Annotated in this window: 40 protein-coding genes and 2 tRNA genes (1 of these 42 cut by a window edge); 20 read left to right on the top strand and 22 right to left on the bottom strand. The window is 44.5% G+C overall.

Annotated elements, in window-relative coordinates; genetic code table 11:
* Positions 1–89: 89 nt before the first annotated feature.
* From JC525_RS07880 to JC525_RS07850, 7 genes are all read right to left on the bottom strand, one after another.
* Positions 90–166 (bottom strand) — tRNA-Met (locus JC525_RS07880).
* A 171-nt stretch (positions 167–337) separates the two neighbouring features.
* A complete protein-coding gene (locus tag JC525_RS07875; protein WP_233095050.1) occupies positions 338–1,357 on the bottom strand; it encodes a peptidylprolyl isomerase in 1,020 nt (339 codons plus the stop codon).
* A gap of 141 nt (positions 1,358–1,498) precedes the next feature.
* Entirely contained in the window at positions 1,499–2,590 is a 1,092-nt protein-coding gene (gene ychF / locus JC525_RS07870) for a redox-regulated ATPase YchF (RefSeq protein WP_198815326.1), read from the bottom strand.
* A gap of 42 nt (positions 2,591–2,632) precedes the next feature.
* The gene (gene pth / locus JC525_RS07865) at positions 2,633–3,214 is read right to left on the bottom strand and encodes an aminoacyl-tRNA hydrolase (protein ID WP_198815325.1); all 582 of its coding nucleotides are present in this window, start codon (positions 3,212–3,214) and stop codon (positions 2,633–2,635) included.
* 5 nt (positions 3,215–3,219) lie between these two features.
* Entirely contained in the window at positions 3,220–3,849 is a 630-nt protein-coding gene (locus JC525_RS07860) for a 50S ribosomal protein L25/general stress protein Ctc (protein WP_198815324.1), read from the bottom strand.
* Between the two features lie 341 nt (positions 3,850–4,190).
* Positions 4,191–5,192 (bottom strand): NADPH-dependent aldehyde reductase Ahr, encoded by a 1,002-nt coding sequence (ahr, locus tag JC525_RS07855; protein WP_198815323.1) that lies wholly within the window; start codon positions 5,190–5,192, stop codon positions 4,191–4,193.
* Between the two features lie 135 nt (positions 5,193–5,327).
* Positions 5,328–5,783, bottom strand: coding sequence for a ribose-phosphate pyrophosphokinase (locus tag JC525_RS07850; protein ID WP_198815322.1), 456 nt, complete (start codon positions 5,781–5,783; stop codon positions 5,328–5,330).
* Between the two features lie 574 nt (positions 5,784–6,357).
* Between JC525_RS07850 and JC525_RS07845 the strand changes: the two genes are divergently transcribed.
* On the top strand, positions 6,358–6,666 hold the full coding sequence (locus JC525_RS07845; protein ID WP_198815321.1) for a hypothetical protein: 309 nt from the start codon (positions 6,358–6,360) through the stop codon (positions 6,664–6,666).
* 74 nt (positions 6,667–6,740) lie between these two features.
* Here the strand turns inward: JC525_RS07845 and JC525_RS07840 are convergent, their stop codons facing one another.
* The 4 genes from JC525_RS07840 to lolB form a co-directional block, all read right to left on the bottom strand.
* Positions 6,741–7,688: a ribose-phosphate pyrophosphokinase gene (locus JC525_RS07840; RefSeq protein WP_105930876.1), complete on the bottom strand. Its 948-nt coding sequence runs from the start codon at positions 7,686–7,688 to the stop codon at positions 6,741–6,743.
* A 33-nt stretch (positions 7,689–7,721) separates the two neighbouring features.
* Positions 7,722–7,797: transfer RNA gene (locus JC525_RS07835), tRNA-Gln, on the bottom strand.
* 33 nt (positions 7,798–7,830) lie between these two features.
* Positions 7,831–8,697 (bottom strand): 4-(cytidine 5'-diphospho)-2-C-methyl-D-erythritol kinase, encoded by an 867-nt coding sequence (gene ispE / locus JC525_RS07830; protein WP_198815320.1) that lies wholly within the window; start codon positions 8,695–8,697, stop codon positions 7,831–7,833.
* Positions 8,697–9,323: a lipoprotein insertase outer membrane protein LolB gene (gene lolB / locus JC525_RS07825; RefSeq protein ID WP_198815319.1), complete on the bottom strand. Its 627-nt coding sequence runs from the start codon at positions 9,321–9,323 to the stop codon at positions 8,697–8,699. The genes ispE and lolB overlap by 1 nt, the downstream gene beginning before the upstream one ends.
* A gap of 131 nt (positions 9,324–9,454) precedes the next feature.
* On the opposite strand from lolB, the gene hemA reads away from it, so the two are divergent.
* From hemA to kdsA, 6 genes are all read left to right on the top strand, one after another.
* The gene (hemA, locus tag JC525_RS07820) at positions 9,455–10,729 is read left to right on the top strand and encodes a glutamyl-tRNA reductase (protein WP_198815318.1); all 1,275 of its coding nucleotides are present in this window, start codon (positions 9,455–9,457) and stop codon (positions 10,727–10,729) included.
* A 15-nt stretch (positions 10,730–10,744) separates the two neighbouring features.
* Complete coding sequence (prfA, locus tag JC525_RS07815) at positions 10,745–11,830, top strand: peptide chain release factor 1 (RefSeq protein ID WP_198815317.1); 1,086 nt, start codon at positions 10,745–10,747, stop codon at positions 11,828–11,830.
* 19 nt (positions 11,831–11,849) lie between these two features.
* Positions 11,850–12,689 (top strand): peptide chain release factor N(5)-glutamine methyltransferase, encoded by an 840-nt coding sequence (prmC, locus tag JC525_RS07810; RefSeq protein WP_198815316.1) that lies wholly within the window; start codon positions 11,850–11,852, stop codon positions 12,687–12,689.
* 148 nt (positions 12,690–12,837) lie between these two features.
* Complete coding sequence (locus tag JC525_RS07805; protein WP_198815315.1) at positions 12,838–14,403, top strand: DUF3369 domain-containing protein; 1,566 nt, start codon at positions 12,838–12,840, stop codon at positions 14,401–14,403.
* A 311-nt stretch (positions 14,404–14,714) separates the two neighbouring features.
* Positions 14,715–15,080 (top strand): SirB2 family protein, encoded by a 366-nt coding sequence (locus JC525_RS07800; RefSeq protein ID WP_233095049.1) that lies wholly within the window; start codon positions 14,715–14,717, stop codon positions 15,078–15,080.
* Between the two features lie 20 nt (positions 15,081–15,100).
* Positions 15,101–15,955 (top strand): 3-deoxy-8-phosphooctulonate synthase, encoded by an 855-nt coding sequence (kdsA, locus tag JC525_RS07795; RefSeq protein WP_105930884.1) that lies wholly within the window; start codon positions 15,101–15,103, stop codon positions 15,953–15,955.
* A 61-nt stretch (positions 15,956–16,016) separates the two neighbouring features.
* Here kdsA and JC525_RS07790 read toward each other — a convergent pair whose 3' ends face one another.
* Positions 16,017–16,295, bottom strand: a complete 279-nt coding sequence (locus JC525_RS07790) for a hypothetical protein (protein ID WP_198815313.1) — start codon at positions 16,293–16,295, stop codon at positions 16,017–16,019.
* A 216-nt stretch (positions 16,296–16,511) separates the two neighbouring features.
* Between JC525_RS07790 and JC525_RS07785 the strand changes: the two genes are divergently transcribed.
* The 5 genes from JC525_RS07785 (at position 16,512) to fusA (ending at position 21,938) form a co-directional block, all read left to right on the top strand.
* On the top strand, positions 16,512–17,414 hold the full coding sequence (locus tag JC525_RS07785; RefSeq protein ID WP_198815312.1) for a transcriptional regulator GcvA: 903 nt from the start codon (positions 16,512–16,514) through the stop codon (positions 17,412–17,414).
* A gap of 2 nt (positions 17,415–17,416) precedes the next feature.
* Positions 17,417–18,100: an alpha/beta family hydrolase gene (locus JC525_RS07780; protein WP_198815311.1), complete on the top strand. Its 684-nt coding sequence runs from the start codon at positions 17,417–17,419 to the stop codon at positions 18,098–18,100.
* Between the two features lie 33 nt (positions 18,101–18,133).
* Positions 18,134–18,577 (top strand): DUF423 domain-containing protein, encoded by a 444-nt coding sequence (locus tag JC525_RS07775; protein WP_198815310.1) that lies wholly within the window; start codon positions 18,134–18,136, stop codon positions 18,575–18,577.
* Positions 18,570–19,667 carry a 23S rRNA (cytidine(2498)-2'-O)-methyltransferase RlmM gene (rlmM, locus tag JC525_RS07770; protein WP_198815309.1) on the top strand — a complete coding sequence of 366 codons (1,098 nt, stop codon included), beginning with the start codon at positions 18,570–18,572 and terminating at the stop codon, positions 19,665–19,667. Before JC525_RS07775 ends, rlmM begins: the two co-directional genes overlap by 8 nt.
* Positions 19,668–19,850: 183 nt before the next feature.
* Positions 19,851–21,938, top strand: coding sequence for an elongation factor G (gene fusA / locus JC525_RS07765; protein ID WP_198815308.1), 2,088 nt, complete (start codon positions 19,851–19,853; stop codon positions 21,936–21,938).
* 113 nt (positions 21,939–22,051) lie between these two features.
* Here the strand turns inward: fusA and cynS are convergent, their stop codons facing one another.
* From cynS to JC525_RS07735, 6 genes are all read right to left on the bottom strand, one after another.
* Positions 22,052–22,501: a cyanase gene (gene cynS / locus JC525_RS07760; RefSeq protein WP_198815307.1), complete on the bottom strand. Its 450-nt coding sequence runs from the start codon at positions 22,499–22,501 to the stop codon at positions 22,052–22,054.
* An 18-nt stretch (positions 22,502–22,519) separates the two neighbouring features.
* Complete coding sequence (locus JC525_RS07755) at positions 22,520–24,505, bottom strand: protein kinase domain-containing protein (RefSeq protein ID WP_198815331.1); 1,986 nt, start codon at positions 24,503–24,505, stop codon at positions 22,520–22,522.
* A gap of 126 nt (positions 24,506–24,631) precedes the next feature.
* Entirely contained in the window at positions 24,632–25,480 is an 849-nt protein-coding gene (locus JC525_RS07750; protein WP_198815306.1) for a formate/nitrite transporter family protein, read from the bottom strand.
* A gap of 428 nt (positions 25,481–25,908) precedes the next feature.
* Positions 25,909–27,912: a transglutaminase family protein gene (locus JC525_RS07745; protein WP_233095048.1), complete on the bottom strand. Its 2,004-nt coding sequence runs from the start codon at positions 27,910–27,912 to the stop codon at positions 25,909–25,911.
* Between the two features lie 71 nt (positions 27,913–27,983).
* Positions 27,984–29,108, bottom strand: a complete 1,125-nt coding sequence (locus JC525_RS07740) for a DUF58 domain-containing protein (RefSeq protein ID WP_233095047.1) — start codon at positions 29,106–29,108, stop codon at positions 27,984–27,986.
* Between the two features lie 48 nt (positions 29,109–29,156).
* Positions 29,157–30,104, bottom strand: coding sequence for an AAA family ATPase (locus tag JC525_RS07735; RefSeq protein ID WP_198815304.1), 948 nt, complete (start codon positions 30,102–30,104; stop codon positions 29,157–29,159).
* Positions 30,105–30,491: 387 nt separating this feature from the next.
* Here JC525_RS07735 and seqA point away from each other — a divergent pair, with 387 nt between their 5' ends.
* The 8 genes from seqA to JC525_RS07695 all read left to right on the top strand — a co-directional run bounded on the left by seqA (position 30,492) and on the right by JC525_RS07695 (position 42,041).
* The gene (gene seqA, locus JC525_RS07730) at positions 30,492–31,286 is read left to right on the top strand and encodes a replication initiation negative regulator SeqA (protein WP_198815303.1); all 795 of its coding nucleotides are present in this window, start codon (positions 30,492–30,494) and stop codon (positions 31,284–31,286) included.
* Between the two features lie 46 nt (positions 31,287–31,332).
* Entirely contained in the window at positions 31,333–32,985 is a 1,653-nt protein-coding gene (gene pgm, locus JC525_RS07725) for a phosphoglucomutase (alpha-D-glucose-1,6-bisphosphate-dependent) (RefSeq protein ID WP_198815302.1), read from the top strand.
* A 218-nt stretch (positions 32,986–33,203) separates the two neighbouring features.
* On the top strand, positions 33,204–35,681 hold the full coding sequence (locus JC525_RS07720; RefSeq protein WP_198815301.1) for a glycogen/starch/alpha-glucan phosphorylase: 2,478 nt from the start codon (positions 33,204–33,206) through the stop codon (positions 35,679–35,681).
* Positions 35,682–36,195: 514 nt separating this feature from the next.
* Positions 36,196–37,500: a putative bifunctional diguanylate cyclase/phosphodiesterase gene (locus JC525_RS07715; RefSeq protein WP_198815300.1), complete on the top strand. Its 1,305-nt coding sequence runs from the start codon at positions 36,196–36,198 to the stop codon at positions 37,498–37,500.
* Between the two features lie 157 nt (positions 37,501–37,657).
* Positions 37,658–38,689, top strand: coding sequence for a succinylglutamate desuccinylase (astE, locus tag JC525_RS07710; protein WP_198815299.1), 1,032 nt, complete (start codon positions 37,658–37,660; stop codon positions 38,687–38,689).
* On the top strand, positions 38,682–39,092 hold the full coding sequence (locus tag JC525_RS07705; protein WP_198815298.1) for an HIT domain-containing protein: 411 nt from the start codon (positions 38,682–38,684) through the stop codon (positions 39,090–39,092). Before astE ends, JC525_RS07705 begins: the two co-directional genes overlap by 8 nt.
* 55 nt (positions 39,093–39,147) lie before the next feature.
* A complete protein-coding gene (locus JC525_RS07700) occupies positions 39,148–39,474 on the top strand; it encodes a heavy metal-binding domain-containing protein (protein WP_105930899.1) in 327 nt (108 codons plus the stop codon).
* A 149-nt stretch (positions 39,475–39,623) separates the two neighbouring features.
* Positions 39,624–42,041, top strand: coding sequence for an alpha/beta hydrolase family protein (locus JC525_RS07695; RefSeq protein WP_198815297.1), 2,418 nt, complete (start codon positions 39,624–39,626; stop codon positions 42,039–42,041).
* Positions 42,042–42,146: 105 nt separating this feature from the next.
* On the opposite strand, the gene JC525_RS07690 is transcribed toward JC525_RS07695, so the two are convergent.
* The 4 genes from JC525_RS07690 to dapE form a co-directional block, all read right to left on the bottom strand.
* Positions 42,147–43,406: a dicarboxylate/amino acid:cation symporter gene (locus JC525_RS07690; RefSeq protein WP_198815296.1), complete on the bottom strand. Its 1,260-nt coding sequence runs from the start codon at positions 43,404–43,406 to the stop codon at positions 42,147–42,149.
* A gap of 186 nt (positions 43,407–43,592) precedes the next feature.
* Complete coding sequence (locus tag JC525_RS07685) at positions 43,593–43,898, bottom strand: DUF2897 family protein (protein WP_198815295.1); 306 nt, start codon at positions 43,896–43,898, stop codon at positions 43,593–43,595.
* Positions 43,895–44,593: a M15 family metallopeptidase gene (locus JC525_RS07680; RefSeq protein WP_198815294.1), complete on the bottom strand. Its 699-nt coding sequence runs from the start codon at positions 44,591–44,593 to the stop codon at positions 43,895–43,897. Before JC525_RS07680 ends, JC525_RS07685 begins: the two co-directional genes overlap by 4 nt.
* A gap of 15 nt (positions 44,594–44,608) precedes the next feature.
* Positions 44,609–44,865, bottom strand: the 3' portion of a protein-coding gene (gene dapE / locus JC525_RS07675; protein WP_198815293.1) for a succinyl-diaminopimelate desuccinylase. Its footprint extends 880 nt past the window's final position; 257 of the gene's 1,137 nt are visible here — the last part of the coding sequence; its start codon lies beyond the right edge, outside the window — the gene reads right to left on this strand; it ends in the stop codon at positions 44,609–44,611.

The raw sequence follows: 44,865 nt of genomic DNA, 5'->3' as shown, positions 1-44,865 counted from the left end.
CCGTGAAGCACTGGAACCTAAATCCAGCGTGTCTACCAATTCCACCACTCCCGCGCAGCTAGACTTTCCTAAAAGAGATAAATGAGAATTGGTGGCTACGGCGAGATTCGAACTTGCGACCCCATCATTATGAGTGATGTGCTCTAACCAACTGAGCTACGTAGCCTTACTATTCTCTTCCCTCTCAGGAAGTGGCGCGTATTATGCGTATATGACTGGCAACCGTCAACCCCTTTTTTACTAACTTTTTCTAAATGCTCATTAAGTGTGCGCATCAGGATGAAATACGCACAAAAAGCGGTGAAATTGAACAACTTGCACCGCAATTACCCTGCTTTTACCACGCCTTTGTACCTGCTTTTGTTTGGTAATAACATACGTCTATTGGGCGCGGACCATAGGTATTGTCATGAAAAAACGGGTTATCAAGGTTTTTCCCTGTGTTAACGCGTTTTTTGTATTCTTCATGATGAGGTGTTTGGATAAAATAAGGGGCTCCGCCCTCTGAGTGAACGAATGCCTGCTTTATTTTACTTTCTTGGGTAATGTTATCCAATACACCACCGCTATCCATGTTCCCACGGGGTAATTTTTGAAGCAGGTCCATCCCATGGACTACGCGACCTATTACCGACATATTTCTGTCGAGGTGGCGTGGCGCTTGACCAATTACAATATAGAATTCTGTACTGGCGGTATCCTTTTCGCTATTGCGAGCAAAAGCGACCACACCTGGGCAGTGAAGTCCCCACATTTCTTTTCGTTCTTTATCAATTCCAACGGGAAAGCCATCTAAAAATCCAGTACTTGGGGCAAACATGTCGTTTTGCTCCACCACATTTACGTTACTATTTAACGGCTGAATAAATTCTGCACTGATAGGTTTTAGCAATGTAGGGGGAAATTGAGTATCGTCATGAGAATCGTTACTCCCAGCTTGAGCAACGAATCCATCTACCACGCGATAAAATGCCTGTTCGTTATAAAACCCCGCATCAATTAAGCCTTTAAAACGAGCAACATGGGTTGGTGCTAGAGAAGGGTGAAGTGCAATAACAACATCGCCGTATGCTGTGCTAAGTGTTACGGTATTCCCTTGAGGAACCTGATACCAGCTTTCGCTATTGCTATGCAGTGCGGTGCCTTCAGGAAGCGTCGGTATTTTGTCTTTTACATTGCTACCTATTGTCGCGGGGGGCTCTTGCATGAGCTTGTTGTCGGCATCGGCAAAGGCACTGCTGATGAGCAAACTCATCGCCGCCGATAACATCGGTATTATTTTATATGTAGCAGTGCACACGTTTGTTTTGCGGGTATGGGTTTTCTTTGCGGTACTGCGGCGGTATTGGAAATACATATCTCAAACCTTTTCGTTTTTAGTATTCTATATCAGGCTAGTCTTTATACCAGCCCGCACAGATAATTGCCCACTCAGAAGAAACAAAAAAGCCACCTTGCGGTGGCTCTCAAAAAATAGCGTTAACTTCTACAGCAGAAGTTAAACGTTAAAGCGGAAGTGAATAACATCGCCATCTTTAACGATGTATTCTTTACCTTCAAGGCGCCATTTACCGGCGTCTTTCGCACCTTGCTCGCCATTGAACTCAACGAAGTGATCGTAGCTTACGATTTCAGCGCGAATAAAGCCTTTTTCGAAGTCGGTGTGAATTTTACCCGCTGCTTGAGGGGCTGTTGACCCTTCAGGGAAGGTCCATGCACGCACTTCTTTTACGCCTGCAGTGAAATAGGTCTGAAGAGTAAGCAAGTTGTAACCTGCGCGGATAACGCGGTTAAGACCTGGTTCTTCAAGCCCCATGTCCTGCATAAACTCTTCGCGCTCGTCGTCTTCAAGCTCAGCAATATCAGACTCGATAGCCGCGCATACTGCAACGACAGTGGCGTTTTCGCCTGCAGCAATTTCTTTAACCTGGTCAAGGTACGGGTTGTTTTCAAAACCGTCTTCATTCACGTTTGCAATATACATGGTTGGCTTAAGGGTAAGCATGTTCATGTAGCTGATTGCAGCAAGCTCTTCTTTAGTTAGCTCAAGTGAACGAAGCAATAAACCTTCATCTAGGTGCGGCTTAATCTTTTCCAGTACTTTCATTTCGTACTTGGCATCAGCATCGCCACCCTTTGCGCGCTTAGCAACACGGTGAAGCGCTTTTTCTGTGGTTTCTAAATCTGAAAGCGCAAGCTCTGTATTGATAATGTCAATGTCGTCTTTCGGGCTAACGCGACCTGCCACGTGAACAATGTTCTCATCGTCGAAGCAGCGTACCACATGACCGATAGCGTCGGTTTCACGTATGTTGGCCAGGAATTTGTTTCCTAAACCTTCACCTTTAGAGGCGCCTTCAACCAAGCCAGCAATGTCTACGAATTCCATAGTAGTGGGAATAACGCGCTGTGGTTTTACGATTTCAGCCAACTTGTCCAAACGAAGATCTGGCACAGGAACAACCCCTGTGTTTGGCTCGATAGTACAAAACGGGAAGTTTGCCGCTTCAATACCTGCTTTAGTTAATGCATTGAAAAGTGTTGATTTACCTACGTTTGGTAGGCCAACAATACCGCATTTAAAACCCATGGTATGGATCCTTAGTTTGGAAAAGTGATAACTGGCTAAAGGCTACCCTTTATGCGAGTGTAGCCTGTTTTGCGCTTGCTTAAGGTCTTCTTTCAGCAAAATCTCTGTGCAGCGTACCGCTTCATCGATGGCACTTTCAATGGCTGCTTTTTCATCTGCTGGTGGCTTGCCAAGAACATGGCCGGTAACGCGGCTTTTATGACCTGGATGACCAATTCCTATACGCAAACGCAAAAAATTCTTGTTGTTACCCATGTTTGCCACAATGTCACGAACACCATTTTGACTCGAACTACCGCCCACTTTGTATTTCGCTACGCCGGGGGGCAAATCTAATTCGTCAAACGCTACTAATATTTGTTCTGGTTCTATGCGGTAAAAATTAGCCAGTGCTGCTACGGCTTGTCCACTTTTATTCATAAACGTAGTGGGGTAGAGCAAACGGACGTCTTTGCCAGCAATAGTAATGCGAGCAGTCTTACCGAAGAATTTGGTTTCTGGTTTTAGCGGGGCGTTGTAGGTGTCGGCAAGTTGGTTGAGAAACCATTCACCGGCATTGTGTCGGGTATTTTCATATTCGGGGCCTGGATTACCCAGACCCACGATAAGGCGGATATCAGCCAAGAGGATTATTCCTCAGAAGCTGCTTCTTCGCCGTCTTCTGCGTCAGCCGCTTTAGGGGCAGGCTTAACAGTTACAACCGCAAGGTTGTGTGCTTCGTCGTTCTTAGCAAGTTCTACTGAAGAAACACCCGCTGGAAGCGTTAGGTCAGAAAGGTGTACAGTTTGACCCATTTCAACAGCAGCCATATCTACTTCGATGAACTCTGGAAGATCTTTAGGCTGACAAGTCACTTCGATTTCAGTAACGTGGTGCTCAGCAATACCGCCAGCTTTAGCAGCAGCAGATTTATCTTCGTTTACGAAGTGAAGTGGTACGTTAGTGTGAACGTCTTGACCAGCGATTACACGTTGGAAGTCGATGTGTGTAATCTTTGGCTTATACGGGTGACGTTGCATATCTTTAACTAGAACTTCAACAACTTTACCATCAAGGTTAATCTCAAGAACGTGAGAATAGAACGCTTCAAAGTCAGCTGAGTTGTTTACTTTGTTATGATCTAGTGTGATAGAAACTGGTGCTTCTTCACCACCGTAGATGATACCAGGTAGCTTATCTTCGCGACGTAGGCGGCGGCTCGCACCTTTCCCTAGATCTGTACGAACAGAAGCATCTAGTTTGAAATTTGCTTCAGACATTGTCTGTCTCCAAAATATATAAATGTAATGATGTGAGATTTTGCGACCAAATCTCACTGTAAAATAATGTTATAAGCGCTAAAAACTAATTTTTATGCGCAATAAAACACCAGCCCAAAATTCAAGGGCGGCGAATTCTAACACCACCTATCAAAACATACAATTGCCATAGCAGATAAAAAGCAGGCGCATAAACACCTTTACTCGATGCGTCTAGTGTAGAGGCGTGCGGCAACACGCCTTTATTAAGTTATTTGTAAACAGTGTATGTTTACATTGCTGGTCACTTATTAACACACCTACTTTAGCGTTTATTTATCAGTGACAAACGAAGTAAGGGCTTATTTTGTCAGCACCACTCTGTAGTGCGCTTTTCCTTCTCTCAGCCTTTCAACAGCGTCATTCACATCGTCAAATTTAAAGGTTTCGGTAACGGGTTCAATGTTGTGATGCGCAGCAAAATCCAACATAGTTTTAATGGTTGCTGGGCTGCCAACAGGAGAGCCTGATACACTTTTCTGTCCACCAATTAAATTAAATGCGCCTATATCAAGGGGCTCCAACGTTGCGCCGACAAAATGTAACCGCCCTTTCGGTGCAAGCGTAGAAAGGTATAAGTTCCAGTCTAGTTTTACATTAACCGTTGATATAATCAGGTCAAATCGGCCTCGCGCTTGCTTTATTTCATTCTCATCGCGGCTATTAATGGTTTCAGTTGCACCTAATTCGAGGGCCTCTTGTTTTTTCGATTCGCTTGATGTAAATGCGACCACTTTGCAGCCCCAAGCATTTAAAAACTGAAGGGCAAGGTGGCCTAAACCGCCAATGCCAATTACCGCTACTTCACTAGTAGGGCTAATGTTAAATTGAACAAGAGGATTGAATACTGTGATGCCCCCGCAGAAAAGCGGGCCTGCTTTTGTGCTATTTATTGTGTCAGGCAGAGGAATTACTGCGAGCGCCTGTGCACGCACTTTATCAGCAAAACCTCCGTGACGACCGCCTATAGTCATGGTTGCGTCGGCGCAAAGATTGTGGTCACCCGCTTCACACGTTCTGCAGCTATTGCAGTAGCTAGCATGCCAGCCTAAGCCCACACGTTGACCGACCTTAAGTGACGTAACATGTTCGCCAATTTGGCTAATTGTACCCACCACTTCATGACCTGGCACAAAAGGGTATTCTGTCATGCCCCATTCATTGTCTAGCATACTCAGGTCGCTGTGGCAGATGCCGCAGCTTTCAACGTCAATTTCAACTTCGTGAGCGCCCAACTCACCCGGATCGTACTGAAACTTTTCCAATTTCCCGCCAGCTTCTTTAGCAGCATATGCATTTATCATTAATATCAGTCCTTTAGAAGTAATGAGGTTGCGTTAACCCCGTGGGTAAAGTATTCGAAGTAGCGCAACTGACCTGAATCAGCGACCGTCGAACACATATTCGTTAAGTTGCTACCCTTAACATTCTGATATCGATCAGTGTGTTTGCACGTTATCAATTACTTTACTGGTATCAAGAACCTTCACGCCCGATACCTCAAGTACCGTACCGAACTGGGTAAAGGTCATCATGTCAGGCTTGGGCGTGCCCTTAACTTCAACAATAAGGCCGTTTTTTTGATAGGTCTCATCTAAACCGTGTAATGTATAGCGGCCGCCGTTCTCAGCAATAAAGGCATAAAATCCACCTTCTAAATCTTTGAATATAATGCTGCCCTTCATGGTAACTTCACCTTCCACGGTGTTTTCTACCGCTTCCGCTTGAGTAACAGGCTCTGCCTTTAGTTCTTTAGGTAAGTTATCTTCACTACTTTGTAACTCTTCTTTCTTATCTACCATGGTAACCTCCTTTTTCTGCTCTTCTTGTACACACGCGCCAAGCAGTGTTATCGAAGTCAAAATGAGTACTAATTTGAATCGGTTAATTTTCATTTTCTTATTCCTTTATCAAGTCATAGCGCGGTTATTATCGGTAACGTCTTTGAAAAGTGATGATTAAACATGTTTTTGCCATCGCTTTTATTCGGTAGTCTTCCACGAGCGCTGCGTAATTTCTACAATTAATAAATAATCCCGTACATCTTTTTCACATTTCCACATTAAAAAGCGGCACGGTTACTTCTTATCCCTATTTTATTTCCCATTTTAAACTACACCTGAAAATGAGGGTGCAAAGCAAGGATGTTCAGGCTTATGCCATGTTTTCCTATGACTATTGCCGACGGATATAGCATTAAGTGTCTGAAATAAAGAAAAATAAAATTAACCTTTGTCACGCCAGTATCTTTTATTTATTACATCAAAGCGTGACCAAGCGCACCGTTTTAATTGGATTGATACCAAATGAAATCGCTTATGGCATAAACCATGCAAAAACTTAAGCTGATGTGAAGATATCATTTTGCAAATATCAAGTTGTATAGAGGTGACTAAGGCATTTAAATCGCATTTAAGGCGTTTTGTCTTAAATCTTCAATAAGCTACGCAGTGTTTTTAAGGAGAGAAAATGAAGCATTTAACTAAAATTTTTGCAGTATCGAGTCTGGCGTTGGCGGCAAGTGCATGTGATGTAAACAAGACTGAAGACGGCGAAATGCCTGACGTAGACGTGAAGTCTGGTGAATTACCTGAGTATGAAGTAAAGAAAACGGATGACGGCGAAATGCCAGATGTTGACGTTGAAGGCGGGAAATTACCTGAGTACGACGTAGATACGGTGGACGTTGACGTAAAAACAGAGACTAAAGAAGTAGAAGTTCCTGTTGTCGATGTAGAAATGCCGGAAGACGACGAAGAAGACGAGATTGATAATTAATTAATCGTTTTTAAACAGAAGTGAGTGAAACAATGCTGTTAGAAAGCATTGTCTCACTCGCTTTTTTGTATGAATTAGTATTCAAACATCGCTGAGATTGATTCTTCGTTACTAATACGACGAATAGTTTCAGCAAGCATTTCAGATAAAGTAAGTTGCTTTACTTTTCCGATTTGCTTCATCTCAGCGCTTAAAGGTATAGAGTCAGTAACGATTATCTCGTCAATAACAGACTCTTTAAGATTATGTGCAGCGTTGCCTGAGAAGATAGCATGCGTTGCGTAAGCATAAACGCGGCGAGCACCATGTGCTTTAAGCGCTTCTGCCGCTTTTGCAAGCGTACCGCCTGTATCAATCATGTCATCGACAATAATACAGTCTCTGTCTTTAACGTCACCGATAATATTCATTACCTGCGCTACGTTCGCTTTAGGGCGACGCTTATCGATAATGGCAAGATCTGTGTCATTAAGAAGTTTAGCAGTAGCACGCGCTCGCACAACACCGCCGATATCCGGTGAAACCACCACAGGGTCGGCAAAGTCTCTTCTTACCATATCAGCAAGCAGGATAGGGGTACCGAACGCGTTATCTACCGGAACATCAAAGAAACCTTGAATCTGTTCGGCGTGTAGGTCAATAGTAAGTACGCGGTCAACACCAACGTTAGACAGGAAGTCAGCCACTACCTTTGCGGTAATAGGCACCCTTGCTGAACGAACGCGACGGTCTTGGCGTGCATAACCAAAGTATGGAATAACTGCTGTAATACGACCAGCTGATGCGCGACGCAGAGCATCGATCATCACAATCAATTCCATTAGGTTATCGTTAGTAGGGGCACACGTAGACTGGATAATAAAAACGTCCGAGCCACGGACGTTTTCATGAATTTCTACGCTGATTTCACCGTCACTGAAACGGCCAACTTTGGCATTTCCAAGTTTGGTATACAGGCGATCGGCGACTTTCTGGGCAAGTTCTGGTACGGCATTACCTGCAAAGAGCTTCATATCTGGCACAAGTGGTTCCTCAGTGCGTTGATAAAAGAGGTTTGGCTGGGGTAGCAGGACTCGAACCTACGAATGGCGGGATCAAAACCCGCTGCCTTACCAACTTGGCTATACCCCAATTTTTAAGTTCTTGTCCGATGTGGCGTACACGCTATCTTTGTTGTTCTAATTTATCTAATAGTGGTGAGCGATTCACACCTTTTGCGACAAAACTCTGCCAAGTATCGGGCATTTTAGCCCTAACCTGTTCGGCTAAAGTGTAGTCAGAAAAAGTGGCAAACACGCTTGCACCTGTGCCCGTCATCCGCGACGGTGCGTAGTGTACCAACCACTGTAATAATTTTGCAACTTCAGGATAGCGATTAACGACTAATTGCTGACAATCATTACGCGTTTTTTCAAATTCGTAGTCTTCCCAGCGCATAACCGGTGTATTTCTAGGCAGGTCTGCAGACGTAAAGACCTCGGCAGTGCTGACGTGAACGTTGGGATTAGCGACAAGAAAATACTGTTCTGGTTGGGGAGCAGGAGTAATCTCTTCACCAACACCACCGGCAAACGCAGTTAAACCACGTACAAAAATCGGTACATCAGCACCCAAGGTTAAGCCCAACTCGGCTAATTCATCTTCACTCAACGCGGTACCCCATAAGTGATTAAGCGCTACCAGGGTAGTTGCCGCGTTTGATGATCCTCCGCCGATGCCGCCTCCCATGGGAAGGCGTTTATTAAGTGAAATTACCGCGCCTTTATCAAATTTGGTTTTTCGAGCAAGTAAACGCGCCGCTTTTATAATTAAGTTTTCGTCGTCAGGCACGCCTTCAAGCGGCGTGTCCATTTTTATTTCTGTGTTGTTAGAGGATATGGAGAACGCAAGGGCATCGCCGTAATCCAACATTTGAAATAAACTTTGCAGCTGGTGATAACCATTCTCGTATCGACCTAAAATATGAAGAAAAAGATTGAGTTTAGCGGGCGAAGGCCACCAGTCTTTTTGTGTTGTAACAGATGCGTTCACTACAGCGTCCACTGATAAATTTTAATTTTGAGTTGGGTTTTAGGCATATCTGGTGTTTCATTTTGGGTGAGTGTTATGCTGTGGGGCAGCCATACAGACTCTTCGTTGCCCATGAGAACACTGCCATAGTTGCCATAAGCGACGTGCCAATGGCGACAACCTTTGCAATCGCTTTCAAGGGTATCAACCAGCCCTTTTTCAGTTAGCGTAAACTTATCACCTTCAAGCGGCAGCCCTTTCACCCAAGATAAAAGAGGCTCAACGGGTATCACCATGCCTGTTATTTGGTAGATAAGCGGTTCGGGTAGAGCGTCACTATATGTCTCTCCATCCGCCTCTAAAACGGATTCTTCGTCTGTGACTGACAGTGTAACTAAGCTCACACCAAGAAAATTTGTTAATCGGAAATCAAAATCTCCCGAATCGTTTTTCCAAACTAAATTAAGGCTGGCGGCGTCTTTGCCTTGGCGAAAGGCAATCTTTCCTCGCATTTGCCACGTACTTACCTCGGCGACTTTTTCTAGCTGAGCAGTTAAGTTCACCGCAGTTTGCGGGCCTTTGGGAGCAGTAGTACATGCGCTCAACAAAAAACAAAGGGCAATTAAAACGGAAAATAAGCGAATCATCTAAGCTCAGCACCTGCGTAAAAATAGAACACGTTATGTTGTGACATTATGGGAACACAGTTTCACCAACACTTTCAATCATTTTGGGTTTTTCGTACAATGCCGCTCCGACGTTGCCAGCACAGATTTTAATGACTTTACTCGCCCTTGGTATAAACCATAAAACAGCACCAGTAGCACTTCGCGAAAAAGTGGCTTTTACACCAGATTCTCTGGTGGAAGCGCTTGCGAGTTTAAAAAAGCTGCAGGGCGTCGATGAGTCTGTCATTGTCTCTACCTGTAATCGCACCGAGCTTTATGTCAATGCGCAAGACGACAGTGGCCAAGAGCTTCTTCAGTGGCTCAGCGACTTTCATCACCTCGATGTAGAAGAGATTGCTAATAATAGCTACGTTTTAGCGCAAGATGAAGCGGTAAAGCACATCATGCGTGTAGCCAGCGGGCTTGATTCATTGATACTCGGTGAGCCTCAAATACTCGGGCAAGTCAAGCAGGCCTTCGGCGATGCGAAACATTCGGGTATGATAAGCAGTGAATTCGATAAGCTGTTCCAACATACGTTTTCAGTGGCAAAGCGCGTTCGCAGTGAAACGGATATTGGCGCGAATGCAGTGAGTGTAGCTTACGCGGCGGTTCAGTTGGCGAAGCATATTTTTGCCGAGTTACCCAAGCGTTCTGTTTTGCTTGTAGGAGCGGGCGAGACCATAGAGTTGGTAGCACAACATTTAAAGGAACAAGGGGTAAGAAGCCTGGCCGTGGCGAATAGAACGATTGCCCGCGCAGAAGCGTTAGCTGAAACACTCGACGCCAACGTGTTTACGCTGTCTCAAGTTCCAGATCATTTAAAAGATTTCGATATTGTTATCAGCTCTACTGCAAGCCAACTGCCGCTAATAGGTAAAGGCATGGTAGAAAAGGCGCTGAAGCAACGCAAAAATATGCCTATGTTTTTGGTTGACCTTGCTGTACCACGGGATATCGAATCGGAAGTTAATGAGTTAGGCGATGCTTACCTTTATACTGTTGACGATTTGCAGCACATCGTTCAAAAGAATTTAGAGAACAGAGAGCAAGCAGCGAAAGAAGCAGAAAAGCTTATTGAAAAGCAAGCTGGCGACTACATGACATGGAAACAGTCCCAGCAATCTATAGATTTAGTAAGACAGTATCGCCAAAAAGGCATGGCACAGCGTGACGATATTGTAGAAAAAGCCAAAGCGCAACTTGCGGAAGGTAAAAATGCCGAGACGGTATTAGAGGAAATGGCGTACAAACTCACCAATACGCTAATGCACTCCACAACGTTAGCATTACGCGAAGCTGCCATGCACGACGATCCGGCACTGAGTCGCTGGATGGGACAGGCATTAGATTTATCTGATTTTTCGTCAGACAATAATAAATAAGGTAATAATAAACATATGAAAGAGTCGGTAGTTAGGAAACTCGAACACCTTGTCGAGCGTTTCGAAGAAGTTCAGGCGTTGCTCGGCGACCCTGGAGTTATCGGCGATCAGGATAAGTTTCGCAACTTGTCAAAAGAGTTTAGTCAGCTAGAAGATGTAGTTGCCGGCTTCAATGCCTATCAGCAAGCGCAAGAGAACTTAGCGTCAGCGATGGAAATGCTTAACGAAGACGATGCTGAAATGCGCGAAATGGCGCAAGAAGAGATGAAAGAAGCTAAGGCGGAAATTGAGCGCCTTGAAACCGAGCTTCAAGTGTTACTTCTGCCTAAAGACCCCAACGATGATAACAACTGTTTCTTAGAAATTCGTGCTGGCGCAGGTGGTGATGAAGCGGCTATTTTTGCTGGAGACCTTTTCCGCATGTACAGCCGGTATGCAGAAACACGCGGGTGGCGTGTAGAACTCGTGAACGCAAACGAAGGCGAACACGGCGGTTACAAAGAAGTTATCGCTAACGTCAGTGGCGATGGCGTATACGGCGTTTTAAAATTCGAATCAGGTGGTCACCGCGTACAACGCGTACCTGAAACCGAGTCGCAAGGCCGTATTCACACGTCAGCGTGTACAGTAGCGGTATTACCTGAAATTCCAGAGTCGCAAGCTATTGAAATTAACCCGGCAGAGCTTCGTATTGACACTTTCCGTGCATCAGGTGCAGGTGGTCAGCACGTTAACAAAACTGACTCTGCTATTCGTATTACGCATTTGCCAACGGGTCTTGTAGTGGAATGTCAGGACGAACGCTCACAGCATAAAAACCGTGCAAAAGCGATGTCGGTACTTCAAGCGCGCTTAAATCAAATTGAAGAGGAGAAGCGTGCTGCAGAAGAAGCGTCTACTCGCAAGAGCTTAGTGGGCAGCGGCGATCGTTCTGAGCGTATTCGTACGTATAATTTTCCGCAGGGTCGAGTGACTGACCATCGTATCAACCTGACGATCTATCGTTTAGATGAAGTTATAGAAGGTGATTTAAAGCAGTTAATCGACCCAATACTGCAAGAGCATCAAGCCGACTTGTTAGCGTCACTGTCTGACGAATAACGTTGTCTGACGAACAACAATGCGCATAGACCAAGCTCTAGCATGGGCGGTACAGCAATTAGAGGGTGGGGAATCACCCTCTGTTGACGCCAAAGTTATACTCGCTAATATCCTTGAAAAGTCTCTGACTTTTCTTTTCACGTGGCCAGACAAACCCCTTGATGCGCTTCAAATTACGCAATTTAAAAGTGCCATAGCGAGGCGTAAAAAGGGCGAACCCGTCGCCTATATTGTTGGCAAACGCGATTTCTGGAACCTCTCACTTTTTACGTCACCTCATACCCTTATACCTCGCCCCGATACAGAAGTGCTAGTAGAGCAAGCCCTGAATTGGGCAAATGAAAATAAGCGAGAGCCATTATCTATATGTGACCTAGGTACGGGAACGGGAGCCATTGCGCTAGCGCTAGCCAGTGAACTGCCACACGCGTCTGTTGTTGGTGTTGACTTTCAGATAGGCGCGGTGGAGCTCGCTACGCGCAACGCTGAAAGTAACAACGTAACTAACGCCCAGTTTTTACAAAGTGATTGGTTTAGTGCGCTTACCGGGCAATCTTTCGATATCATTGTTTCAAACCCACCGTATATTGAGGAAACAAGCCCTTACCTTAATAAAGGTGATGTGCGCTTTGAGCCTAAAACAGCATTGACATCCGGCGTCGATGGTTTAAACGACATACGATACATCGTAAATCGTTCACCTCAGTTTCTTAAGCAGGGCGCGTTGCTGGCGTTTGAGCATGGATTTGACCAAGGGGATTCAGTAAGAAACCTGCTATTAGCGACAGGGTTTTCAAACGTAAAAACGGTTAAAGACTACGGAGAAAACGACCGCGTTACCTTTGGATGCTGGCTATAACGTTTACAAATTTCGCTTCAAAAAGCGTTACCAAAGTAATCTTCATAATTGCATACTTGCTAATATTCTGTTTTACATTAGTATTATTCGTCGATACTTTCTGCTAAAGCGTTAGTACAAAAAATACTGATACAACAGGATGTTCCCGATGAATGATGACTTTTTTTTCGCAGAAGACGACGGTGAAATAGACGTCGAGGAGCTGGGCTGTTGGAAAGTACTCATTGTCGACGATGAGCCTGAAGTCCATGCAGTGACGAAATTAGCGCTCAATGATTTTAATTTAAACGGCAAAACACTCGAGTTTTTAAGCGCCTATAGCGGTGAAGAAGCAAAGGCTATTTTCAGAAACCACGAAGACATTGCCGTGGTGCTGCTTGACGTAGTAATGGAGACTGACGATGCTGGACTCAAAGTGGCTGAGTACGTCAGAAACGAATTAGATAATCACTTTACCCGCATTATTCTGAGAACCGGCCAGCCAGGGCAAGCGCCCGAGAAAGATGTCATCATTAATTATGACATCAACGATTACAAATCTAAGACCGAACTCACAGCGCAGAAGCTTTTCACCGTAATTATCGCGGCACTTCGTTCATATCGGGATATTATTGTTATCGAAGAAAATCGCCGGGGTTTAGAGAAAATCATTGATGCCTCAGTGGATTTATTTTCCTCCCGTTCCCTCGAAAAGTTCATGCAGGGCATAATCCAGCAGCTCGCCTCTATTTTGGGCTGCTCAAAAGACGCCGCCTATATTACGACAGCGGTGGCTACGACATCCCGCACGCTGAACACATCTAATAGCAGGCTCGACGACGATGAGCTTTACGTATTCGCCGGTAACGGCGAGTATGCTTGTAAAGAAGGCGTTCCGTTAAAGGAAGCCATTAGTGCACAAGAGTATGCGTTATGTGCAAAGGCCATGCGAGAAAAGCAAATTGTTTACGCGGAAGATCACGTGGTTGCCTATTGCAATAGTAAAAGCCACCGCGGGGCACTTTTGTACTTATCTGGCTTGCCTCGCAGAATTGGAGAAAATGACCGTCATCTTGTTAAGCGTTTCTCTGATAGCGTGCAGCTAGCGTTTGATAATGTTTTAAAAACCGTTGATGTAGAAGCCACGCAGAAGGAAATCATTGAGCGATTAGGGCGGGCATTAGAGCATGAGTCCAATGGCTCTAACAACTTAAAAAGAATGGTGGAAATGGCCCAGCTTCTCGCAAGAAAAGCGGGGCTTGACGAACTTACAATACACGAGCTTGGCTTAGCAATGCCCCTTCACGACATAGGCACATCTATTGTGCCGAAGTCTATCCTTCAAAAAACGAGCCCTTTGTCCGAAGAAGAAATATTTAAAATAAGGCAACACGCAGAGTTTGGTTATCAAATTTTACGGGATTCTCGTCGACCGACTATTCAGTTAGCAGCCATGCTTGCAAAGCAGCATCATGAGCGCTGGGATGGCAAGGGATACCCTGAAGGGCTTAAAAAAGAACAGATTGACATTAAAAGTCGTATTGCGACCTTGGTTGATGTCTTCGATGCATTGCTGAATGCACGTCCCTATAAACCTGCATGGACTATTGATAAGGTTGAAGCGGTGCTTTTAGAAGAAAAAGGTAAGCACTTCGACCCCTATTTAGTTGACTGTCTATTGAGCGATCTGTCTGCATTCATCGCTATCCAGACGGAATATGCGGACGAGAAGTAGATGGGTTTTCAAAAGAAGTAAAGAAAAATGGGTTGGTTGTATAAGCATAGATAGCGACGAGTATACGAATCGAAACGTATAAATGTGATTTCTTCAACATTTCTACGTTTTTTGCTTGGTAATATACGCTACAATGTCGCCTTGAAATTCGCGCTCAATTTTAAAGAAAACAGGTGCTTAATAGCGCCTGTTTTTTTAACTACAGCTTGCTGCATGTAAATGAGGTTTGTCCAACTTACGCGATAGCGAAAACACTTTTTTACCACTGCTTCGGGCTGCTTATTTATAAAAACAGGAATTAAATTATGTATATGATGGCTAAACATCTCCACTTAACTGCTGTTGGCTTAAGCATCTTATTTTTTATCTTCCGTTTTATTTGGAGTCAATTAGATGCCAATGCACTTTCAAAAAAATGGGTAAAAATACTCCCCCACATTATTGACACCGTGTTGTTAGGAAGCGCAGTGTGGTTGTGTATTATCCTATCGCAGTACCCCTTTGTTAATGCATGGATAACGTTTAAATTAATTGGCGTGATCCTGTACATCGTTTTCGGTTTGTTTGCGCTCAAAAAGGCTAAAACGACGTTAAGCAAATGGGCCTTTTTCATTGCTGCTATTGGTGTACTAATGGCAACAGCCATGGTTGCCGTTACGAAACAACCTCTTTTTTAAGATTTAATGGGAAATAGATAATGTCTGAATCTCAACAGATTATTCGTGTTGGTAATGTTGACGTAGCCAACCATTTACCGTTTGTGCTTTTTGGCGGAATGAATGTTCTTGAATCTCGTGACTTGGCAATGCGTATTGCGGAGCACTATGTTGAAGTTACCCAAAAACTGAATATTCCTTATGTTTTCAAAGCGTCTTTTGATAAAGCGAACCGTTCATCCGTTACCTCGTACCGGGGACCAGGCATGGAAGAAGGCCTGCGTATTTTTGAAGAGATCAAATCGACCTTTAATGTACCTTTGATTACCGATGTTCACGAACCCCACCAAGCGGCCCCGGTTGCTGAAGTGGTAGATGTTATTCAGTTGCCTGCATTCTTAGCACGCCAAACTGACCTTGTAGTTGCCATGGCAAAAACAGGTAGCGTAATCAATGTGAAAAAGCCTCAGTTTCTTGCGCCCCATGAAATGCGCCACATTATTGGTAAACTGGGTGAAGCGGGCAACGATAAGGTTATTCTTTGTGAGCGCGGTAGCTGCTTCGGCTACAACAATTTAGTTGTCGATATGCTTGGTATGGATGCAATGAAAGAGTATGCCCCCGTTATTTTTGACGCAACGCATGCGCTTCAGATGCCAGGTGGAAGAGCAACATCAGCTGATGGCCGTCGTGCACAAGCTGCACAATTAGCGCGAAGTGGTATGGCGTTAGGTTTAGCGGGTCTATTCATCGAGGCACATCCAAACCCTGATGAAGCATTATGCGATGGGCCGTGTGCATTGCCTCTTGCGAAGCTTGAACCGTATTTACAGCAGATGAAAGCGTTAGACGAACTAGTAAAAGGTTTTGACGCGTTAGATACAAGTAATACCTAAGCAGTTGTTGATGGCGTATGCCGGTGCAAGCACCGGCATGCGTATCAGGTGTGTAAGTGGATTATTCCGCTTCAGTGACGTTTATGCGTTCTTCACCTTTTGCCATTGCCAATAGGTTCTTGTGAAGCTGAACCTGAATTTCTTCTGCAAGAATTGCTTTTGATTGTTTCTTGACAACAATGTGCGCGTCGTTTTCTGGCAGAACTTCAGCCATTTTAACGCTTGTCATTGCAGTGTTGATTAACGATTGAAGATTGATCTTTTCTGGTTGTGCGTTAGCATTTGCAGCAGCACTTGCGAATGCCATAACAGAAACACTAGCTAATAATAACTTTTTCATATTCACACCTAATAAAAATAATTAAATAATTGTTGATGAATGTTAAAATGTTTAACAAATAATCATCATAAAATACTGAAATTAAATGCTCTTTTTTAATTTCGGGTAAATTATAGTCAGATTGTGGTGATTGTTAAAACGAGTAAAAGTATGGGCTGACATTAGAAAAACTAATGATTTTGTCATGCTTCGGTCACACTGGATTAAAAACGATATATGCACCGACGTTTACCCCCTCTCAATGCCCTAAAATCGTTTGAAGCGGCCGCGCGCCATTTAAGCTTTACCAAGGCCGCCGATGAACTGTTTGTTACCCAAGCAGCGGTTAGTCATCAAATAAAAGCGCTAGAAGATTTCTTATCGATGAAGCTATTTCTTCGGCGCAACAGAACTTTGCTTTTGACTGAAGAAGGTCAGGCTTATTTTCTAGAACTCAAAGACATCTTCAAACATTTACAAGACGCTACGGAAAGGCTGCTTGCTAAAGGGAGTAAGGGCGCTATTACAGTAGCTATGCCTCCAAGCTTTGCGAGTCAGTGGCTAGTACCTCGTATTCATAAGTTTAGTTTGGCGCATCCAGACATTGATGTGCGAATCAAGGCGGTCGATTTTGACGAAGGCTTCTTAGAGGACGATGTGGACGTGGCGATCTATTATGGGAAGGGGCGCTGGGCGGGTCTTCAGGCCGACCAGCTGCACCGGGAGTTTTTGACGCCGCTTTGTTCACCGATGCTTTTTCAAGGTCCAAAACCCTTATCCAGTCTATCTGATTTGAGGCACCACGTGCTGCTTCACGACTTAAGCCGTACTGCGTGGAAGAATTGGTTGAAGCACGTAGGCGTGTTTGGTGTAAATGTTAACCATGGTCCCGTTTTCAGTCACTCCATGTTGGTGTTACAGGCAGCAGCGTTAGGGCAGGGGATTGCGTTAGGAAATACGGTGCTTGCAAGACCTGAAATTGAGGCGGGGCGTCTCGTCATGCCTTTTGAAGAAAGGGTAGAGAGTCGTGATGCATTCTATTTGGTGTGTGAGGAATCGCAAGCTGAACTAGGAAAAATTGCGGCATTTAGAGACTGGATGTTAGCGTTGGTTGAAGCCGAGCAAGAGGATTTGTTGTAGTCATGTCTGGTAAAAATGAAAGCCCTGAAGCCCATACTTTTGACATTGAAGTGCTAGATGCAGATAACCCTGTCGCTTGTTTGATACTAGGGCACGGTGCAGGGGCAGGTAAAGAGCATGCGTTTATGCAAGACGTTGCAAAAGCCCTTGTTGCAAAGGGAATATCTATCGTACTTTTTAATTTCCCTTATATGCAAACTGTAAACGCTACCGGTAAGCGTAGGCCGCCCGATAAAGCTGAAAAGCTAATGTCACACTTTATCGCCTTGACTGAATCGTTTAGCAACGACAGGGAAACGTTGAATAACCTTCCTGTTTTCGTTGGTGGGAAGTCGATGGGCGGACGCATGGCAACCATGGTGTACGAGGAACTGAGCAATGTGAAAGGTGCGATAGCGCTCGGCTATCCCTTTCATCCTCCAGGTAGGCCTGAAAAAACGCGCACCGAGCATCTGCTAACGGCTTCTAAACCTCTGCTGATTGTTCAGGGTGAACGAGATACCTTTGGCACAAAGGCCGAAGTAGAAGGTTATGGGCTACCTTCAAATATAGAATGTGTATATCTAGAAGATGGCGATCACAGCTTCAAGCCACGCAAAGCGAGTGGTAAAACTCAGCAAGTACATATTGTCAAAGCCGCCGAGTTAACAGCTACCTTTATAGGTGGCGTTTTAAGTAACCCGTGATTACATCAAATATTAAGGCAAAAGATTAATTAAATGAAAAACGAAAACATTGGTTTAGCCACCATTGCAAAACCATATCTTATTATTGGCGCGCTGTTGGCAGGCTTAGCAGTAGTACTGGGCGCGTTTGGTGCACATGGTCTAAAAAGCCTACTCACTTCGCAGCAACTTAATACCTTTGAAATAGGTGTGCGTTATCAAATGTATCATGCGTTAGCGCTGTTACTTTTACCTGCGCTTTCTATTACATCGACATGGGGTAATCGCGTAGCATTTTGTTTTGTCATCGGTACAGTTTTGTTTAGTGGAAGTCTTTATGCTTTGTCTATCAGCGGCATAAAATGGTTTGGCCCGATAACCCCATTGGGTGGTCTGTTCTTCATTGTTGGTTGGGGGCTTCTGGTTATAGGTTTAATAAAAGGGCACAAGAGCGTAAAACAGCAGGCGAGTCAAAAACCGGGAGCAAGTAATGTCTAACACCAGCATTTTGGGTTATTGCCGCCCGGGTTACGAAAACGATACGGCCAACGAACTTACCTCGCGATACGGCGAAGCTCAATGCTATGGCTACCCTGTGTCAAAAAAGAACAGCGGTTTTGTGCTGTACCATTTATATGATGGTTCGCAGTTAGAGCAAACGATTACTCAGTTTGCGGTTCACGAAAGTATCTTTCCTCGTCAACTGGTGGCAGTGTTTGCCTCGCTCAGCGATGTGGAGAAAGAAGACAGAGTGGGCCAAGTGTTAGAAGCCTTAAAGGAAGTAGAAAAGCCATTTTCTATTTTTGGTGCTGTCGATGTGGAATACCCTGACACCGAAGAGGGAAAAACTCTCGCAAAGTTTTGCCGCAAGTTTACCGTACCCCTTCGCCAAGCGTTAAGACAGGCCGGATGGTTAACCGCAAAGGAGAACCTAGGTAAGCCTAAACTCCATATTTTTTTCGCGTCATTTGAAATTTGCCATATTGGCTATACATTACCCAGTCATGCCAGTCGTGATCACTTAGGTATTTGCCGTTTAAAATTCCCAAGTGATGCGCCAAGCCGTTCTACGCTAAAACTTGAAGACGCGCTCGTTAATATGCTCAGTGATAAGCAGCAAGCTAAGGTACTTCGAAGTGGAGGTCGCGCCGTCGATTTAGGCGCATGCCCTGGTGGGTGGACTTATCAACTGGTTAAGCGGGGCATGTATGTTGAAGCTATCGATAACGGACTCGTTGCCGACAGTTTAATGAATACGGGTTTGGTTGAACATCACGCTGCGGACGGGTTTACCTATAGACCACAATTTGGTCGTGTAGATCTGCTTGTATGTGATATGATAGAACAACCTGATAGGGTAGCGAAATTAATGGGTGATTGGCTGATCAAGCATTGGGCGACTCACGCGATTTTTAATTTAAAGTTACCTATGAAACAGCGTTATGAAACTGTAGTTGAAGCCATGGCGTTGCTAAATAGCCGTTTAAATGCTCTAGACGATGCATTCGCGGTAAAAGTTAGGCATCTCTACCACGACAGAGATGAAGTTACAGTAACAATTGTTCGCACTTCAAAAGATGAGGTGTGATTTTGTTATTTTTCAAAAAAGTGTCACAACTAATTAAGTTGTTGATACTTATAGAAAAGAATTAATGCTGGTGCGGATTTAAGCAAACAAATCCACGGTTTATGCCAAAAAAGGTGTAAATTTGGTATAGAAATCCTTTATAATCCGGCCGTTTTTTTACTCTGAACCAATGAAAGTGAACTAATGTCAGACTTATCTTTATACAGAAACATTGGTATTTTCGCCCACGTAGACGCGGGTAAAACTACCACAACAGAACGTATCTTGAAGCTTACTGGTAAAATCCATAAAACTGGTGAGGTTCACGATGGTGAATCAACAACTGACTTCATGGAGCAGGAAGCTGAGCGTGGTATTACTATCCAGTCAGCGGCAACAACCTGTTTCTGGAAAGATCATCGCATGAACATCATCGATACTCCGGGACACGTTGACTTTACAGTTGAAGTATATCGTTCACTTAAAGTACTAGACGGCGGTATCGGTGTATTCTGTGGTTCTGGCGGCGTTGAGCCTCAGTCAGAAACTAACTGGCGTTATGCTAACGAATCAGAAGTTGCACGTGTAATCTTCGTGAACAAACTAGACCGTATGGGTGCAGACTTCTACCGTGTTGTTGGGCAAGTTAAGAAAGTACTTGCTGCTAACCCACTAGTAATGACGCTGCCAATCGGTATCGAAGACGACTTTAAAGGTGTTGTTAACCTTCTAGACATGAAAGCGTATATCTGGGATGACTCAGGTCTTCCTGAAAACTACGAAATCGTAGATATTCCAGAAGATATGGTTGAGAAAGCGCAAGAATACCGCGAGCAAATGATCGAAACTGCGGTTGAGCAAGACGACGACCTAATGATGGCTTATATGGATGGTGAAGAGCCGTCTCTAGAAGATATCAAGCGTTGTATCCGTAAAGGTACGCGCGATATGTCTTTCTTCCCAACTTACTGTGGTTCTGCTTTCAAGAACAAAGGTATTCAGCTTGTTCTTGACGCAGTTATTGATTTCTTACCTTCTCCGACAGAAGTTGATCCACAAGATCTAACTGACGAAGAAACGGGTGAGCCTACTGGTGAAGTTGCAACTGTATCTGTTGACGAGCCGTTCCGTGCGCTTGCGTTCAAAATCATGGACGACCGTTTCGGTGCCTTGACTTTCGTACGTATTTACTCTGGTAAGCTGAACAAGGGTGACACTATTCTTAACTCTGCTACTGGTAAGACTGAACGTGTTGGCCGTATGGTAGAAATGCACGCGAACGACCGTACAGAGTTATCGTCTGCACAGGCAGGCGACATCATTGCTATCGTAGGTATGAAGAACGTTCAAACTGGTCACACGCTATGTGATCCGAAGAGCCCTTGTACACTAGAGCCAATGATCTTCCCTGAGCCAGTAATCTCGATTGCGGTTAAGCCAAAAGACAAAGGCGCTAACGAAAAGATGTCTCTTGCTATCGGTAAGCTAGTAGCAGAAGATCCATCTTTCCAAGTTGAAACTGACGAAGATTCAGGCGAAACCATCCTTAAAGGTATGGGTGAGCTTCACCTAGATATCAAAGTAGACATCTTGAAGCGTACCTACGGCGTTGAACTGATCGTTGGTCAACCTCAGGTTGCTTATCGTGAAACTATCACGCAAGCGGTTGAAGACAGCTACACGCACAAGAAGCAGTCTGGTGGTTCTGGTCAGTTCGGTAAGATTGATTACCGCATCCGTCCAGGCGAAACTAACTCTGGCTTTAAGTTCGTATCTAGCGTTGTTGGTGGTAACGTACCTAAAGAATTCTTCCCAGCCATTGAGAAAGGCTTCAAAGGCATGATGGATGTGGGTCCTCTAGCTGGCTACCCAGTATTAGACGTTGAAGTTGAACTTTACGACGGTGGTTTCCACGCAGTTGACTCATCAGCAATCGCGTTTGAAATTGCAGCGAAAGGCGCATTCCGTCAGTCAATGCCAAAAGCAGGTCCTCAGATTCTTGAGCCAATCATGAAAGTTGACGTGTTCAGCCCAGAAGACAACGTGGGTGACGTAATCGGTGACCTTAACCGTCGTCGTGGTATGATCAAAGACCAAGAAGCTGGCGCTACTGGCGTTCGCATCAAGGCTGACGTACCGCTATCTGAGATGTTTGGTTACATCGGTCACCTTCGTACTATTACATCTGGTCGTGGTCAGTTCTCTATGGAATTCAGCCACTACACAGCATGTCCTCAGAACGTAGCTGACAAAGTAATTGAAGAAGCGAAAGCACGTAAAGCAGCTAAGTAATTAGCCTTTGCGAACGTTAGCTGGCCTAGGTCAGCTAACGCTTCAAAAATACTAAGAAGCCGGTCGCATGACCGGCTTTTTTTATGCCGAATGTGTCACGTGCTGACATACTTTTAGTACATCTTATACGGCAGAAATTTCCCAGACATCACCACGCTAACTCTGTCGCCTTTAGGGTCGTTCTCTCGCTGTAAATCCATGGAGAAATCGATTGCGCTCATGATGCCGTCGCCAAACTCTTCATGAATAAGCTCTTTTAGCGTTGTACCGTAAACGCTAACTAATTCATACCAGCGATAAATAAGCGGGTCGGTAGGTACTTCCGTGGGTAACGAGCCTTTGTAAGGGACGATTTGAAGCCAGGCGATAGCTTCGTCACTAAGTTCAAGCAACGCGCCCACGGCTTCGGCTTGTTGTTTTGTCATGGCCATTTGGCCTAAGCAAGCAGCGGTACTCCATTCTTTTGACTGTCCAACCACTTCTGCAATCTGACTCCATTTTATGCTTTTTAAAATTTTGGCTGACTGGATCATGTCGGTAACTTGGGTTCTAGAAGTAATCATTTGAATTTCCTTAAAGGGTTAGTTAATCAAGATGAGCGTAACTAAGTTGCTGAAAATAAGTGCCAGCACTAGCACTTTGTAAACGAAAAGAGGGTGTTTTTTCACTAATGGCTCATACGCCGTGTGATGTGATGGATTCGGGTAGCGAAGCGCATAGATAAATTCAGAGAGCGATGAAAAGCGTTTATCAGGATTCACGTGTAACGCTCGCTTGAGTGCACTATCAACCCATACTGGAATAGGTCGTTTGGAGTCTAGCGCCGTTTCGTACTTAAGTTTCTTCTGTTCAGCAAAGGTATGGCAGTGGGCGAGCTTAGTATGGTAGGGATAACGGCCACATAACAGATAATAAGTCAGTACGGCTAAAGAGAACAAATCAGAACGTTCGGTTCCTATATTACCTAAGAAATACTCAGGCGCAGCGAAAAGCGCAGTACCTGGGATAGGTGCATCGCTATAAAGGCTAGGGGCTTCGGCCAAGGCCGCAGAACCAAGATCAATAATGGTGCAGTGACCTTGCGCGCTAATGATTACATTTTCTAGGCGTATATCTCTGTGAAGAATACCTTGTCGGTGAAGAGCCTGTAGCCCTTTGCCAACCTGTTCGATAATATTTCTTACTTGCTCCAAAGTAGGCGTCGGATTATCGATAGACCATTGCGCCAATGTTTGGCCTTGCACATACTCACTGACGCTGTAAAACGCTGAAGGTGTGTGAGGCAGACCTAAATCCTTAAACATCGGGCTCTTGATAACATGAGCTGAATTAACCCGTCTCGAAAACCAACTCTCTATTAAAAAACCGTTTAGCATTTCTGGTGACTGGGTGAAGTCGGTGGCCGGTGCTTTAATAACGACAGGGCCGTGTCTCTTGGCGCCTGCTGACGCTGTAAGCGTGGCGATAAAAACGTGGCTTCGCGCAGAACTGTATAGCTGACGCGATAAAGTAAAGCCATCAATCTCATTGCCGGCACTGAGTTCAGCCAAAGCGGAGTCGCCATTGTTTTGCAAAAGCACCGGTTCAACAAATAGGTTGTTAGCAGCCTCATGTATATCAGCATCAGATACATCGGCATTTCTAGCGCCCGAAATAGAGTAGAGCCGGCCAAGCTTAGAAGAGCAAGGTTTGGTAGAGGTAGGTTGTGAAGACATAGCTTGAGAAGAAACTGTCTCACTTGAGCACCCCAAGTCGCTGGTTGAGTGAGCCCGCCGTTCATTGTCGTTGTCACCATTAATAAGACAGAATTTGAACTTTATAAGGAGTAGGGTGAGGTTATCTTCACTTCCGTTATGAAATGCCTCGTGTACCACGCTTTCTGCTTGGTTTTCAGAAAACGTGTCGGCCCGATTAATGTTGTTAAGTATGTCAGGTAGTGATACAAATTCATAAACGCCGTCACTACTTATTGCTAGAGTACTCGAAGATGCTAAGGTGAATGACGTGTGGTCAATGTCGACGCTCGCCTTTGCGCCTAATGCATTTAAAAGGTAAGTGTGCGAAGGGGCGCTATCTGATACTTGACGATGAGGTCGAGTAAGCAAAACCGGAGCTTTCAGGTCTTCTGACGCAACCTGAATTTGGCAATCTCCCACGTGAAATACATCCACGTGGTTATCCGTTATAATTGCCACAGAAAGGGTGCAAACGTAACCTTTTTCTGGGGTATAGCAAAAGGGGCTTTTTTGCGTGCGGGTATAAAGCCGTGCATTTATTTCTTTTACAACGGTTTCGGCGCGTGTTTTAACTGACCATTGTTCGGGTGCTATATTAAATAGCTTAATGAACTGGCTAGTGGCAAAATCGCTAGCAACCTGACTAACAGTGCTACTACTCACACCGTCTGCAATTACAAAAACGTTACTTTGGTTAAGTCCGTTAGAGGAAATATGGTAAGCATAGGCATCTTGGTTTATTGCCTTTACGCCGCGTGTTGAATAGGCACTCACACTAAGTTTGCATGGTAGCGAATAGTTCGAATTATTTAGCCCTGCTTGCTTACACATGTTTATTGCTTCTTTCCTGTTTACTACATCATTGACTTGATTATCGACTTTGACGGAAACGGATAATGCCATCACGACCAGTTCTGTTGGGGTAGGTCGTGAAGGCATCAGGGCGAGGAATATTGATTAAACAGGCAGCGTTTGCGATGCCGCTGCCTTATCAACAGGGATTGTACGTTTTGGTAGCGTCTTCACGTGAGTGGTATACAGTGTAAGGCCAGTAAAGGCTAATCCACCTACTAAGTTACCCAGTGCAGTTGGAATTTCATTCCAGATGAAGTAGTCCATGACAGAGAATTCGCCGCCCATGATCAGACCGAATGGGAAAAGGAACATGTTTACAACTGAGTGTTCAAAGCCCATGAAGAAGAACAGCATGATTGGCATCCACATGGCCAATACTTTGCCACTAACATGGGTTGAAATCATTGCACCGACAACACCTAGCGATACCATCCAGTTGCACAGCATGCCGCGAATGAAAATGGTGAACCAACCTGCAACGCCATGTTCTGCATAACCTAATGTGCGAGCCTCACCGATGCTGGCTACTTTGGTCGCTATAGCACCGCCATCAACGTTATAGCCCATAGTGAAGACAAACGACATCATAAAGGCCACCGTCAATGCACCGCCAAAGTTACCTAAAAAAACTAACCCCCAATTTCGTAGAATTTGTTTAGGCGTTACACCTGGGCGTTGAGCTAGCCACGCTAGTGGTGTAAGCACAAATACGCCGGTTAAAAGGTCGAACCCCATAAGGTACAACATACAAAAACCGACGGGGAACAGTACGGCCCCCAGCAAAAATATGCCAGTTTGAACCGCGATAGTAATAGCAAATACGGCGGCTAAAGCTAATATTGCACCTGCCATGAATGCGCGGATTAGGGTATCCCGTGTAGACATATAGATCTTTGCTTCGCCTGCATCTACCATTTTGGTTGCAAACTCAGCGGGGAGAAGATAAGCCATGTTTTCACCTTACGTTGTTGAGATTAATCAGTTACCAGTTGTGGTTTGGCAGTTAGCTATTTACATGTGTTCTTGCAGATCAAAAAAAGGCGTCCGCAGCGCTCTCGTTAGAAAGCACTGGGGACGCCTTTGTCCAAAACTTCTGCATGGTTAATAGCTAACAGACATACCTCTGTTTATGTGTACGTCTTTGTACACCAAAGCTCATAGCGGCCATAGTTAAAGTATTGGCCCACGAACTTTGCTATCCATCTGAATAAAGCTAAAAAAGTGCCAACAGCTAAAATGATCGTGATGAAGGTGAAAATGACCTATTAAAACAATGTGTTAAATATTCTTAGGAAAGGCAGAAAGACAATTGCGCACAGCGCGTGGTGTTTTGTCTGCACTAAAAAGGTGGGGAATGCCTGTTTAGGGTGCAATTAGTTTTAGCTTTTTTTCTTTCGTGCCTGCTTCAAAACTTTTAGCTGATGTTTCATATTGGTTTGCGTTTGCTGTGTTTCAGCTTGTTGTGCATAACTATCAAGTTCGAATTGCGCCGAAAGTTGCTGTAATGCGTTCGCTGCATCTGCGCTTAATAAAGGGAGGACCTCTGCCAAATAGGTAGACAAGGTTTTGTTACCTCTTTGTACACCGGTTTCTGCTTCAACATGTTTTATGGCTTTCAATAAAATGCTATGTGAGGGCGAAAGCGTTTTCCGTTGCCTTTTTGGTAAAAAATACAGCGCTAATATAATACCGACAAGGCCTAGGGCAGTGAGAAATACAAACCGCATTTTTTGCGGTGTCAGCGCACCTAATAGCTCTTCAAACATGTTGGTTTGGGCTGCATTATCAAAACCCAGTACCCACTTACTCCACGAATAATCTAGCTGTTGAAACCAACTTTGTAGCGCAGCAAAAAATGCAGAGTTACTAAAGTCACTGAGTATAGTCGTTTGACGAGACTCCCCGAGTTCTTCTAACGCACGCTCAAGGCCAAAGGTTAGGCGAGAGGGCGCAGCCATGCTGGTGGGGTCGAAGCGTACCCAAACGTTATTGATGAGTGCTTCTACCCATGCATGTGAATCATATTGTCTTATTTGAAGCACGTTTTCATTAAGTGCACTACCCCCTTGATAGCCTGTTACCATTCTCGCAGGCACGCCAGCTGCGCGAAGCACGTAAACCATGGCGCCCGCATAATGAGCGCAAAAGCCCGCGCGCTCCTCAAAAAGAAAACGGTCTACGGGGTCTGTAGGCATAGCATTTGGAGAGAGAGTATAGCGGAACCCACCATTGCCAAATTCACGCATTACCGCTTCGACCACGTCTTGCGCGTTAGAATATTGGTTGGCAAGTGTCTGGCCCCACATTCTCGCTCTCGTATTACCATTCATTGAGACTTCAAGGTTAAGCTGTGCTTCGAATTTTCCTATACCGTTAGTGATATTAGCGTTTGGAAAGTAGCGCATATAGAAAGCTTTTTTGCTTGAAATAGGGCTATTCGCACGTAGGGTATAGTCAAAAAGACTTCTTACATAAATACTGTTTTCACGGTTGTTAGGTGATGAAGGCTCTAGAGCAAATAGCCATGTTTGCTGAGTGGGCTCTACAATCAGTTCGTAATTGGTCACCTGAGGTAGATCGTTTTCGGCCAAAACAGACAAGGGCGTTGGTTTACCCATTAAAGCCAACTGTTGCTCAGCTTGCTTACGTTTGTCGCTTATCGACCAAGTTTTACCATCAAAATGTTCTAGTGTGATGGCGCGCCAGTATCTAGATTCTGCAATAGGGACATCATTGGGGCTATCGAATGTAGCGCTGAAAGCTAACGCAGAGGAACTCGCAAGTGACGCTATATCACCTGGGGTAACCGTGTCGGATAGCCCGGTTTCCGTCGACTTTGAGGTAGGCATCTGCCAAAGCGGAGGTAGCTGGGGCAGTAATAAAAATAAAAGAAGCGCAATAGGAGCGGCTTGAACAATAAGTACAGTTACGAATTTGACATTCTTCTTTATTGAAACGCCAGCACCGTGATAGATAGCAGTTGCAATAAGCAGTAGCGCTAATATTGCTGTGTAGCCCAACCAAGCAAACACGCTAAGCGAAGAAATAAAGCCGCAGCCAATCAAAAATAGGCAGGTACAAATAAGTAAATGAAAATCCCGAGTCTTTTGCACCAGCATAATTTTTAAGCCACTTGCCACGACAAGCAAATTGATCATGCTATCTAGCAGCCCAGCTGACAGGCCGAACCAAGACAAAGCAAACACCGCAAGTATGGCCAGTAGGTTTACCGTGCGTGAGGTGGGCAAACTGTGCATCGTGCTAAGTCCAGCAATTCTGACGATAACAGCACATCCACCGAGCATGAGTACCCATATCATCAGTGGTGCAGTGAGGGTTGCGATGATGAGAGAGAACGCAGTGCAAAGGAGTAATATTGCCAAGGCGCGCGGTTGGCTGAACACTGCTTTATAAATAAAAAATCGTGGTATACGCCTCAAAAAAACCTGATTCATTATACGGAACTCGCCCTTTCATTCTGCCTTTTAGATATTGAAACGGTGCTATCATCAACTGGGGAGAAAGGCGGTGTATGACGGTTAAAGCAGGCGAGTGCCGTTAAACATTTTTGCATATGTTCAACGCCATGGTTAGGTGCAATATTAAGCCCTTTGTAGTGAATTCCGAACACACGGTCAGCAGCTGACCATGATAGGGTTTCAAAGGTTAGTAGGGAAACAGCCGTTTCTATGTCTACATTCGAAGGTATGGAAAGAACAAAACTGTCGCTGCACAACGAGGTAAAAGACTTTGAAACCCAGTTTCCGTTTTTAGCCACATGCTTCCACGATACACGGTTTAAGGGCTGGCCAACTTCGTAATCCTTCAATGCGTAAAAATCGTCGTTGTTCGTTGAATCGTTTATTTGACTGACGCTTTTTGATTCATCTGCACTGGCCACTTTATCGATAGTAACCGGACCTTCTAAGGGCTTTGCATATACAGTTACATGTTGTTGGAAGTCGAGGTGAGTCCAGCATTTGTAAAGCCCAAGTGGAAAGTCGCATGCTATCGTTATACGCCCTAGGGTAAACTTCCCTCGCGTTGCAATATTTAAAGGAACATGTAGTGTTTGCGCTTGCCCTTCATGACCATCTATATTGCCATTTAATGCAAAAGTGTAGCTTGGCGGCGCCGCTGATTTTTCAACGGTATAATCACGTGTTCTTTCTTGGGTTTCAACGTGACGAATGGCATTCAGCCATTTTATAGACAGCATACCGCAGCAGGATTTTGTTGGGGAATTCGTATGCGGAATAACCTGAAGCTGCATTTCACCTTGTAAGTTACAGTGAAAGGGATTAGGAGGAAGTGCTTTAACTGCCAGGCGCGCAAAATTCTGATGCGTGTAAAACAGCGTTAGCAGCATAATGCTTAAACATAAATAGCTAAGCAGTAGCATCAAGTTGTTTTGATAGTTGGTGCCCAATAAAAATAAACACAGTGACAAGATAATGAAAGTCCAGCCAAACCCACTGGGTAGTATAAAAATACTATTCAAGTTTAAATGGTGTTCATGAGAGGCGGGAACCCGTTTATCGAGCCATTTCAATAACCTACGTTTGACGTGTTTTGACATTAATAACGGCACTTTAGGCACGTTCAGTACTCCGAGCTCTCATCATTGCTACGCCGCAAGAGGGTCAACACTATCAAGTAGTTTTTGGCTCAGCTTTTCGCCATCAAAAGCATTCGTTTGCGGGCCTTGGCCGAGTTGATGTGACGGCAGCATTAGCCTATGCGCGGTAATTGCTATGAACACCGCTTGAACATCTTCTGGGGTAACATATGCTTTGCCAGACACGAACGCCCATGCTTTTGCGCCTTGAAGTAGTGCACGACTGGCTCGCGGGGAGAGCGGGTTAGGGTAATCGTTGCTTTCTCTGCTCTCGCTCACCAATCTTAATATGTAGTGGATAACGGCATCGCTCGCGTGAACCGCCGAGACATCGCTCTGCATTTGGTGCAAATTCATCTCATTTAATATTTGCGAGAGAGGTGCTGATGCATCTTGTTGCAAGAGCATGGTCTTTTCAGCTTCCCACGCTGGGTAGCCTAAGGAAATACGCATAAAGAAGCGGTCGAGCTGGGATTCTGGCAATGGATAAGTGCCCGATTGGTAACTAGGATTTTGCGTAGCAATTACAAAAAATGGAGAGGGCAACGCATGGGTTACACCATCTATACTCACCTGACGTTCTTCCATCGCTTCTAGCAGCGCACTTTGGGTTTTTGGACTAGCTCGATTTAATTCGTCAGCTAATACAACTTGGCTAAAGATGGGGCCGTGCCTAAAGCTAAAACGTTTCGACTCATCACTTTCATGGCTGTGAAATATGTTTACACCTAACATGTCTGAAGGAAGCAGGTCTGATGTAAATTGAATTCGAGAATACTGCAGGCCAAAAACTTGCGACAGTGCGTGGGATAACGTGGTTTTACCCATTCCAGGCAAGTCTTCAATCAATAAGTGGCCATTGGCAAGTAAACACGTAATCGCGAGTTTCAGCTGGTGGTCTTTACCAATGATTTTCTGACTGAGAGCTTGCTGAACACGGATAATTTCTTGGCGCATATGATCGTCACTTTAATTTAAAAATACTATGTCACACTAATCACGAGATTGTGTTCAAGCTTTTACGGCTACCCATTAATACTAGCAAGTAAAGTAAAAAGCTCTCTATTCTAATGCCTGTTAAATTTTATACCCACGTATATCAACAGGTGTATAGCTAGCAACCTTATCTCTTTTGTGTTTAGTTCGCTTCTTGCTATCGCTAACGTTAGCCATTAAAAGCATAGCGATGTAGAGCTTTCAACAGCGATCCTAGATATGCGATTGAAATGCCAAGAATGGCGCTTTGCTGTCTTATCGGCATAGATTCCATAAAACATCTGCTATTTAGTGCTGCGTAGTTTATCTGTGTTGTCTATAATGGTGCATCTTGAAAAGGAAGTAGTTATGAAAAGCATTGAAATAGATGACGATTTATATGCCTTCATCGCCAGCCAGACTAAGCATATTGGTGAGAGTGCATCACAGATTTTAAGACGTTTACTTTTACCTGAAGACGGCGCTGTCGCGCACGGGAATGAGTCTAGCGGCAACACATCAACTCCTGCAAAAACAAGCGAATCAATAAGTGCAGAAGTGACCGAGGCTGCAAGTAATTCAAGCACAGCGGTAAGAGCGGAAGCAGCGCCTAAAATACCAGCGAAATCACAGACAGCAAGAACAGCGGCTAAATCAGTAGCCAGTTCGCCGGCGAAAGTCACCGTCAAGAAAACTTCTACAAAGGCTGCACCAGCGAGAACTAGTTCGGCCAAAGCGCCAGCTCGTCCAAAAGTAGCTGGAAATCTAGAGGCCGATTCTACGACGTTGCCTTCAAGCGAGACCCATAATAAGCGGGATATTGTGGATGCTGTATCGAAAGATGCATTGAGTACATTTACCAAACGGGTTGATCAATTCTTGTTTGTTTTGAGTGCAGCGCACAAGCTTAATGCAGAAAATTTCTCTCGCGTAGAGAGTATCAAAGGTAAAAACCGTACCTACTTTGCAACGAGTAAAGAAGCGTTACTTGAAAATGGCAGCAGCACAAATCCCAAAGCTATTCCAGATAGCCCGTTCTGGGTAGTAACAAATAACAACACTGCCAAGAAAACGAATATGCTGGAACAAGTTTTGCGTAACCTTGGCTATCAACCTGATGTTATTGAAACCGTGATTGCGCGTTTTTCTTCAGAAGGTAGATAGCAAGCTAAGTAAGAGAATAACGAAACTTCTAAATAAGGATTTTTTCATGGCATTACATCCGCAAGCTGGAGAGCATGCAGCAAAAGAACAGCTTATTAACGTAGCACAGTTAGTGAGCCAGTATTACAGCTACAAACCGGATATGAATGACCCGGGGCAGGCGGTATCTTTTGGTACGTCTGGCCACAGAGGTACGGCGTCAAACGCTACGTTTACCGATACGCACATCAGTGCGATCTGCCAGGCACTGGTCGAATATCGTAAGCAAGAAGGTATTGACGGCCCATTATTCGTCGGTAAAGATACCCACGCGTTATCTGAGCCTGCCATGATCACAGCGATAGAAGTTTTATGCGCCAATGGTGTTGATGTTGTCGTGCAGCGTGCAGACAACGAAAGCATGGGCTATACGCCAACGCCTGTTATTTCTCGTTCTATTATTCGCTACAACCGTGCGGGCAACACCGACAAGGCAGACGGCATTGTCATTACGCCTTCTCATAATCCTCCTTCAGACGGTGGCTTTAAATATAATCCGCCTCACGGTGGGCCTGCCGATAGCGACGTGACCAAGCAAATTCAAGAGCGCGCCAACGCATTAATTGCAGATGGGAATAAAGACGTTCAGCGTATTGATATCCGCCAAGCGAGCGCTCGCAAACTATTTCGCGAAGAAGACTTTATGGAACCTTATATCGAAGACTTAGCAAAAGTCGTTGATATGGAGGCCATTGCTAAGGCCAATTTGAAGCTAGGCACAGATCCATTAGGTGGTGCTGGAGTAGGCTACTGGTTTAGAATTGCTGAAAAGTATGGGCTGGATATTACGGTTGTTAACGATGCTGTTGACCCACAATTTGGTTTTATGCGCCGAGACAAAGACGGTAAGCTTCGCATGGACTGTTCCTCTGCCTATGCAATGGCGGGGCTTATCGAGCTTAAAGACAACTTTGATTTAGCCTGGGGTAATGACCCCGACTTTGATCGCCACGGAATCGTGTGTAAAAGCGCAGGGCTCATGAACCCTAACCATTACTTGGCGGTTGCTATCAATTATTTGTATACACATCGCGCAGATTGGCCGAGCGAACTTAATATTGGTAAAACCCTGGTTTCGAGCAGCATGATAGACCGTGTTGCCAAAAATTTGGGTAAACCATTAGCGGAAATGCCCGTGGGTTTTAAATGGTTTGTGGAAGGTTTATCTAACAGCACCATTGGTTTTGCGGGTGAGGAAAGTGCTGGTGGTATTTTCCTAGAACGAAACGGAAGCACATGGGCGACAGATAAAGACGGTTTTATCCTATGTTTGCTAGCGGCAGAAATTCTTGCCGTGACTGGTAAAGATCCTGGTGAGCATTACGAAGCGCTAACGGAAAAGTTTGCAGCGCCTGTATACAGCCGCGTCGATGTAGCAGCAACTCTTGAACAAAAGCAAAAATTGTCAGCTATGGATGCGTCAGTGATCACCAGCGATACCCTTGCTGGAGAGCCAATTACTGCAGTGCAAACCCACGCGCCAGGAAATAACGCAGCTATCGGCGGGGTAAAAGTGTCGACAGAGAATGGTTGGTTTGCAGCACGACCTTCTGGCACTGAGCAAATCTACAAAATTTATGCTGAAAGCTTTAATGGTGAAAGTCACTTACAAGAATTAATCGCTGAGGCTGAATTGCTCGTAGGGAAAATCATTAAATAAGGTCAAAATTAAACCTGGCTTAAATAATATTTGTAATAAATTTGTTAAAAATCGCATGAATGAATACGAATTCATGCGATTTTTTGTAATTTTAACAAAATTATTACAACATAATCGTTTTAGTACTGATATATTGCTGTCATATTCTTAAGATATTTTGTAATTAAATTACTTTTCGGTGTGAAAACGCCATTTCTTATTTAAGAGTGAGACGCAAAATGAACGCAAAAGCGACCAAGACGCAACCCTCTCCAGTGATCGATAAAGCGGCTTTTAAATCTGCCGTTATTAAACACTTACACTGCACATTAGGCACCGACGAAAACAAAGCCAACAATCACGCTTGGTGGAAAGCAACGTGTGCAGCAATCCAAGAGCAAGTGCTAGAAGGATTGCGCAAGACGCAAAAATCCCATTATTTTAACGATACACGTGCTGTTCATTACTTTTCTGCGGAATTCCTTATGGGTCGTTTGCTATCAAACAACCTGCAAAACTTTGGCTTGTTTGATGTAGCAAGTGGTGCATTAAAAGAGCTGGGTGTAGAAATATCGGACATTCTTGAAGAAGAGCCGGATATGGCGCTGGGTAACGGCGGCCTGGGCCGTCTTGCAGCGTGCTTTATCGACTCTCTAGCAACAATGGAATTACCGGCTATCGGTTACGGAATTCATTATGAACACGGCTTATTCCGTCAGGAAATTAAGAGCGGTGCGCAAATCGAGCGTCCAGACAGCTGGCGAGACTACGGCAACCCATGGGAAATTTGTCGTCCAGAATCTACACAAGAAGTATCGTTATACGGCTACGTAGAAACCAAATATGGTGAAAATGGTCGAGTGCTAAAAGAATGGCACCCAGGCTCTATCGTTAAAGGTGTGCCGTGGGATATTCCTGTGGTGGGTTATGAAGGTAAAACAGTTAACGTACTGCGCTTATGGCAGTCAGAAGCGTCGGGCTACTTTAACTGGGATGTGTTTAATGCAGGTGGGTATGTTGATGCACAGCGTGAAAACGTGCAGGCAGAAACCATTTCAAAAGTACTCTATCCAAACGATGAGACGGAAGCTGGTAAAGAGCTTCGCTTAATCCAGCAGTATTTCTTCTGTTCATGCTCATTGAAAGACATTATTCGCCGCTACAAGCGCGCCCATGGCGATGATTGGAGCCGTTTCGCTGACCAAGTTGTTATTCAGCTAAATGACACACACCCGGCTATTTCTGTGCCAGAGCTTATGCGTATTCTTGTTGACCGGGCAGAGCTTGGTTGGGATGAAGCATGGGGTATATGTACCAAGGTCTTTGCGTATACCAACCATACCTTGCTACCAGAGGCGCTAGAGAAGTGGCCTGCTCGAATGATAGAGAAGATCCTTCCTCGCCACCTAGAGATCATTTACGAAATTAACCATCGCTTTATGGCTGAGGTTGATAAGAAATGGCCTGGTGACAACGCCATGAAAGAGAAGCTTTCTATAATTGAAGAAGGCAACGAAAAGATGGTGCGCATGGGTCATCTATCGGTTATCGGCTCGTTTGCGGTAAACGGCGTTGCAGAAATGCACTCTCGTCTTGTTAAGTCGTCATTGTTCCCAGAATTCGATGAGCTATATCCGGGTAAACTTACTAACGTAACCAATGGTATTACGCCCCGTCGCTGGTTGAAAGCGTGTAACCCTGGGCTTTCTAAGCTAATTGATAAGAAAATTGGTGATGATTGGCCACGTGACTTAGACAAACTTCAAGGTTTAGCTAAATTCGCGAGCAACAAAACGTTCCAAAAGCAATTCATGAAAGTGAAGCTAGAAAATAAGGAACTATTGGCCGACGAAATTCGTAAGACGTTGGATTTAGAAGTAGACGTAAACGCCATATTTGACGTGCAGATTAAGCGTCTTCACGAATACAAGCGTCAGCATTTAGCCTTGTTGCACATTATGGCACTGTACCGTCGAATTCTTGAAAAACCTGATTACGATATGCACCCTCGAGTGTTTGTCTTTGGTGCGAAGGCAGCACCTGGCTATAAACTAGCTAAGGACATCATTTATGCTATTAACAAAGTAGCAGACAAAATTAACAATGACCCGCGTGTTAATAACAAGATTAAGATTGCGTTTTTACCAAACTATCGCGTTTCTCTTGCAGAGAAAATGATCCCAGCGGCAGACGTATCTGAGCAAATCAGTACAGCAGGTAAAGAAGCATCGGGTACTGGTAACATGAAGCTAGCACTAAATGGTGCGGTGACTATCGGTACACTAGATGGCGCAAACGTTGAAATTGCCGAAGAAGTAGGCGACGACAACATCTTTATTTTTGGATTGACTGTTGAAGAAGTAAACGAGCTTAAAGCTAAGGGCTACAACCCTCACGATTACTACTACAAAGATCCAGAGATTAAAGCCGTGCTTGATTGGCTAGAAACCGATTACTTCACGCCGGGTAAACCAGGTGCCTTAGTCTCTATCAAGCAAAGCTTACTGGATCATGGCGACCCGTACATGGTGCTGGCAGATTTCCGCGCTTATTCTGATGCACAAATTGCAGTTGATGCTGCGTATCGCGACAAAGAGCGCTGGGCTGAAATGGCCATCATCAATACGGCTAAGATGGGTAAATTTACCTCAGATCGCTCAATTCGTGACTATGTAGAGCGCGTTTGGAAGCTTTCGCCGTGTAAGATTGAAGGCTAATCGCAATGCGTTAAATAAAAAACCCGGCAGTGCTAAACTAGCCGGGTTTTTTGTTTGTGAAATGCTGACAACAAAGATAAGCGTAAAATTAAAACAGGCCTTTATACCAGTCCGCATAGATAATTACCCACTCAGCGAGAGTTAAAATGTTCGTACTCGCGGCGTGTTACCGCAGGTATAGTGGTTCTACATCAAGGTGACACAACAAAGAGTACGGACATTTTAAACTCGCCCTTCGGGAAGGTCTGGCAAGCTTCCTAGCTTCATTCTGGGAATTTGAAAGGGAACAGCCATTCCTGCATTCCCACGCTTTGCTAGGAAACTTGCCAGCGCCTTCTGAGTGGACAATTATCTATGCGGATTGGTATTACTCAATTTTTACGTTATTGTTATTTGATGCTATATACAAGTATTCAAATCAATACGTTACCGTCGTTGCGCCTATTGCTCGACCGTGCTTTTATATAAGTAGTTGTTTTTATTACCTAGAAGCGTAAAGCTCAAGGAAAACATCATGAGCCAACATACATCACTGGCAACCATTCCTAATCGATTCTCATTTATCGATAGCATTTCAAAAGAAGCATCTAACAGCACGTCTATTTCTTTGATGCTGGTGGACGTGGTGCGCTTTTCCGATGTAACCACTAGCTTAGGTATCCATGTTGGCGACCGCTTTCTACTAGAGATAGCAAACCGCATTCAGTGTCTTTTTGGTCAAACCGCTTTCGTAGGTAGGATCAGCGGCGATGTATTTGGTATCGTTTTTCCAAACACGAGCAACGAAAAATTTATGCGTGAAATGTTTGAACGTCTTGTCGAACATTTTAAAACACCCATGCACTATGACGGGACGGCCTTTATGGCAGACTTTAACGTTGGCGTGGTGTGCAGCGGCCACAGTGATTTTGACATAACACACTTTGTTTCTCGTGCTGAAACCGCCTTGAAACAAGCGAAAGAAAACAAGTACGAAAATTATTTTGCGCTAACTAAGTCAGACAAAACCGATACAGGAAGAAGCTTGGCGCTCAAGGCTGACCTTAAGCGCGCGTTAGCGCAAAACGAACTTGAGCTTTACTACCAGCCTAAAGTAGATTTAATAACGCTTAACGTAATAGGAGCCGAATGTCTGTTGCGTTGGAATCACCCGTTAGATGGTGTGTTATTTCCAGGCCCGCTTATTGAAGCGGCTGAATCGTATAATATGATGAATGAGCTTGGTTACTGGACATTGGAGCAAGCTTTCAGGGCTCTGGTACAGCTAAACGGGCTAAAAATGCCTATCGTGCTGTCTGTTAATATTTCGCCAACCCAGCTGTATGACAATCAGCTAATACCTACGCTGACCATGTTGAGTGAAACGTATTCCATGCCGTTATCACTGATAGAGTTAGAGTTGACTGAAGATGTCGCTTTATCAAACTCGCTTATGGTGAAAAAACAACTCGATGAGTTACGCAGTTTAGGTGTAGCGATTTCAGTTGACGACTTTGGTAAAGGGTACTCTAACCTCGCTTATATAAGGGATCTTGCCCTAGACGCGCTTAAAATAGACAAGTCATTTGTAATGGAATTAGAGGGTGATCCAGTCAATCGCGCCATTATCGAAGCGGCTAAAATTATCGGTCACGCGAAAGGGTGCAGTGTTGTCGCAGAGGGAATTGAAACGCTAGAACAGCTCCACATATTGAGAGAAGTCAATGTATCACAAGGCCAGGGATATTTGTTTTCGCGGGCAGTTCCGTTTAATGACTTCGTTGCGCTGGCTCAGAAAGAAATTATCATCGGCAATTCGCCCACTCGGCTGAAGGCGTAGGTGGCCCCCTGCAAACTCCCTGAACTACATCAACCTTTAAGCGTCACCCTGCGCTTACATGTTGCAACAATAAAACATTGAGACTACGTGATTTTACAGGCCTCACTCGGTACACTGATAATAATTTAGATCAGACACAGTAGTTAAGCAGAAAATCATGCAAGAACTTATCGACAGCGGCAACTTTTTAGCCTTATCTCGCCGCGACTCCGCATTATTCGAAAAACCTAGCCATTTTATGCTTTCAAACGGGACGCGGGTCGATATTACCGCACCGGGTATTATTAGCTTTTCTGTAAAGTCTCCCGCCCTTCAAAAAAAGCGCATCGTTTTATCGTGCGGTGTGCATGGCAATGAAACTGCGCCTATCGAAATTTGTGATGATTTGGTCAAAGGTATTCTTACAGGCGCAATTGCTCTGTCTCACGACGTTTTGTTTCTATTCGGCAATTTACCGGCGATGGATATTGCTGAGCGCTTTGTTGAAGAAAACATGAACCGTTTGTTTAGCGGCGCCCATTCAAAAGGCGAGGGCCTGGTCAACGCAGAGCGTGTGCGTGCTAAACAGCTTGAAGACGCTGTAGCGTCCTTCTTTGAAGCCGACGAAGGCATTCGTTATCACTACGATTTGCACACCGCCATTCGCGCGTCTAAAAACGAAAAATTTGCCGTTTACCCTTATTTACATGACAGGCTTCACAGTAAAGGGCAACTAGCGTTTTTAGCAGCATGTGGTGTTAAAACCATTTTGCTATCAGAGAGCGCCACAACCACCTTTAGCTATTTTTCATCACATCAATACAATGCCCACGCATTCACCGTCGAGCTTGGTAAAGTTCGTCCTTTCGGGCAAAACGATATGCGACGGTTTGAAGATGCGAAAAACGCCATAACGCAGCTTATTTCTCAAGATGATTATGCGCCCACGGTTGATATCAACGACCTTGATATCTATCGCGTGAACCAGGTTATAAATCGCAATGAAGAGCAGTTTGAACTTCATTTTGATGATGATACGCCAAATTTCACTGACTATCCCAAGGGCACGGTATTAGCCTCTGAGCCGGGTAAACAATATATTGCTGAGCAAGATGGCGAAGCTATTGTGTTTCCTAACGCTAAGGTAGTGATAGGTCAACGCGCTTTGCTTACCGTTGTACCTACTACATTGGATAATCTTGATGTTTAAACTAGATAGCCGTTTACACAATGATACATTTTTTGTCTGTGATCTCTCGCTTTGTCGTGTACTGTTAATGAACGACAGTCAGTTTCCGTGGCTAATTTTAGTGCCTATGAAAAGTGATATTGCGGAAATTATCGACTTGTCAGAAGAAGAACAAATTACTTTATTGCGAGAGTCGGCCCTTGCGTCTAAAGCCTTGCAGGCCCTGTTTTCACCACTTAAGTTGAATGTGGCTGCATTAGGAAATGTGGTGCGACAACTTCATGTGCACCATGTGGCGCGATATGATACCGATTGTGCGTGGCCAAAGCCCGTATGGGGAAATCAGCCTACTGTGGCATATGAAACCAGCAAAGCGCAGACGCTTGTAGCGTCTATTCAGCAATGGTTTAAAGACAACAGCTAAACGGCAAAGGCCATTAAAAGCTAAAAAATACAGTTTAGATTAAAAGGAGTTACACATGATTGTTTCAACTACCCCAACGCTAGAAGGGCACAAGATTGAAGCTTATTACGGTATTGTTGTAGGCGAGGCCGTAATGGGCGCAAACGTATTCAAAGACCTTTTCGCCTCTATTCGCGATATCGTTGGCGGCCGCTCAGGTTCGTATGAAGAAGAGCTAACCACTGCACGTAAGTTAGCGTTTACAGAACTAGAGCATGAAGCCAGAAGCATGGGCGCCAATGCGGTAGTTGGCATCGATTTAGACTATCAAGTTATTGGTGATAAAGGCAGCATGCTTATGGTAAGCATCAGCGGTACTGCGGTTAAAACAAGCCCTCTTTAAAAGTCAAGGCTCGTAAGCGTCAAAGCTCGTAAACGTTAAAGTATGCGCTTATCAAATATATCAAAGCGAGGTATTAAGCCAGCTGTTTGTTTACAGAGGCGATACCTCTTTTTTTTAGATATTCTCAATAACTACATTAAGGAAATAGAATGCTAAGAAAATGGATGTTTGTCCTATTTTCCGCATGCTCTTTTCAGCTATTTGCACAGGATGCACTGCAATATCAAAAGCCATCTAAAGAAATTCTTGATCTGGTAGATGTTACGCTAGCACCGGCTACGCTAGTCGACGATGCACAAAAGAATATGGTGCTGTTATTTCGTGACAACTACAAGTCGATAGAAGACTTATCTAAAGAGGAGCTCCGCCTGGCCGGACTTAGAATTGACCCAGCCACTAATATTGGCAGCCGCGTAACTTACTACAATAAACTAGAGGTTCAACGAGTAGGTAGCAAGGATAGCCTTGCTATCAAAGGTATGCCTGAATTACCGCGATTTACTAATTTTACTTGGTCTCCAAATCAACGGTTTATGGCGTTTACTCATACTGCAAATAATGGTGTTGAGCTGTGGGTGCTTGATATCGAAGCGGCGTCAGCGAGAAAGCTTTTTGATAAACCCATTAATGCGAATATGGGCGAACCCCTGAACTGGAACGCCGATAGCCTTTCTCTTCTTGTAAAAGTAGTGCCAAAAGATAGAAAAGCGTTAATCGACACAAGTATTGCCGTTCCAAGCGGGCCAACAATATCCGTAAGCGACGGTAAAAAAGCACAAAACCGCACGTATCAAGATTTGCTCAAAAACAAAAATGACGAATTTAATTTCGAGCAATTAGCACGTTCTGAAATTTATAAGGTTCCGCTTAATGGTCAGTCTTCGCTTTGGCTTACATCCGGAATGTATGGAGATGTTAGTGTTTCTCCTGCCGGCGATTATGTGATGGTAGAGGAATACAAGCCTCCTTTTTCCTACTTAGTGACTTACAGACGTTTTCCTCACAGCATTAGCCTTTATGATGAAAAAGGTAAGCTAGCTAAAGCACTTGTCGACGTTCCGCTTATTGAAGATTTACCTCAAGGCTTCATGGCGGTTCGCACTGGGCCTCGTGATATTCAGTGGCGCAACGATAAGCCCAATACCATTGTGTATGCTGAAGCGCTAGACGGTGGAGATCCGGAAACAGAGGTCACCCATCGAGACAAGCTTATGCAGTTAGAGGCTCCATTTGATGGTGACGCCGAGCAAATCCTCAAAACAGAAGACAGGTTTTATCGCTTTATTTGGAGTGACGACAGCACAGCCGTAGCTATGGATTATTGGTGGAATACGCGCAATATTAAAACGTATTTGTTTAGCCCCGACCAAAGTAAAGCCGCACAGATTATCTCAAACAGAAGCTATCAAGATAGTTACAGTGATCCTGGTAGTTTTGTTACTCGCAAAAATGAATACTTCAAAGATGTTCTTGCTGTAGACGGAGAAAGTGCGTTTTTATTGGGAGAGGGGTTTACACCTAAAGGACAGTTTCCGTTCTTGGATAAATTTAATTTAGAAACGCTTGAAACATCTCGGGTTTATCTAAGTGAGTACACGGACAAATTCGAAGAATTGCGCGATTTCAACATAAATAACGATCGCTTGCTGGTAAGGATCGAGTCGAAACAAGATTACCCTAATTACTATTTCCGAAGCTTAAAAGACAACGCGCTGACTCAACTAACACATTTTTCAAACCCGTTTGAAAGCATTCAAAACGTTAAGAAAGAAGTGATTACTTATCAGCGTAATGATGGCTTAGACTTAACGGGTACGCTGTATTTGCCAACAGATTATGAGGAAGGCAAACGCTACCCGATGATACTGTGGGCCTATCCTGAAGAATTTAAAGACAAATCAAGCGCGGGCCAAAACACACAAAACCCTAACCGTTTTATTTACCCATGGTATGGTTCGCCAATTTATTGGGTAACAAAAGGTTACGTTGTTCTAGACAATGCATCATTTCCTATTGTAGGGGAAGGTGATGAAGAGCCAAATGATACCTTTAGAACGCAGCTTGTTGCCAATGCAAAAGCAGCAATTGATGCGTTGAACAAAAAAGGGCTGATTGACCCAGAGCGGGTTGCGGTTGGCGGTCATAGCTACGGCGCATTTATGGTAGCAAACCTGTTGTCTCACTCAGATTTATTTGCGGCAGGTATAGCCCGTTCTGGCGCCTACAATCGTACGCTTACTCCCTTCGGCTTTCAGTCGGAAGAGCGCCATTACTGGGATGCTCCTGAGGTGTATTATTCTATGTCACCGTTTATGCATGCTGAAAAAATGAAGACGCCTCTTCTTCTTATTCATGGTGAAGCGGACAATAACTCCGGTACATACCCTATGCAAAGTGAGCGTTATTTTAACGCGCTCAAAGGCTTAGGTGCGGTGACGCGATTAGTTATGTTGCCAAAAGAAAGCCATGGATATCGCGCAAAAGAAAGTGTGTTCCATACCCTTTGGGAACAAGATCAGTGGCTTGAAAAGTATGTGAAAAACAAAGGCACCAAAGACGCGCAATAATTTAGCGATATCTATCGCTGAAACATTAAAAAAGGTGGCCATGGCCACCTTTTTTACAGTAATAATAAATCTTACCTAGCGCGTCCAGTGCTCACTGGCCATTCATCAATCTCGCATATCATTGACGTCTGTGTCTTCAATTGCAGCCGCATCAATGGCAATAGTGTCAATGATCACGGCGCAGGCTGCATCGCCTGTAATATTGAGGGCAGTTCTAATCATGTCGAAAATCCTATCTAAAGCAAATAGTAGCGGTAAGCCTTCAATAGGAATGCCAGCAGCAAGCAACACAGCAACCACCAAAAATGACGGCCCTGGCACGCCGGCTTGACCAACTGCTCCAAGCGTGGAGGTTAGGATAATGGCAATATACGCACCCATAGATAACTCTATATTGAAAAGCTGCGCGAAAAATACGGCGACCAAACCATAATAAATAGCGTTGCCGCTCATGTTGATGGTGGCGCCTAACGGCAGTACAAAGGATGCCGTGGCATTTCTTACACCCAGTTCGTTTTCTACTGTGTTCATGGTAACTGGTAGTGTGGCCATTGATGATGCGGTTGATAACGCTACCGCTTGGGGCTTCTTCATTGCCACAAGAAAAGACTTAGCGGATGTCTTTGTGAATATTTGAACGAGCAGCGGATAAACCACAAAGCCAAATACGAAAATAGCTGCTGTAAACACTAAGAATAGTTTGAATACCACCATAAGTGCCGAAAAGCCAAAGGTACCTACCGCTTCGGCCATCAAACCAAATACGCCGATAGGCGCTATTTTCATCACACAGTTAATCATCCATACCATGGCATCGACAATGGTGTTTATCCCATTCAAAATAGGCTCGCGGTTCTTTTTGGGCTGCTTAGAAAGGGCAAGACCGAAGAATAAGCAGAACACCAGAATTTGCAAAATGTTGGCATTAGTTAAAGATGCAAAGACGTTGGTTGGTATCATGCCCGTGAGGGTGGCCCAGAATGAAGGTAGTTCGCCCTTAGATGCATATTCACCAGAGAACATCCCTTGTACAGATGAAACGTCAATACCCACACCTGGCTTAAAAACTTCACCCATTATTAGTGCGAGCGCCACGGCTAGTGCTGAAGTTAACGCGAAATAGGCAAGGGTAGATAACCCAACTTTTCCCGCGTTGGTGCTGTTACCAAGGCCCGCAGCTCCTGATATAAGTGCCACTGCCACGAGCGGGATAACCAGCATTTTTATCAGGTTAATAAAAATGGCACCCAGTGGTGCGAACATTTCAGCGCTTTCACCCATGAAGGCGCCAGCGGCGGTACCAATAATCATGGCAATGACGACTTGTACGCCAATGTTGCCCAGTAAGGATTGCTTTTTAGACACGTCTAGAACCTCTTAGAGTGTGTTTACAGATGATAGGAAGATAGTGAACGGTTTAAGTTGAAGGCTATTTCTTCAGTGCAAATGTTCATGTACATGATTGCAAAATGCGCTTAATTTTTTGGGGGGAGTAAATTAAGCGTAAGCGTCAAGTGCTACTATCGCTAATGTGGTTATATGTGAAAGATGTTACTTGACAGGTTTCTGGCTGCTTTTGCTACTTTCGGCATTCTCGCCATCAGAACTTTGCTTTTCTTTATTTGGGGGAAGCGCCTGAGAAGTCTGCGATTGAGCTAATGCTGAATTTTCATTTTGCGTATTACTCGATGCATTCGTGCCGTCAGTATTTTTGAGCTGATCGTCGTCTTTGTCGTCATCAAAAGGCTTAGAGGGCGTAGGAAATTTAAATTTAGCACTGTATTTAAGCAAAGTGATATTCCCAACCACAACGCCCAATACCAAAACAATAATGATAATAACCCAGGTCGTACTCATAAAAATTCCGTAGGCTCGTGCCCTTTGTTCAAAACATAGCGATTATACAGGGTAGGCAACTGCGGCAAAATACAAGTTTTGCCTTCTATACCGCTTTGTTCAATGGCCTTTGTAAAGACATCTAAGTTTCTGGCATTTTCAAAAACACGTGCCGTGTTTTCGAAGCTTAAATGCCAAGGCTCAACCGCTACACCGCCAGTATTAAATGAAAAAGGGCGATAAAAGCCAAACTTTTCCATATTGTCAGCGAGCCAACAGGAAAGCTTATGGCACGGGCCACCCGTTAAATATTCGCTTTCGACAAGATTAAACTTACCGCCCCAGTTACGCACGGCGGCTCTGTCGTACACGTCAATATCAGTGCCCCAATGGTGGCGGCTGCCGCCCGGTAGCGCAGACCATGTCAAAATTGCGTGAAGCTTTTCGTTATCACTGAGCGCTTCGTAAGACAGCTCGTCGCCTTTGATATCGAGAAGCTGAGCTTGGCCAGTCCATTTGCGGTTAAATATGGCAGTTTGCCTGTCGAAATCACGAAAACTACTGACTAATTGTAAGTCTACGCCGTCTTTTTGCGCAGCATCCTGCATCGCAAGAAACGGCGATATCACGTCGCGATGCAGCCGATGGCCATTGCCTGCATCAACGAGGGTATCGTTTTGCTGGCCTAACCATGATTGTTCTGATATCGGGTTCATATCTACCAATAGAGGCTATTTCGCCAGCAAGCGTTCTAAGATACCGAAGTACATATCAGCTAGCTGCTCTAAATCAGACATTTTCACGCATTCGTCTATCTTGTGAATAGTGGCATTTACCGGCCCTAGCTCTATCACTTGCGCGCCTGTTGGTGCAATAAAGCGTCCATCTGACGTGCCGCCAGCTGTGGAAAGCACCGTTGGGGTACCCTTTACTGCTTCAATTGCACCTTGCGTCGCTTCTAGCAATGCACCGGTATCGGTCAAAAATG

This window comes from Alteromonas sp. IB21, from assembly GCF_016405965.1.
Classification (GTDB): Bacteria; Pseudomonadota; Gammaproteobacteria; order Enterobacterales; family Alteromonadaceae; genus Alteromonas.
Note: the sequence above shows the minus strand (reverse complement) of the source record. Positions and strands in the feature narration are given on the sequence as shown.

Bases quoted from the DNA above. Each gene is read 5' to 3' on its own strand.
- JC525_RS07875 (WP_233095050.1), bottom strand. From the start codon at position 1,357: ATGTATTTCCAATACCGCCGCAGTACCGCAAAGAAAACCCATACCCGC.
- ychF (WP_198815326.1), bottom strand. From the start codon at position 2,590: ATGGGTTTTAAATGCGGTATTGTTGGCCTACCAAACGTAGGTAAATCA.
- JC525_RS07860 (WP_198815324.1), bottom strand. From the start codon at position 3,849: ATGTCTGAAGCAAATTTCAAACTAGATGCTTCTGTTCGTACAGATCTA.
- ahr (WP_198815323.1), bottom strand. From the start codon at position 5,192: ATGATAAATGCATATGCTGCTAAAGAAGCTGGCGGGAAATTGGAAAAG.
- JC525_RS07850 (WP_198815322.1), bottom strand. From the start codon at position 5,783: ATGAAAATTAACCGATTCAAATTAGTACTCATTTTGACTTCGATAACA.
- JC525_RS07845 (WP_198815321.1), top strand. From the start codon at position 6,358: ATGAAGCATTTAACTAAAATTTTTGCAGTATCGAGTCTGGCGTTGGCG.
- lolB (WP_198815319.1), bottom strand. From the start codon at position 9,323: ATGATTCGCTTATTTTCCGTTTTAATTGCCCTTTGTTTTTTGTTGAGC.
- hemA (WP_198815318.1), top strand. From the start codon at position 9,455: ATGACTTTACTCGCCCTTGGTATAAACCATAAAACAGCACCAGTAGCA.
- prfA (WP_198815317.1), top strand. From the start codon at position 10,745: ATGAAAGAGTCGGTAGTTAGGAAACTCGAACACCTTGTCGAGCGTTTC.
- prmC (WP_198815316.1), top strand. From the start codon at position 11,850: ATGCGCATAGACCAAGCTCTAGCATGGGCGGTACAGCAATTAGAGGGT.
- JC525_RS07805 (WP_198815315.1), top strand. From the start codon at position 12,838: ATGAATGATGACTTTTTTTTCGCAGAAGACGACGGTGAAATAGACGTC.
- JC525_RS07800 (WP_233095049.1), top strand. From the start codon at position 14,715: ATGATGGCTAAACATCTCCACTTAACTGCTGTTGGCTTAAGCATCTTA.
- kdsA (WP_105930884.1), top strand. From the start codon at position 15,101: ATGTCTGAATCTCAACAGATTATTCGTGTTGGTAATGTTGACGTAGCC.
- JC525_RS07790 (WP_198815313.1), bottom strand. From the start codon at position 16,295: ATGAAAAAGTTATTATTAGCTAGTGTTTCTGTTATGGCATTCGCAAGT.
- JC525_RS07785 (WP_198815312.1), top strand. From the start codon at position 16,512: ATGCACCGACGTTTACCCCCTCTCAATGCCCTAAAATCGTTTGAAGCG.
- JC525_RS07780 (WP_198815311.1), top strand. From the start codon at position 17,417: ATGTCTGGTAAAAATGAAAGCCCTGAAGCCCATACTTTTGACATTGAA.
- JC525_RS07775 (WP_198815310.1), top strand. From the start codon at position 18,134: ATGAAAAACGAAAACATTGGTTTAGCCACCATTGCAAAACCATATCTT.
- rlmM (WP_198815309.1), top strand. From the start codon at position 18,570: ATGTCTAACACCAGCATTTTGGGTTATTGCCGCCCGGGTTACGAAAAC.
- fusA (WP_198815308.1), top strand. From the start codon at position 19,851: ATGTCAGACTTATCTTTATACAGAAACATTGGTATTTTCGCCCACGTA.
- cynS (WP_198815307.1), bottom strand. From the start codon at position 22,501: ATGATTACTTCTAGAACCCAAGTTACCGACATGATCCAGTCAGCCAAA.
- JC525_RS07755 (WP_198815331.1), bottom strand. From the start codon at position 24,505: ATGTGTAAGCAAGCAGGGCTAAATAATTCGAACTATTCGCTACCATGC.
- JC525_RS07750 (WP_198815306.1), bottom strand. From the start codon at position 25,480: ATGGCTTATCTTCTCCCCGCTGAGTTTGCAACCAAAATGGTAGATGCA.
- JC525_RS07740 (WP_233095047.1), bottom strand. From the start codon at position 29,108: ATGTCAAAACACGTCAAACGTAGGTTATTGAAATGGCTCGATAAACGG.
- JC525_RS07735 (WP_198815304.1), bottom strand. From the start codon at position 30,104: ATGCGCCAAGAAATTATCCGTGTTCAGCAAGCTCTCAGTCAGAAAATC.
- seqA (WP_198815303.1), top strand. From the start codon at position 30,492: ATGAAAAGCATTGAAATAGATGACGATTTATATGCCTTCATCGCCAGC.
- pgm (WP_198815302.1), top strand. From the start codon at position 31,333: ATGGCATTACATCCGCAAGCTGGAGAGCATGCAGCAAAAGAACAGCTT.
- JC525_RS07720 (WP_198815301.1), top strand. From the start codon at position 33,204: ATGAACGCAAAAGCGACCAAGACGCAACCCTCTCCAGTGATCGATAAA.
- JC525_RS07715 (WP_198815300.1), top strand. From the start codon at position 36,196: ATGAGCCAACATACATCACTGGCAACCATTCCTAATCGATTCTCATTT.
- astE (WP_198815299.1), top strand. From the start codon at position 37,658: ATGCAAGAACTTATCGACAGCGGCAACTTTTTAGCCTTATCTCGCCGC.
- JC525_RS07705 (WP_198815298.1), top strand. From the start codon at position 38,682: ATGTTTAAACTAGATAGCCGTTTACACAATGATACATTTTTTGTCTGT.
- JC525_RS07700 (WP_105930899.1), top strand. From the start codon at position 39,148: ATGATTGTTTCAACTACCCCAACGCTAGAAGGGCACAAGATTGAAGCT.
- JC525_RS07695 (WP_198815297.1), top strand. From the start codon at position 39,624: ATGCTAAGAAAATGGATGTTTGTCCTATTTTCCGCATGCTCTTTTCAG.
- JC525_RS07685 (WP_198815295.1), bottom strand. From the start codon at position 43,898: ATGAGTACGACCTGGGTTATTATCATTATTGTTTTGGTATTGGGCGTT.
- JC525_RS07680 (WP_198815294.1), bottom strand. From the start codon at position 44,593: ATGAACCCGATATCAGAACAATCATGGTTAGGCCAGCAAAACGATACC.